Source organism: Enterobacter sp. UNJFSC 003 (genome assembly GCF_036903355.1).
In the GTDB taxonomy this organism is placed as follows: Bacteria; Pseudomonadota; Gammaproteobacteria; order Enterobacterales; family Enterobacteriaceae; genus Enterobacter.
In genome coordinates, this window is the sequence record NZ_JBAKHK010000013.1 from 1 (window position 1) to 57,671 (window position 57,671).

50 protein-coding genes and 1 pseudogene (1 of these 51 running past the window's edge) are annotated in these 57,671 nt (G+C 54.6%); 35 read left to right on the plus strand and 16 right to left on the minus strand.

Annotation, left to right across the window (positions count from 1 at the left end; translation table 11 throughout):
- The first annotated feature begins 244 nt into the window (after window positions 1-244).
- The 4 genes from metA to aceK all read left to right on the plus strand — a co-directional run bounded on the left by metA (window position 245) and on the right by aceK (window position 6,195).
- On the plus strand, window positions 245-1,174 hold the full coding sequence (metA, locus tag V5P19_RS20025; RefSeq protein WP_334406798.1) for a homoserine O-succinyltransferase: 930 nt from the start codon (window positions 245-247) through the stop codon (window positions 1,172-1,174).
- A 270-nt stretch (window positions 1,175-1,444) separates the two neighbouring features.
- On the plus strand, window positions 1,445-3,046 hold the full coding sequence (aceB, locus tag V5P19_RS20030; RefSeq protein WP_334406799.1) for a malate synthase A: 1,602 nt from the start codon (window positions 1,445-1,447) through the stop codon (window positions 3,044-3,046).
- A gap of 31 nt (window positions 3,047-3,077) precedes the next feature.
- Entirely contained in the window at window positions 3,078-4,382 is a 1,305-nt protein-coding gene (gene aceA / locus V5P19_RS20035; RefSeq protein ID WP_334406800.1) for an isocitrate lyase, read from the plus strand.
- Window positions 4,383-4,431: 49 nt separating this feature from the next.
- Window positions 4,432-6,195 carry a bifunctional isocitrate dehydrogenase kinase/phosphatase gene (aceK, locus tag V5P19_RS20040; protein WP_334406802.1) on the plus strand — a complete coding sequence of 588 codons (1,764 nt, stop codon included), beginning with the start codon at window positions 4,432-4,434 and terminating at the stop codon, window positions 6,193-6,195.
- On the opposite strand, the gene iclR is transcribed toward aceK, so the two are convergent.
- A complete protein-coding gene (iclR, locus tag V5P19_RS20045) occupies window positions 6,149-6,976 on the minus strand; it encodes a glyoxylate bypass operon transcriptional repressor IclR (RefSeq protein ID WP_334406804.1) in 828 nt (275 codons plus the stop codon). The two genes, aceK and iclR, sit on opposite strands and share 47 nt — an antisense overlap.
- Window positions 6,977-7,169: 193 nt before the next feature.
- Here iclR and metH point away from each other — a divergent pair, with 193 nt between their 5' ends.
- Both metH and V5P19_RS20055 read left to right on the plus strand, forming a co-directional pair.
- On the plus strand, window positions 7,170-10,853 hold the full coding sequence (metH, locus tag V5P19_RS20050; RefSeq protein ID WP_334406806.1) for a methionine synthase: 3,684 nt from the start codon (window positions 7,170-7,172) through the stop codon (window positions 10,851-10,853).
- 114 nt (window positions 10,854-10,967) lie between these two features.
- Window positions 10,968-12,599 (plus strand): Na/Pi cotransporter family protein, encoded by a 1,632-nt coding sequence (locus tag V5P19_RS20055; protein WP_334406807.1) that lies wholly within the window; start codon window positions 10,968-10,970, stop codon window positions 12,597-12,599.
- On the opposite strand, the gene V5P19_RS20060 is transcribed toward V5P19_RS20055, so the two are convergent.
- Complete coding sequence (locus V5P19_RS20060) at window positions 12,596-12,883, minus strand: addiction module antidote protein (RefSeq protein ID WP_334406809.1); 288 nt, start codon at window positions 12,881-12,883, stop codon at window positions 12,596-12,598. The two genes, V5P19_RS20055 and V5P19_RS20060, sit on opposite strands and share 4 nt — an antisense overlap.
- A 6-nt stretch (window positions 12,884-12,889) precedes the next feature.
- Window positions 12,890-13,192, minus strand: a complete 303-nt coding sequence (locus tag V5P19_RS20065; protein WP_334406811.1) for a type II toxin-antitoxin system RelE/ParE family toxin — start codon at window positions 13,190-13,192, stop codon at window positions 12,890-12,892.
- A 194-nt stretch (window positions 13,193-13,386) separates the two neighbouring features.
- Here V5P19_RS20065 and rluF point away from each other — a divergent pair, with 194 nt between their 5' ends.
- Window positions 13,387-14,259, plus strand: coding sequence for a 23S rRNA pseudouridine(2604) synthase RluF (gene rluF / locus V5P19_RS20070; RefSeq protein WP_334406813.1), 873 nt, complete (start codon window positions 13,387-13,389; stop codon window positions 14,257-14,259).
- Here rluF and V5P19_RS20075 read toward each other — a convergent pair whose 3' ends face one another.
- The 3 genes from V5P19_RS20075 to lysC form a co-directional block, all read right to left on the minus strand.
- Window positions 14,260-14,532: a DUF3811 domain-containing protein gene (locus V5P19_RS20075; protein ID WP_334406815.1), complete on the minus strand. Its 273-nt coding sequence runs from the start codon at window positions 14,530-14,532 to the stop codon at window positions 14,260-14,262. It lies immediately after the preceding gene.
- A 50-nt stretch (window positions 14,533-14,582) separates the two neighbouring features.
- Entirely contained in the window at window positions 14,583-15,527 is a 945-nt protein-coding gene (gene panS, locus V5P19_RS20080; RefSeq protein ID WP_334406817.1) for a ketopantoate/pantoate/pantothenate transporter PanS, read from the minus strand.
- A gap of 89 nt (window positions 15,528-15,616) precedes the next feature.
- Complete coding sequence (gene lysC / locus V5P19_RS20085; RefSeq protein ID WP_334406819.1) at window positions 15,617-16,966, minus strand: lysine-sensitive aspartokinase 3; 1,350 nt, start codon at window positions 16,964-16,966, stop codon at window positions 15,617-15,619.
- 374 nt (window positions 16,967-17,340) lie between these two features.
- Here lysC and pgi point away from each other — a divergent pair, with 374 nt between their 5' ends.
- The 6 genes from pgi (at window position 17,341) to psiE (ending at window position 23,683) form a co-directional block, all read left to right on the plus strand.
- Window positions 17,341-18,990, plus strand: coding sequence for a glucose-6-phosphate isomerase (gene pgi / locus V5P19_RS20090; RefSeq protein WP_334406821.1), 1,650 nt, complete (start codon window positions 17,341-17,343; stop codon window positions 18,988-18,990).
- Window positions 18,991-19,356: 366 nt separating this feature from the next.
- The gene (yjbE, locus tag V5P19_RS20095; RefSeq protein ID WP_013095034.1) at window positions 19,357-19,599 is read left to right on the plus strand and encodes an exopolysaccharide production protein YjbE; all 243 of its coding nucleotides are present in this window, start codon (window positions 19,357-19,359) and stop codon (window positions 19,597-19,599) included.
- Between the two features lie 62 nt (window positions 19,600-19,661).
- Window positions 19,662-20,300, plus strand: coding sequence for a YjbF family lipoprotein (locus V5P19_RS20100; RefSeq protein WP_334406823.1), 639 nt, complete (start codon window positions 19,662-19,664; stop codon window positions 20,298-20,300).
- The gene (locus tag V5P19_RS20105) at window positions 20,297-21,034 is read left to right on the plus strand and encodes a capsule biosynthesis GfcC D2 domain-containing protein (RefSeq protein WP_334406825.1); all 738 of its coding nucleotides are present in this window, start codon (window positions 20,297-20,299) and stop codon (window positions 21,032-21,034) included. The genes V5P19_RS20100 and V5P19_RS20105 overlap by 4 nt, the downstream gene beginning before the upstream one ends.
- Window positions 21,034-23,130 (plus strand): YjbH domain-containing protein, encoded by a 2,097-nt coding sequence (locus tag V5P19_RS20110; protein WP_334406827.1) that lies wholly within the window; start codon window positions 21,034-21,036, stop codon window positions 23,128-23,130. The genes V5P19_RS20105 and V5P19_RS20110 overlap by 1 nt, the downstream gene beginning before the upstream one ends.
- 142 nt (window positions 23,131-23,272) lie before the next feature.
- Window positions 23,273-23,683, plus strand: coding sequence for a phosphate-starvation-inducible protein PsiE (gene psiE / locus V5P19_RS20115; protein ID WP_000202963.1), 411 nt, complete (start codon window positions 23,273-23,275; stop codon window positions 23,681-23,683).
- A gap of 96 nt (window positions 23,684-23,779) precedes the next feature.
- On the opposite strand, the gene malG is transcribed toward psiE, so the two are convergent.
- The 3 genes from malG to malE form a co-directional block, all read right to left on the minus strand.
- Complete coding sequence (gene malG, locus V5P19_RS20120; RefSeq protein WP_334406829.1) at window positions 23,780-24,670, minus strand: maltose ABC transporter permease MalG; 891 nt, start codon at window positions 24,668-24,670, stop codon at window positions 23,780-23,782.
- Window positions 24,671-24,684: 14 nt separating this feature from the next.
- Window positions 24,685-26,229 (minus strand): maltose ABC transporter permease MalF, encoded by a 1,545-nt coding sequence (malF, locus tag V5P19_RS20125; protein WP_334406831.1) that lies wholly within the window; start codon window positions 26,227-26,229, stop codon window positions 24,685-24,687.
- Window positions 26,230-26,294: 65 nt separating this feature from the next.
- The gene (malE, locus tag V5P19_RS20130) at window positions 26,295-27,485 is read right to left on the minus strand and encodes a maltose/maltodextrin ABC transporter substrate-binding protein MalE (RefSeq protein ID WP_334406833.1); all 1,191 of its coding nucleotides are present in this window, start codon (window positions 27,483-27,485) and stop codon (window positions 26,295-26,297) included.
- Between the two features lie 372 nt (window positions 27,486-27,857).
- Between malE and malK the strand changes: the two genes are divergently transcribed.
- From malK to ubiA, 5 genes are all read left to right on the plus strand, one after another.
- The gene (gene malK, locus V5P19_RS20135) at window positions 27,858-28,967 is read left to right on the plus strand and encodes a maltose/maltodextrin ABC transporter ATP-binding protein MalK (RefSeq protein ID WP_334406835.1); all 1,110 of its coding nucleotides are present in this window, start codon (window positions 27,858-27,860) and stop codon (window positions 28,965-28,967) included.
- A gap of 71 nt (window positions 28,968-29,038) precedes the next feature.
- The gene (locus V5P19_RS20140; RefSeq protein ID WP_334406978.1) at window positions 29,039-30,349 is read left to right on the plus strand and encodes a maltoporin; all 1,311 of its coding nucleotides are present in this window, start codon (window positions 29,039-29,041) and stop codon (window positions 30,347-30,349) included.
- A gap of 114 nt (window positions 30,350-30,463) precedes the next feature.
- A complete protein-coding gene (gene malM / locus V5P19_RS20145; RefSeq protein ID WP_334406837.1) occupies window positions 30,464-31,417 on the plus strand; it encodes a maltose operon protein MalM in 954 nt (317 codons plus the stop codon).
- Between the two features lie 180 nt (window positions 31,418-31,597).
- The gene (gene ubiC / locus V5P19_RS20150) at window positions 31,598-32,095 is read left to right on the plus strand and encodes a chorismate lyase (protein ID WP_334406839.1); all 498 of its coding nucleotides are present in this window, start codon (window positions 31,598-31,600) and stop codon (window positions 32,093-32,095) included.
- Between the two features lie 12 nt (window positions 32,096-32,107).
- Window positions 32,108-32,977 carry a 4-hydroxybenzoate octaprenyltransferase gene (ubiA, locus tag V5P19_RS20155; RefSeq protein ID WP_334406841.1) on the plus strand — a complete coding sequence of 290 codons (870 nt, stop codon included), beginning with the start codon at window positions 32,108-32,110 and terminating at the stop codon, window positions 32,975-32,977.
- Window positions 32,978-33,053: 76 nt separating this feature from the next.
- On the opposite strand, the gene plsB is transcribed toward ubiA, so the two are convergent.
- Complete coding sequence (gene plsB, locus V5P19_RS20160; protein WP_334406842.1) at window positions 33,054-35,474, minus strand: glycerol-3-phosphate 1-O-acyltransferase PlsB; 2,421 nt, start codon at window positions 35,472-35,474, stop codon at window positions 33,054-33,056.
- A gap of 154 nt (window positions 35,475-35,628) precedes the next feature.
- On the opposite strand from plsB, the gene V5P19_RS20165 reads away from it, so the two are divergent.
- The 5 genes and pseudogenes from V5P19_RS20165 to V5P19_RS20185 all read left to right on the plus strand — a co-directional run bounded on the left by V5P19_RS20165 (window position 35,629) and on the right by V5P19_RS20185 (window position 38,444).
- Window positions 35,629-35,997 carry a diacylglycerol kinase gene (locus tag V5P19_RS20165; protein WP_013095052.1) on the plus strand — a complete coding sequence of 123 codons (369 nt, stop codon included), beginning with the start codon at window positions 35,629-35,631 and terminating at the stop codon, window positions 35,995-35,997.
- Between the two features lie 108 nt (window positions 35,998-36,105).
- Entirely contained in the window at window positions 36,106-36,714 is a 609-nt protein-coding gene (gene lexA, locus V5P19_RS20170; protein WP_334406843.1) for a transcriptional repressor LexA, read from the plus strand.
- Window positions 36,715-36,777: 63 nt separating this feature from the next.
- Window positions 36,778-38,115 carry an MATE family efflux transporter DinF gene (gene dinF, locus V5P19_RS20175; protein ID WP_334406844.1) on the plus strand — a complete coding sequence of 446 codons (1,338 nt, stop codon included), beginning with the start codon at window positions 36,778-36,780 and terminating at the stop codon, window positions 38,113-38,115.
- Window positions 38,112-38,186: pseudogene (locus V5P19_RS20180) on the plus strand (hypothetical protein); the annotation flags it as partial. The gene dinF and the pseudogene V5P19_RS20180, both read left to right, overlap by 4 nt.
- A 48-nt stretch (window positions 38,187-38,234) precedes the next feature.
- Window positions 38,235-38,444, plus strand: a complete 210-nt coding sequence (locus V5P19_RS20185) for a CsbD family protein (RefSeq protein WP_112012120.1) — start codon at window positions 38,235-38,237, stop codon at window positions 38,442-38,444.
- Between the two features lie 62 nt (window positions 38,445-38,506).
- On the opposite strand, the gene zur is transcribed toward V5P19_RS20185, so the two are convergent.
- Window positions 38,507-39,019 carry a zinc uptake transcriptional repressor Zur gene (zur, locus tag V5P19_RS20190; protein WP_334406846.1) on the minus strand — a complete coding sequence of 171 codons (513 nt, stop codon included), beginning with the start codon at window positions 39,017-39,019 and terminating at the stop codon, window positions 38,507-38,509.
- Window positions 39,020-39,134: 115 nt separating this feature from the next.
- On the opposite strand from zur, the gene V5P19_RS20195 reads away from it, so the two are divergent.
- The 4 genes from V5P19_RS20195 to pspG all read left to right on the plus strand — a co-directional run bounded on the left by V5P19_RS20195 (window position 39,135) and on the right by pspG (window position 42,561).
- The gene (locus tag V5P19_RS20195; RefSeq protein WP_334406848.1) at window positions 39,135-39,623 is read left to right on the plus strand and encodes a cupin domain-containing protein; all 489 of its coding nucleotides are present in this window, start codon (window positions 39,135-39,137) and stop codon (window positions 39,621-39,623) included.
- A 170-nt stretch (window positions 39,624-39,793) separates the two neighbouring features.
- Entirely contained in the window at window positions 39,794-41,104 is a 1,311-nt protein-coding gene (traF, locus tag V5P19_RS20200) for a conjugal transfer protein TraF (protein WP_334406850.1), read from the plus strand.
- Between the two features lie 82 nt (window positions 41,105-41,186).
- Window positions 41,187-42,182, plus strand: coding sequence for a tRNA dihydrouridine(20/20a) synthase DusA (dusA, locus tag V5P19_RS20205; protein WP_334406852.1), 996 nt, complete (start codon window positions 41,187-41,189; stop codon window positions 42,180-42,182).
- A 136-nt stretch (window positions 42,183-42,318) separates the two neighbouring features.
- Window positions 42,319-42,561, plus strand: coding sequence for an envelope stress response protein PspG (pspG, locus tag V5P19_RS20210; RefSeq protein ID WP_334406854.1), 243 nt, complete (start codon window positions 42,319-42,321; stop codon window positions 42,559-42,561).
- A gap of 184 nt (window positions 42,562-42,745) precedes the next feature.
- Here pspG and V5P19_RS20215 read toward each other — a convergent pair whose 3' ends face one another.
- Entirely contained in the window at window positions 42,746-43,729 is a 984-nt protein-coding gene (locus V5P19_RS20215; RefSeq protein WP_334406855.1) for a quinone oxidoreductase, read from the minus strand.
- Between the two features lie 66 nt (window positions 43,730-43,795).
- Between V5P19_RS20215 and dnaB the strand changes: the two genes are divergently transcribed.
- The 6 genes from dnaB to V5P19_RS20245 all read left to right on the plus strand — a co-directional run bounded on the left by dnaB (window position 43,796) and on the right by V5P19_RS20245 (window position 49,416).
- Complete coding sequence (dnaB, locus tag V5P19_RS20220) at window positions 43,796-45,208, plus strand: replicative DNA helicase (protein WP_334406857.1); 1,413 nt, start codon at window positions 43,796-43,798, stop codon at window positions 45,206-45,208.
- 9 nt (window positions 45,209-45,217) lie between these two features.
- The gene (gene alr, locus V5P19_RS20225; protein WP_334406859.1) at window positions 45,218-46,297 is read left to right on the plus strand and encodes an alanine racemase; all 1,080 of its coding nucleotides are present in this window, start codon (window positions 45,218-45,220) and stop codon (window positions 46,295-46,297) included.
- Between the two features lie 119 nt (window positions 46,298-46,416).
- On the plus strand, window positions 46,417-47,610 hold the full coding sequence (gene tyrB, locus V5P19_RS20230) for an aromatic amino acid transaminase (protein WP_334406861.1): 1,194 nt from the start codon (window positions 46,417-46,419) through the stop codon (window positions 47,608-47,610).
- Between the two features lie 206 nt (window positions 47,611-47,816).
- On the plus strand, window positions 47,817-48,530 hold the full coding sequence (gene aphA, locus V5P19_RS20235) for an acid phosphatase AphA (protein WP_334406863.1): 714 nt from the start codon (window positions 47,817-47,819) through the stop codon (window positions 48,528-48,530).
- Between the two features lie 113 nt (window positions 48,531-48,643).
- Complete coding sequence (locus V5P19_RS20240) at window positions 48,644-49,060, plus strand: secondary thiamine-phosphate synthase enzyme YjbQ (protein WP_334406866.1); 417 nt, start codon at window positions 48,644-48,646, stop codon at window positions 49,058-49,060.
- A 2-nt stretch (window positions 49,061-49,062) separates the two neighbouring features.
- Window positions 49,063-49,416 (plus strand): MmcQ/YjbR family DNA-binding protein, encoded by a 354-nt coding sequence (locus tag V5P19_RS20245; RefSeq protein ID WP_334406868.1) that lies wholly within the window; start codon window positions 49,063-49,065, stop codon window positions 49,414-49,416.
- 3 nt (window positions 49,417-49,419) lie between these two features.
- Here the strand turns inward: V5P19_RS20245 and uvrA are convergent, their stop codons facing one another.
- Window positions 49,420-52,242: an excinuclease ABC subunit UvrA gene (uvrA, locus tag V5P19_RS20250; protein ID WP_334406870.1), complete on the minus strand. Its 2,823-nt coding sequence runs from the start codon at window positions 52,240-52,242 to the stop codon at window positions 49,420-49,422.
- Window positions 52,243-52,493: 251 nt separating this feature from the next.
- On the opposite strand from uvrA, the gene ssb1 reads away from it, so the two are divergent.
- Both ssb1 and V5P19_RS20260 read left to right on the plus strand, forming a co-directional pair.
- The gene (gene ssb1, locus V5P19_RS20255) at window positions 52,494-53,024 is read left to right on the plus strand and encodes a single-stranded DNA-binding protein SSB1 (RefSeq protein WP_119937912.1); all 531 of its coding nucleotides are present in this window, start codon (window positions 52,494-52,496) and stop codon (window positions 53,022-53,024) included.
- Window positions 53,025-53,400: 376 nt separating this feature from the next.
- Complete coding sequence (locus V5P19_RS20260; RefSeq protein WP_334406875.1) at window positions 53,401-54,393, plus strand: hypothetical protein; 993 nt, start codon at window positions 53,401-53,403, stop codon at window positions 54,391-54,393.
- 11 nt (window positions 54,394-54,404) lie between these two features.
- On the opposite strand, the gene V5P19_RS20265 is transcribed toward V5P19_RS20260, so the two are convergent.
- The 3 genes in view from V5P19_RS20265 to fliR are tightly spaced (each overlapping or abutting the next) and all read right to left on the minus strand, a layout consistent with a single transcriptional unit that may run on beyond the window.
- Window positions 54,405-56,501: a flagellar biosynthesis protein FlhA gene (locus tag V5P19_RS20265; protein WP_334406878.1), complete on the minus strand. Its 2,097-nt coding sequence runs from the start codon at window positions 56,499-56,501 to the stop codon at window positions 54,405-54,407.
- Window positions 56,488-57,624: a flagellar biosynthesis protein FlhB gene (gene flhB / locus V5P19_RS20270; protein ID WP_334406984.1), complete on the minus strand. Its 1,137-nt coding sequence runs from the start codon at window positions 57,622-57,624 to the stop codon at window positions 56,488-56,490. Before flhB ends, V5P19_RS20265 begins: the two co-directional genes overlap by 14 nt.
- Window positions 57,621-57,671, minus strand: the 3' end of a protein-coding gene (gene fliR, locus V5P19_RS20275; protein WP_334406880.1) for a flagellar biosynthetic protein FliR. The gene runs 723 nt beyond the window's last position; the window shows 51 of its 774 coding nt (coding positions 724-774); its start codon lies off the right edge, out of view — the gene reads right to left on this strand; it ends in the stop codon at window positions 57,621-57,623. Before fliR ends, flhB begins: the two co-directional genes overlap by 4 nt.

The window sequence follows — 57,671 nt, forward strand, 5'->3', positions numbered from 1 at the left end:
CTCAGAAGTGAAACGCCGTAGCGCCGATGGTAGTGTGGGGTCTCCCCATGTGAGAGTAGGGAACTGCCAGGCATCAATTAGAAGAACCCCGTACCGTAAGGTGCGGGGTTTTTTGCTTTTGTATTTTCCCTTCCTGAAACTTTCTCACCTTTCACCTGCAGACTCGACATTCAAACCATTTCTGGGTATCGTTAGCTGTCTGGATGTCTAAACGTTTATACGTATGCTGTGAGGAAAAAAGGTTATGCCGATTCGGGTGCAGGACGAGCTACCAGCCGTCAATTTCTTACGTGAAGAGAACGTCTTTGTGATGACGGCTTCACGCGCGACAGGTCAGGAAATTCGCCCGCTGAAGGTGCTTATTCTCAATCTGATGCCGAAAAAGATCGAAACGGAAAACCAGTTCCTGCGTTTGCTTTCGAACTCACCGCTTCAGGTCGATATCCAGCTGCTGCGCATTGATGCACGTGAGTCACGCAACACGCCTTCTGAGCACCTGAATAACTTCTATTGTAACTTTGATGACATCCGCGATGAGAACTTCGATGGACTGATTGTGACGGGCGCACCGCTGGGGTTGGTTGAGTTTAATGACGTCGCCTACTGGCCGCAGATTAAGCAGGTTCTGGAGTGGGCAAAAGATCACGTTACCTCAACGCTGTTTGTCTGTTGGGCGGTACAAGCCGCACTGAATATCCTCTATGGGATCCCGAAGCAAACTCGTACCGAAAAGTTATCTGGCGTCTACGAACACCACACTCTTCACCCTCATGCCTTGTTAACGCGCGGTTTTGATGACACCTTTCTTGCCCCGCACTCTCGCTATGCTGATTTTCCTGCACAACTGATCCGGGATTATACCGATCTGGAGATACTGGCCGAAACGGAAGACGGAGACGCCTACCTGTTTGCCAGCAAAGACAAACGCATTGCCTTTGTCACAGGGCATCCTGAGTACGATCCGCATACGCTCGCCGCCGAATTTTTCCGGGATGTCGAAGCCGGTCTTAATCCAGACGTGCCGTACAACTATTTCCCTAAAAACGATCCGCAAAACGCACCAAGAGCCTCCTGGCGTAGCCACGGAAATTTGCTGTTCACCAACTGGCTCAACTACTACGTCTACCAAATCACCCCATACGATCTGCGTCATATGAATCCAACGCTGGAGTAATCTTCTGCTTTAAACGATCCTAAAGCGTTTCAGCTATTCACAATAAGCACCTTCGGGTGCTTTTTTTATTTCCGAAAATATGCTCAATACGGCAGTTCATTTTAATTGTAGTTTAATCAATACGTTAGTTTAATTTATAAATTAAAATGGAAATTGTTTTTGATTTTGGAAAAAATCCGGATAGTCTTAATTCTGCTGAGCGAAAACTACCCAACGATCTTTCGTTCGCATTCGGGATGTGAATTTGGATCTTTGATGAGGAGCAGAGTGATGACTCAACAGGCAACGACGGTCGATGAACTGGCCTTTAACCAGCCATATGGCGAACAAGAACAGCAAGTGTTGACGGCAGAGGCCGTTGAATTCCTGTCAGAGCTGGTGACACGCTTTACGCCACAGCGTAATAAGCTGCTGGCAGCCCGCATTCATCAGCAGCAAGAAATTGATGCAGGTAAGTTGCCAGGTTTTATTTCGGAAACTGCTTCCATTCGTCGTAGTGAATGGAAAATCCGCGGCATCCCTGACGATTTACAGGATCGTCGCGTCGAGATCACCGGCCCGGTAGAGCGCAAAATGGTGATCAACGCCATGAACGCCAACGTAAAAGTCTTTATGGCCGATTTTGAAGACTCTCTGGCTCCGGACTGGCGCAAGGTCATCGAGGGGCAGATCAATTTGCGTGATGCGGTGAACGGTACTATCAGCTACGCTAACGAAGCCGGGAAAATTTACCAGCTGAAACCAAATCCGGCTGTGCTGATCTGTCGCGTACGCGGTCTGCATCTGCCTGAGAAGCATGTCACCTGGCGCGGTGAAGCCATTCCGGGCAGCCTCTTTGATTTTGCACTCTATTTCTTCCACAACTACAAAAGCCTGCTTGCAAAAGGTAGCGGCCCCTATTTCTATCTGCCAAAAACCCAGTCCTGGCAGGAAGCGGCGTGGTGGAGTGATGTCTTCAGCTATGCAGAAGATCGTTTCGACCTGCCGCGCGGCACGATTAAAGCCACGCTGCTGATTGAAACGCTGCCTGCGGTATTCCAGATGAATGAAATCCTGCATGCTCTGCGCGACCACATTGTGGGCCTGAACTGCGGGCGGTGGGACTATATCTTCAGCTATATCAAGACGTTGAAAAATCATGCCGACCGCGTATTGCCGGATCGCCAGGTTGTTACCATGGACAAACCTTTCCTGAGCGCCTATTCGCGCCTGCTGATTAAGACCTGCCATAAGCGCGGTGCCTTCGCGATGGGGGGGATGGCGGCATTTATTCCAAGCAAAGACGCCGAGCGCAACAATCAGGTACTCAACAAGGTGAAAGCCGATAAAGAACTTGAGGCACGCAACGGTCACGATGGTACGTGGATTGCTCACCCAGGCCTGGCCGATACGGCGATGGAGGTCTTCAATCGCGTACTGGGGGACAACAAAAATCAGCTGTTTGTCACCCGCGAAGAGGATGCACCAACCGCAGAGGAGCATCTGCTGGCGCCTTGTATAGGGGAACGTACGGAAGAGGGCATGCGCGCCAATATCCGCGTTGCCGTGCAGTACATCGAAGCATGGATCTCCGGTAACGGCTGCGTGCCGATCTACGGTCTGATGGAAGATGCGGCCACGGCGGAGATCTCTCGCACCTCAATCTGGCAGTGGATCCATCACCAAAAAACCCTCAGCAATGGCAAGCTGGTCACAAAATCCCTGTTCCGTCAGATGCTGGCTGAAGAGATGCGGGTGATCCAGGACGAGCTGGGCGAACACCGCTTCAGCAGCGGACGTTTTGATGATGCCGCCCGCCTGATGGAGCAAATCACCACATCAGATGACTTAATCGACTTCCTCACCCTGCCGGGCTACCGCCTGCTTGCGTAATCCACCACATAACAATATGGAGCATCTGCACATGAAAACCCGTACCCAACAAATTGAAGAGTTACAGAAAGAGTGGACACAGCCGCGCTGGGAAGGCATCCGTCGCCCGTACAGCGCAGAGGAAGTGGTGAAATTACGCGGCTCGGTCAATCCGGAATGCACACTGGCACAGAACGGTGCAGCAAAAATGTGGCGTCTGCTGCACGGCGGTTCCAAAAAAGGTTACATCAACAGCCTTGGTGCGTTGACCGGCGGGCAGGCGCTGCAGCAGGCAAAGGCCGGAATTGAAGCAGTCTACCTCTCTGGATGGCAGGTCGCGGCGGATGCCAACCTGGCCTCCAGTATGTATCCGGATCAATCGCTCTACCCGGCCAACTCGGTGCCGTCGGTGGTGGATCGGATCAACAACACCTTCCGCCGTGCGGATCAGATCCAGTGGGCGGCTGGTATCGAGCCAAACGATCCGCGCTTTACGGACTACTTCCTACCGATCGTCGCGGATGCAGAAGCGGGTTTCGGCGGCGTGCTGAATGCGTTTGAGCTGATGAAATCAATGATTGAAGCCGGTGCAGCGGCCGTTCACTTTGAAGATCAGCTGGCATCCGTTAAGAAATGCGGGCACATGGGGGGAAAAGTACTGGTGCCGACCCAGGAAGCCATTCAGAAGCTGGTTGCGGCGCGTCTGGCCGCTGACGTACTTGGCGTGCCGACGCTGGTGATTGCCCGAACCGATGCGGATGCTGCTGACCTGATCACCTCTGACTGTGACCCGTATGACAGCGAATTTATTACCGGCGAGCGTACTAGCGAAGGCTTTTACCGCACTCATGCCGGTATCGAGCAGGCGATCAGCCGTGGCCTGGCGTATGCTCCCTATGCGGACCTGGTCTGGTGTGAAACCTCTACGCCGGATCTCGCGCTGGCGAAACGCTTTGCCGATGCCATTCATGCCAAATATCCGGGCAAACTGCTGGCGTATAACTGCTCGCCGTCCTTCAACTGGCAAAAGAAACTGGATGACAAAACTATCGCCAGCTTCCAGCAGCAGCTGTCTGATATGGGCTATAAATACCAGTTCATCACCCTGGCGGGCATCCACAGCATGTGGTTCAACATGTTCGACCTGGCACATGCTTACGCACAGGGAGAAGGCATGAAGCACTATGTTGAGAAGGTTCAGCAGCCAGAATTTGCCGCGGGTAAAGATGGCTATACCTTCGTCTCGCACCAGCAGGAAGTCGGGACGGGCTATTTCGATAATGTGACCACTATCATTCAGGGCGGCACCTCCTCCGTCACGGCCTTAACTGGGTCAACCGAAGAAGCACAGTTTTAATCTTTCCCCCTCTCCCCCGTGGGGAGAGGGTTGGGGTGAGGGGGAATCTATGTCGCGTGGTCTGGAATTACTGATTGCACAAACCATCCTGCAGGGCTTCGATGCCCAGTATGGTCGTTTTCTGGAAGTCACATCCGGTGCCCAGCAGCGCTTTGAGCATGCTGACTGGCATGCGGTGCAGCAGGCCATGAAGCAACGTATCCACCTTTACGATCACCATGTGGGTCTGGTGGTAGAGCAGCTGCGTTGCATCACTGACGGCAAAAATCCTGATGCGGCATTTTTGCTCCGCGTGAAGGAGCAGTACACCCATTTGTTACCCGATTACCCTCGCTTCGAGATTGCGGAAAGCTTTTTCAACTCCGTCTATTGCCGGTTATTTGACCACCGCTCATTATCTCCTGAGCGGTTATTTATTTTCAGCTCCCAGCCGGAGCGCCGTTTTCGCACGATCCCACGCCCGCTGGCGAAAGATTTTTCCCCCGACCACGGCTGGGAACCTCTGCTACAGCGGGTATTAACTGATTTGCCGCTGCGCTTACCCTGGGAAAATAAAGCCCGGGATATCGGTTTTATCATTACCCATCTCAGCGAGACCTTTGGCAACGAGGTGCTACGCCATAGCCATTTGCAGGTCGCCAATGAGCTTTTCTACCGCAATAAAGCGGCCTGGCTGGTCGGCAAACTGGTGACGCCATTGGCTATCGTGCCGTTCCTGCTACCTATCCACCGTACCGATGACGGTGAACTGTTTGTGGATACCTGCCTGACGACCAGCGCTGAGGCCAGCATAGTGTTTGGTTTCGCCCGTTCCTATTTTATGGTGTATGCTCCGCTGCCTGCCGCCCTCGTGGAGTGGTTGCGCGAAATCTTACCGGGTAAAACCACCGCCGAGCTGTACATGGCGATTGGCTGTCAGAAGCATGCTAAAACAGAAAGCTATCGTGAATACCTGCACTATATTTCCAGCGCCGATGAGCAGTTTATTGAAGCGCCCGGCATACGGGGCATGGTGATGCTGGTCTTTACCCTGCCGGGCTTCGACCGGGTGTTTAAGGTCATTAAAGACAGGTTCGCGCCGCAGAAAGAGATGACCGCCGCCCACGTTCGTGCCTGTTACCAGCTGGTCAAAGAGCACGACCGCGTTGGGAGGATGGCTGATACCCAAGAATTTGAAAACTTTGTGCTGGATAAACGGCAGATCGATCCGGCCTTAATGGCGCTATTACAGCAGGAAGCTCCGGCAAAAATTACCGATCTTGGTGACAAAATCGTGATAAGCCATCTCTACATTGAGCGACGCATGGTGCCGCTAAACATCTGGCTGGAGCAGTCAGAAGGCCAGGCACTGCGCGATGCCATTGAAGAGTATGGCAACGCCATCCGACAGCTTGCGGCGGCTAACATTTTCCCGGGCGATATGCTGTTTAAAAACTTCGGCGTCACTCGCCACGGACGCGTGGTGTTCTACGATTACGATGAAATTTGCTACATGACCGAGGTGAATTTCCGCGACATTCCGCCGCCGCGCAATCCGGAAGATGAACTCTCTGGTGAACCCTGGTACAGCGTCTCTCCAGGTGATGTATTCCCGGAGGAGTTCCGCCATTGGCTCTGTTCAGACCCGCGCATCAGGCCCTTATTTGAAGAGATGCATGACGACCTGTTCCGCGCCAGCTACTGGCGTGGCCTGCAAACGCGGATCAGGAATGGGCATGTTGAAGATGTCTACGCTTACCGCCGCAAGCAGCGGTTTAGCGTACGGTTTAACGAATCCCACCATACGCCAGCGTCACCTCTTTCGCCGCCTTGATCACCAGCGCACCCAGTTCGGTCACGCGGTCATCGGTCATGCGCGAAATGGGGCCGGAGATCGAGATGGCAGCAAAAGGCTCGCGGTGCTCGTCAAAAATGCAGGCCGCGAGGCAGCGCAGGCCTAGCGCATGCTCCTCGTCATCAAACGAATAGCCGCGCTTGCGGGTCAGCGCCAAATCTTCTTTCAGATGCACCGGCGAAACCAGCGTTGCATGGGTATAGGCATGCAGCCCTTTGCGATGCAACAGCCCGGTGACCTGCTCCTCACTGAGCTGTGACAGGAAGGCTTTGCCCGCGCCGGAGGCGTGCATCGGCAGCTTTCCGCCGATGGGGGCCGACATACGCATCAGCTGCGTACACTGCACCTGGTCAATGATGATGGCCTGATGATCGCTTTGATCCAGCACCGCCAGGTTTACCGTCTCGCCAGAATCTTCCATCAGCTGGCGCAGAATAGGGTGCACAATGGCCAGCAGATTGCGGCTCTGCAGGAAGCTGCTCCCCACGATAAACGCATGCGCACCAACCGCCCAATGTCCCAGGTCACCCACCTGACGCACAAAGCCCAGCTGTTGCATGGTGGTCAGCAACCGATGCGTTGTTGAGTTGGGTAAGCCAGCCTGCTGAGCCAGCTCCGTCAAGGCCACGCTGCTGTGCGACTCGGCAATCCATTCCAGCAGCTTCAGGCCACGCGTCAGCGATTGAACCTGTCCGCCCTGTTGTGCGGCGGGTGTAGCAGCAGGTTTTCTGCCGCGTTTAGCGGGAACGGTCGCAACCATGACGATCTCCTTTTTCTGTATCGTGGAAATCATTTTCGTTTTATTTGGTGATTTTGCAACCGTTATCCTGACTGATCGGATGAGTGATTGTGAACATGTCTCATGTTACCGCTGTGTGACTTTTCCACCCTGCGAGATTATGCCAGTATGGAACCCAGCCTTTTGGCCCTGTTGAGCGTTGTCGGGAGCAAGTGTGAGCAGCAAAGTAGAGCAACTGCGTGCGCAGTTAAATGAACGAATTCTGGTGCTGGATGGCGGTATGGGTACCATGATCCAGGGCTATCGTCTGAGCGAAGATGATTTCCGCGGAGAGCGCTTCGCTGACTGGCCGTGCGACCTGAAAGGGAATAATGACCTGCTGGTGCTCAGCAAGCCTTCCGTGATTAAGGATATCCATCATGCCTACTTCGAAGCCGGCGCGGATATCATTGAAACCAATACCTTCAACTCGACAACTATCGCCATGGCGGATTACCAGATGGAATCCCTGTCGGCGGAAATCAACGTTGAAGCGGCAAGGCTGGCGCGCGCCTGCGCAGACGAATGGACGGCCCGCACGCCGGACAAGCCGCGCTACGTTGCTGGCGTTCTTGGCCCGACAAACCGCACCGCGTCTATTTCGCCGGATGTGAACGACCCCGCGTTTCGTAACGTCACCTTCGATCAGCTGGTGGTCGCGTACCGTGAGTCCACGAAAGCGTTAGTGGAAGGCGGTTCCGATCTGATCCTGATTGAAACCGTGTTTGATACCCTCAACGCTAAGGCGGCCATTTACGCGGTGAAGGCGGAGTTCGAGGCGCTGGGCGTCGATCTGCCAATCATGATTTCCGGCACCATCACCGACGCTTCTGGACGTACGCTCTCCGGTCAGACGACCGAAGCGTTTTATAACTCCCTGCGCCACGCAGAAGCGCTCTCCTTCGGCCTGAACTGTGCGCTGGGGCCAGATGAACTGCGTCAGTATGTGCAGGAGTTGTCACGCATTGCCGAATGCTACGTGACTGCGCACCCGAACGCCGGTCTGCCGAATGCGTTTGGCGAATACGACCTTGATGCCGACACCATGGCGGCGCAAATTCGCGAGTGGGCGGAGTCCGGTTTCCTGAATATCGTCGGTGGCTGCTGCGGTACGACGCCGGAGCATATCGCCGCGATGAGCAATGCGGTCGCCGGGCTGCCCCCGCGTAAATTACCTGAGCTTCCCGTTGCCTGCCGTCTTGCCGGCCTTGAGCCATTAACCATCGGCGACGACAGCTTGTTTCTGAACGTGGGTGAACGTACCAACGTTACGGGCTCCGCTAAATTCAAGCGTCTGATTAAAGAAGAGAAGTACGGCGAAGCGCTGGATGTCGCCCGCCAGCAGGTGGAGAGCGGCGCCCAGATCATTGATATCAACATGGATGAGGGGATGCTCGACGCGGAAGCGGCAATGGTGCGTTTCCTCAACCTGATAGCCGGTGAACCGGACATCGCCCGCGTGCCGATCATGATCGACTCCTCGAAATGGGAAGTCATCGAAAAAGGCCTGAAGTGTATTCAGGGTAAAGGCATCGTTAACTCCATCTCGATGAAGGAAGGGGTCGATATCTTTATTCATCACGCAAGGCTGGTCCGTCGATACGGCGCGGCTGTCGTGGTGATGGCGTTTGATGAAGTCGGTCAGGCTGATACCCGCGAGCGTAAAATTGAGATTTGCCGTCGCGCGTACAAAATACTGACTGAAGAGGTGGGCTTCCCGCCGGAAGACATCATCTTCGACCCAAATATCTTTGCGGTAGCGACGGGTATTGAAGAGCACAACAACTACGCGCAGGACTTTATCGGCGCGTGCGAAGACATCAAACGCGAGCTGCCGCATGCGCTGATTTCCGGCGGCGTGTCGAACGTGTCGTTCTCGTTCCGCGGTAATGACCCGGTGCGCGAAGCCATTCACGCCGTGTTCCTCTACTATGCCATCCGTAACGGCATGGACATGGGGATCGTCAATGCCGGCCAGTTGGCGATTTACGACGACCTGCCTGCAGAGCTGCGCGATGCGGTAGAAGACGTTGTCCTCAACCGCCGCGACGACGCCACCGAGCGGATGCTGGATCTGGCCGAAAAATACCGCGGCAGTAAATCGGACGAGGCGGTGAACGTTCAGCAGGCCGAGTGGCGCGCATGGGACGTGAAAAAACGGCTGGAATATTCACTGGTCAAAGGCATTACCGAGTTCATCGAGCAGGACACCGAAGAGGCTCGCCAGCAGGCTGCGCGTCCCATTGAGGTGATTGAAGGGCCGCTGATGGACGGCATGAACGTAGTGGGCGATCTGTTTGGCGAGGGCAAGATGTTCCTGCCGCAGGTGGTGAAATCCGCGCGCGTCATGAAGCAGGCCGTGGCCTACCTTGAGCCGTATATTGAAGCCAGCAAAGAGAAAGGCTCCACTAACGGTAAAATGGTGATTGCCACCGTGAAAGGGGACGTCCACGACATCGGCAAAAACATCGTCGGCGTGGTGCTGCAGTGTAATAACTACGAGATTATCGATCTTGGCGTGATGGTGCCCGCAGATAAAATTCTCAAAACCGCGCGCGAAGTGAATGCCGACCTGATCGGCCTTTCCGGGTTGATTACCCCGTCGCTGGACGAGATGGTCAACGTGGCAAAAGAGATGGAGCGCCAGGGCTTTACCATTCCGCTGCTGATTGGCGGGGCGACCACCTCGAAAGCGCACACGGCAGTGAAGATTGAGCAGAATTACAGCGGCCCGACGGTCTACGTGCAAAACGCCTCGCGCACCGTAGGCGTGGTCTCCGCTTTGCTTTCAGCCACCCAGCACGACGATTTTGTGGCACGCACCCGCAAAGAGTATGAAACCGTTCGTATTCAGCACGCCCGCAAGAAACCACGCACCCCGCCGGTGACGTTGCAGGCGGCGCGCGATAACGATCTGGCGTTTGACTGGTCAAGCTATACGCCACCGGTGGCGCACCGTCTGGGCGTGCAGGACGTCACCGCCAGCATCGAAACGCTGCGTAACTACATCGACTGGACGCCGTTCTTTATGACCTGGTCGCTGGCGGGAAAATATCCGCGCATCCTCGAAGATGAGGTGGTGGGCGAAGAGGCGAAGCGCCTGTTCCAGGACGCCAACGATATGCTGGATAAGTTAAGTGCGGAGAAAACCCTTAATCCGCGCGGCGTCGTCGGTTTGTTCCCGGCAAACCGCGTGGGCGATGACATCGAAATTTATCGCGATGAAACCCGCACCCACGTACTGACGGTGAGCCACCATTTGCGCCAGCAAACCGAAAAAGTCGGTTTTGCCAACTACTGCCTGGCCGATTTCGTCGCGCCGAAGCTCAGCGGAAAAGCTGACTATATCGGCGCCTTTGCCGTGACCGGTGGCCTGGAAGAAGATGCTCTGGCAGATGCGTTTGAAGCGCAGCACGATGATTACAATAAAATCATGGTTAAAGCGCTTGCAGACCGTCTGGCGGAAGCGTTCGCGGAGTATCTGCACGAGCGCGTGCGAAAGGTGCACTGGGGCTATGCGGCCACTGAAAACCTCAGCAACGAGGATCTGATCCGCGAAAACTATCAGGGCATTCGTCCGGCGCCAGGCTATCCCGCCTGCCCGGAGCACACCGAGAAGGGCACTATCTGGCAGCTACTGGATGTTGAAGCCCATACGGGAATGAAGCTGACCGAGTCGTTCGCCATGTGGCCGGGCGCGTCCGTCTCAGGCTGGTATTTCAGCCATCCGGACAGCAAATACTTCGCGGTGGCGCAGCTGCAACGCGATCAGGTTGAGGATTACGCGCTGCGTAAAGGCATGAGCGTGTCCGACGTTGAGCGCTGGCTGGCGCCAAATCTCGGCTACGACGCCGACTAACGTCACTTTTCCTTACAACAAACAGGGCACCTCTTTGGTGCCCTGTCTCTTTCTTTCGTTTAAACCCTTATACTGAATCATAAAAACAGATAACGATAAGGAGAACCCACTTCCGTGTTGACGTTGTTACACCTGCTTTCCGCAGTCGCACTGTTGGTATGGGGTACGCACATTGTCCGTACCGGCGTGATGCGCGTGTTTGGCGCGCGCTTACGTACCGTTCTCAGCAGCAGCGTTGAGAAGAAACCGCTCGCCTTTTGTGCGGGCATTGGCGTGACCGCCCTGGTCCAAAGCAGTAACGCTACGACCATGCTCGTCACCTCATTTGTGGCGCAGGATCTTGTGGCGCTCGCTCCGGCGCTCGTGATCGTGCTCGGTGCCGATGTCGGGACAGCGCTGATGGCGCGTATCCTGACCTTTGACCTCTCCTGGCTGTCGCCGCTGCTGATTTTTATCGGCGTCATTTTCTTCCTTGCCCGTAAGCAAACCCGCGCCGGACAGCTCGGCCGCGTGGCTATTGGTCTTGGGTTGATCCTGCTGGCGCTTGAGCTGATCGTGCAGGCGGTCACCCCCATCACCCAGGCCAACGGCGTGCAGGTGATTTTCGCCTCGCTGACCGGTGACATCATGCTGGATGCATTGATTGGCGCGGTATTTGCCATTGTCAGCTACTCCAGCCTGGCTGCCGTTCTGCTCACGGCAACGTTAACCGCCGCAGGGGCGATCTCCTTCCCGGTGGCACTGTGCCTGGTGATTGGTGCAAACCTCGGCTCTGGACTGCTGGCGATGCTCAACAATAGCGCAGCCAATGCCGCCGCGCGCCGCGTTGCGCTCGGGAGCCTGCTGTTTAAGCTGGTGGGCAGCCTGGTTATCCTGCCGTTTGTTCATCCGCTGGCGAGCCTGATGGATAATCTCCCGTTGCCGAAGGCAGAGCTGGTGATCTACTTCCATGTCTTCTACAACCTCGTGCGCTGCCTGGCGATGGTGCCGTTTGCTGCACCGATGGCCCGCTTCTGCGAGCGTCTTATCCGTGATGAGCCTGAACTGGATGCGCGGCTGAAGCCAAAACATCTGGACACCTCCGTACTGGACACGCCGGCGTTGGCTATTGCCAATGCTGCACGCGAAACGTTACGCATGGGCGATGCGATGGAAACCATGCTGGAAGGGCTACAACGGGTGATGCACGGGGAGCCGCGCGAAGAGAAAGAGCTGCGCAGGCTGGCGGACGATATCAACGTGCTTTATACCGCCATCAAGCTCTATCTGGCGCGTATCCCTCAGGATGAGCTCGCGGAAGAGGAGTCTCGCCGCTGGGCGGAGATCATCGAGATGTCGCTCAACCTGGAACAGGCCTCCGACATTGTTGAGCGCATGGGCAGTGAAATTGCCGACAAATCGCTTGCCGCGCGCCGTGCGTTCTCAGGTGAAGGCCTGAAGGAGCTGGAGGCGCTGCATGAGCAGTTAGTCAATAACCTGAAGCTCGCGATGTCGGTCTTCTTCTCCAGCGACGTGCCGAGCGCGCGACGCCTGCGCCGCAACAAGCATCGTTTCCGCATTCTGAATCGCCGCTACTCGCACGCCCACGTTGAGCGTCTGCACCAGCAAAACGTGCAGAGTATTGAAACCAGCTCCCTGCATTTGGGGCTGCTGGGGGATATGAAGCGTCTCAACTCGCTGTTCTGCGCGGTAGCGTATAGCGTGATGGAACAGCCGGATGAAGATGACGAGCGGGATGAATATTAACGCCCGGCATGCTTGATGGTTAATCCAAGATCCAGCGCTTTCATTACCGCAAGTGTGGTTTTAAGCGTTGGGTTTCCTTTGTCACTGAATGAACGATAAAGCTGTTCTCGCGATAAGCCACTCTGTAACGCGATATTCGACATTCCTTTCGCTCGGGCAACGACGCCCAGGGCTTTGGCAATGTACGCTGAGTCTCCTGTTTCTAGTGCGTCTGCCATAAATGCGGCGATTTCCTCGTCATCAATAAGAGCATTTGCTGGATCGTAAGCTGTTAATTTATTCATGGCACATTACTCCTGCAGTTCGAACGTTTTGACCAGCATTTTTGCCATCATTATGTCCTTATCCTGGCTACTTTTATCACCACCGCACAACAGCAAAATGATGTAGCTATGCTGCTGGGTAAAATAGATTCTGTAACCTGGACCAAAGTGGATCCTAAGTTCACTCATCCCTTCGCCCACTTGCTTGATATCGCCTGTCAGGCCATTTGCCAGCCGAAAAAGTCGCGAGGCGACGATCGTTTTTGCCCGTCGATCTTTTAAGTTGTGCTCCCAGCGTCGAAAGGATTCAGTCTGAACGATCTCTTTCATGATACTCATTGTGATTTATAAACTACAATCATTCTGTTTCGGAAGTAACACTAAGCTGAGGGGGATAAGAGATAAATGATGTGATGCTAAAACCTGAAAGCACCTCGCAATAAGAAAAACCCGTCTCAGTGACCGTCGGCTAATCTTTTTACCAACGCAAACCTAAGGTATATTTCGCCTCTACAGGAGAAACTATGCTGCCAACTCAATCAACCCGATTAAACAAATACATTAGCGAGAGCGGGATATGCTCACGTCGCGAGGCTGACCGTTACATTGAACAGGGTAACGTGTTCCTCAATGGCAAACGCGCCACCATCGGCGATCAGGTAGTACCTGGTGATGTGGTTAAAGTGAATGGTCAGCTCATTGAACCACGAGATGCTGAAGACCTGGTGTTTATCGCGTTGAACAAACCGGTTGGGATTGTCAGCACCACGGAAGATGGCGAGCGGGATAACATCGTGGATTTTGTTAACCACAGCAGCCGTATCTTTCCCATTGGCCGACTGGATAAAGACTCTCAGGGGCTTATCTTCCTCACCAACCATGGCGACCTGGTAAACAAAATTCTGCGTGCCGGCAACGACCACGAGAAGGAGTACATTGTCACGGTGAATAAGCCGGTGACGGACGAGTTTATCCGTGGGATGAGCGCGGGCGTACCGATACTGGGCACCGTCACGAAGAAATGTAAGGTGAAGAAAGAGGCGCCGTTCGCGTTTCGTATTACCCTGGTTCAAGGCTTAAACCGTCAGATCCGCCGTATGTGCGAGCACTTTGGCTATGACGTGATGAAGCTGGAGCGCACCAGAATCATGAACGTCAGCCTGTCCGGGATTCCGCTGGGCGAGTGGCGCGATTTAACCGGCGATGAGCTTATCGAGCTGTTTAAGCTGATTGAGAACTCATCCTCTGAGGCGAAGCCGAAGGCAAAAGCGAAACCTAAAACTCAGGCCATTAAACGCCCGGTGGTGAAGGCGCCGCAAGCAGAAGAGAAAGGGCGGGGCAAACCGGCGAATGGAAAACGCTTTGTTCAGCCAGGCCGCAAAAAGAAAGGGCGCTGATTAGCGCCTTCCACGGGGAGAGGTTGTGGCTGACCAGGAGAAGGTCGCCTCTGCATCCGGTTTATATGCCTGCTGCTTTTTCAGCTTGCGGGCTTTTTTCGCCTCGACTTCACGCTGAGCCATCAGCTTGTCGATGTATTCTTTTTTAACCTGATTGGTTTCGGCGTTCGTCAGCGTGCGGCCATGTGCGATGCGCGCGCGGTCGAGAAGCGTTTTAAGTTCGCGCTGCTCGGCGTCCGTCATGTCTTTTTGGGTCAATCGTGGTGTAGCCATTGCTGAAGCCTCCTGATGGGGAGGCTTCAGTGTAAAGCAAGCCGCGCAAATTAACCCTGTTTCACTGCATCTTTTTTCGGGGCTTCTGCAATCGGCTTGCCGGACCAGTAACCGGCCAGCAGCGAGCCGGACAGGTTATGCCACACCGAGAACAGCGCCCCCGGCAGCGCCGCCAGCGGTGAGAAGTAGATTTTACCGAGTGCCGCAGCCAGCCCTGAGTTCTGCATTCCCACCTCAATCGCCAGCGTACGGCAGGTAGATTCGTCAAAGCCAAACAGCTTCCCGCCCCAGTAGCCGCCCAGCAGGCCTATGGTGTTATGCAGTATCACCGCGATAATCACGACAAAGCCCACGGAAGCAATGTGCGATGCGGAACCCGCCACCACGGCGCTGATGATTGCCAGAATGCAGACCATCGAAAACGCAGGCAGATACGGCTCGACCGCTTTCACCACGCGCGGGAACAGATGGTGAATGACCAGACCCAGCGCAATCGGAATCACCACGATTTGCAGAATGCTGAGCAGCATCCCCATGACGTCTACCTGAATATGCGCGTCCACATACAGACGCGTTAATAGCGGGGTTGCAATCACGCCGACCAGCGTGGAAACGGAAGAGATGGTCACCGAGAGCGCCACATCGCCTTTCGCCAGGTAGATCATCACGTTAGATGCTGTACCGCTGGCCACGCTGCCCACCAGCACCATCCCGGCGGACAAATCCGGTGGCATCTTAAAGGCCATCGCCAACAGCCAGGCGGCCAGCGGCATCACCAGATAGTGCAGGAAAATCCCTGCAGCAACCGGAGCCGGACGCGACAGCACGCGCTTAAAGTCGTCAATTTTCAGGTGTACGCCCATGCCGAACATAATCAGCATCAGCAGGGTGGTTACCCATGGTCCGATGCCGGTGAACGTGCCGGGCGTATAATAGGCGAGTACAGAGAGCAGCAGCGCCCACAGCGGGAACAGCCGGGTGATGGCGGATAACATAAGTATTCCTTGCGATTGTGTTGTGTTTAGTTATGAAAAAGCCGGGTCTGTGCCCGGCTTATAGGTATTGTTTATCGTGCTAACGAATTTTATTCAAACAAATTCTGATGAAGTTTCTGCACCACCTGCTCCGCCTGGTCAGCGGGCACCAGGAAGCAGAGGTTATAGCTGGACGCGCCATAGCAAATCATACGGATGCTGAACGGGTCGAGCACGCCAAACACCTCTTTGCCCACGCCGCAGGCGCGCGAGAGTTTGTTACCGATAATGGCCACCAGCGCCAGATCTTCTTCCACTTCCACGCGGCACAGCTCAGAAAGCTCAATCAGCAGTGACTGGGTCAGCAGGGTATCGCCCTTCGATGTTGAACCGGTCGTATCCAGCGTCAGGGCAATGCTCACTTCTGACGTGGTGATCAGGTCTACGGAGATGTTGTGGCGCGCAAGGATCCCGAACACTTCTGCCAGAAAGCCGCGGGAGTGCAGCATGTTATGGCTGTGCAGCGTGACCAGCGTCTGCTTGCGACGCAGAGCCAGCGCGCGGAACAGCGGCGGGCTCTCGGTTCTCTTACACACCATCGTGCCGCCCGCTTTCGGTTCTTTACTGGAGCCGACAAAGACCGGAATATCGCTGCGCACGGCGGGTAGCAGGGTTGCCGGATGCAGCACTTTCGCGCCGAAGGTGGCCATCTCGGCCGCTTCTTCAAATGCGATCACATCAATACGTTTTGCCGTAGAGACCACGCGAGGGTCGGTGGTGTAGATGCCCGGCACGTCAGTCCAGATATCCACGCGCGTTGCGTGAAGCGCTTCACCCAGCAGAGCGGCGGTGTAGTCGCTGCCACCTCGGCCAAGCGTCGTGGTGCGGCCTTTGGCTTCGCTACCGATAAAGCCCTGGGTGATCACAATGCTCTCTTCCAGGCGCGGTGCCAGCTGCTGGCTGGTCAGCTCGGCCAGCGCCTCAACGTCCGGTTCGGCACGGCCAAAGCGATCGCTGGTGCGCATCACTTTACGCACATCAAACCACTGTGCCTGGACATTACGCTCGCGCAGGATCTCAACAAACAGCAGGGTAGACATCAGCTCACCGTGGCTGACCAGTTCATCCGTCAGGGCAGTAGAGTTTGCCAAAGAGGCCGCTTCTGCCAGGGTGGTGATATTTTCCAGCAGACGCTCTATTTCCTCGCGGATCACATTCGGATTCTGCAGACATTCAAGGATGTCGAACTGAATTTTGCGCAGTGCGTCCAGCTTAACGAAACGTTCGGTTGCTTCCAGTCCTTCAGACAGAGAAACCAGCAGGTTCGTCACGCCTGCAGAGGCAGAGAGCACCACCAGGCGGGTATTCGGATCGGCCAGCACTACATCGGCGCTGCGGTTCATGGCAGCGTAATCTGCCACACTGGTGCCGCCAAATTTGGCGACCACAAAACTCGTCATAACAACCTCGTGTCAGGGAATGAATAAGCGACCATGGCACAAGAATGAAATGAAAACAGGTGCAGGCGCAAAATACGGCCCTATAAATAAAATGCGGGGGAGGTCCTGTCAATGCTGGGATTATGCGGATTTTTCATGGGGGGGTACCCCTGAGAAACAGGACTTATAACAGGGCCATATTTTATGCTTCGTTTTACCCTGTTTTGGGCGACATTTCGCCGCCCCAGGCAGGCACCACAGCAGCTATACTTTTCGGGTCTTTTCACCTGCGTTTGATGCAGGCCAGGGCAATGGCATAAAAACCATCACAATTTTTATTTGCAGGCGCTACAATCGACCGCAGTCACAATTCTCAAATCAGAAGAGTATTGCTAATGAAAAACATCAACCCAACGCAGACCGCTGCCTGGCAGGCACTACAGAAACATTTTGATGAAATGAAAGACATCACCATCGCGGACCTGTTCGCGAAAGATGCCGATCGTTTCAGTAAGTTCTCCGCGACCTTCGACGACCTGATGCTGGTGGACTTCTCCAAAAACCGCATTACCGAAGAAACGCTGGCAAAACTGCAGGATCTGGCGAAAGAGACTGAGCTGGCCGACGCTATCAAGTCCATGTTCTCCGGTGAGAAGATTAACCGCACCGAAGATCGTGCCGTGCTGCACGTAGCGCTGCGCAACCGTAGCAATACTCCCATTATTGTTGACGGCAAAGATGTCATGCCGGAAGTAAACGCGGTGCTGGAAAAGATGAAAACCTTTTCTGAAGCGATCATCTCCGGAAGCTGGAAAGGCTATACCGGCAAAGCGATCACCGATGTGGTTAACATTGGTATCGGCGGCTCTGACCTCGGCCCCTTCATGGTGACCGAAGCGCTGCGTCCTTACAAAAATCACCTCAACATGCATTTTGTTTCTAACGTCGATGGTACGCACATCGCCGAAGTGCTGAAAAAGGTGAATCCGGAAACTACCCTGTTCCTGGTGGCGTCTAAAACCTTCACCACGCAGGAAACCATGACCAACGCCCATAGCGCGCGCGACTGGTTCCTGAAAACCGCAGGCGACAACAAGCACGTGGCGAAACACTTCGCTGCGCTGTCCACCAACGGTAAAGCCGTTGGCGAGTTCGGCATCGATACCGCAAACATGTTCGAGTTCTGGGACTGGGTGGGCGGACGTTATTCTCTGTGGTCTGCAATCGGCCTGTCCATCATCCTGTCCGTGGGCTTCGACAACTTTGTTGAACTGCTGTCCGGCGCGCACGCGATGGATAAACACTTCTCCACCACTGCACCAGAGAAAAACCTGCCGGTGCTGCTGGCGCTGATCGGGATCTGGTACAACAACTTCTTCGGTGCTGAAACCGAAGCCATCCTGCCGTACGACCAGTACATGCACCGCTTTGCGGCTTACTTCCAGCAGGGCAACATGGAATCCAACGGTAAATACGTTGACCGTAACGGCAACGCGGTGGATTACCAGACGGGTCCAATCATCTGGGGCGAGCCTGGCACGAACGGTCAGCATGCGTTCTACCAGCTGATTCACCAGGGAACGAAAATGGTACCGTGCGATTTCATCGCGCCAGCCATTACGCATAACGCGCTCTCTGACCACCATCAGAAGCTGCTGTCTAACTTCTTCGCACAGACTGAAGCGCTGGCGTTCGGTAAATCCCGTGAAGTGGTCGAGCAGGAATACCGTGACCAGGGTAAAGATCCGGCTACGCTGGACCACGTTGTGCCGTTCAAAGTATTCGAAGGCAACCGTCCAACCAACTCCATCCTGCTGCGCGAAATCACCCCGTTCAGCCTGGGTGCGCTGATTGCGCTTTACGAGCACAAGATCTTCACTCAGGGCGCAATCCTGAACATCTTCACTTTTGACCAGTGGGGCGTTGAGCTGGGTAAACAGCTGGCAAACCGTATTCTGCCAGAGCTGGGTGACGATAAAGCGATTAACAGCCATGACAGCTCAACCAATGGTTTGATTAACCGCTATAAAGCATGGCGTGGATAATTAATATGTCTTGAAAAATGCCGGCAATATGCCGGCATTTTTTTATCGGATAAATCCTGATGTCTGTTAATTAACTCAAATTGCTGTTATGAGTTTTATCTGAAAAAGGCGCATAACCCGTTAATCACTGCGGTTTATTTTAGGAATATACGGATAATCTATTTACGTTATATTAATTATATATTATTGATTTTTATGGTTTATTTATTTGTTTAATTCTTCTTATATTTGAAGTTTATCCATTAGTCTGAAAACCCTTCCCCTATTTACCCGCACGGCAAACCCTCTGCTTTAGTTGTGTATACTCGATTCCGCCTGAAATTCTTTTTGGGCACATCTCCATTCATTCAATGAAGGGAAATTGTTATGAAAAAAGTACTGTATGGCATTTTTGCCATATCTGCGCTTGCGGCGACATCTGTGTATGCGGCTCCGGTTCAGGTCGGTGAAGCAGCAGGGTCGGCAGCGACGTCTGCGTCTGCGGGGAGTTCTACCGCAGCCAGCACCAGCACCGTAAGTTCAGCCGTGGGTGTCGCGCTGGCGGCAACCGGTGGCGGTGATGGCTCCAATACCGGAACCACGACCACCACGACGACCAGCACCCAGTAATTCCGGGTGTTTTAATCATAACCACACTTCGGTGTGGTTATTCACCCCTTCGGAGAAGAGTCGTGAAGCGACCTGCAATCATTATGATTTGCCTGCTGCTGCAGGCGTGCTCAGCCACCACTAAAGGGCTGGGGAACTCACTGTGGGACAGTATGTTTGGCACGCCCGGCGTGCACCTGACCGATGACGAACTGCAGAACATGCCGTACGCCAGCCAGTACATGCAGCTAAACGATGGCCCGCAACTGTTTGTGGTGCTCGCTTTCGATGAAAACGGGCAGCAGAAATGGGTGACGCAGGATCAGGCCACCATCGTGACGCAGCACGGCCGTATGGTGAAAACCCTTCTCGGTGGCGACAACCTGCTCGAGGTAAACAATATCGCCGACGATCCGCTCATTAAGCCGAACCAGATAACCGACGGTGCAGGCTGGACGCGCACCATGGGCTGGACTGAACACAAGCAGGTGCGCTATGCGACGGCCCGCTCAACCTTCCGTTGGGAGGGGACCGACAGCGTGAAGGTCGGCAGCGACGAAACGCAGGTTCGCGTGCTGGATGAAGAGGTTGTCACTGATAGTGCTACCTGGCATAACCGCTTCTGGGTGGACGATGAAGGCCAGATTCGCCAGTCCTTACAATATCTTGGCGCAGGTTTCTTCCCGGTAAAAACCACTCTGATCAAGGCCGCGAAATCATGAAAACAGTCATCCGCGTTGCGCTGATCGCGAGTCTGGTCACACCTGCGGCATGGTCTGCGGGAACGGTGAAGGTTTACACACCGGAAAGCGAAAAACCCAAAACCTTAACCGATGCCGGGCACTTGCTCGATCTGGTCGGCCAGCCAAGGCTTGCCAACAGCTGGTGGCCGGGGGCGGTCATTAGCGAACGGCAGGCGACGGTAGAGGCAGAACAAAAACACCGCGCGCTGCTGGCCAGACTGACGGGTTTAGCAGAGCAGGAAGACGGCGATGATGCCGCAGCCATTAACAGCGTTCGCCAGCAGCTGCAGGCGCTTAAGGTGACAGGCCGTCAGAAGGTGAACCTTGACCCGGATAACGTCCGTGTGGTGGAAAACGGCAATCCTGCGCTTGAAGGGGAATACACGCTCTGGCTTCCGGTTAAGCCGACCACCGTCACGGTGATGGGGCTCATCAGCAGCCCGGGCCAAAAGCCCTTTACGCCGGGCCGCGACGTGGCGAGCTATCTCGACGAGCAGAGCCTGCTTAGCGGTGCGGATAACAGCTACGCCTGGCTCGTCTATCCGGATGGTCATACGCAAAAAGCCCCTGTCGCGTACTGGAATAAACGCCATATCGAACCCATGCCCGGCAGCATTATTTTTGTCGGTTTTGCCGACCATTTCTGGACGAAGGCGTATGACGGCCTCAACGCCGATATCCTTCATTCCCTGACGCAGCGGATACCAGAGTAATGAAAAAAAACTATCTCTACAGCATGCTGGCGCTGTGCGTAAGCGCTGCTTGCCATGCAGAAACGTATCCGGCACCCATTGGTCCGTCTCAGTCAGACTTTGGCGGCGTCGGTTTGCTGCAAACGCCCACCGCGCGCATGGCGCGTGAAGGGGAAATTAGCCTTAACTACCGCGATAACGATCAGTACCGCTATTACTCCGCGTCCGTCCAGCTGTTCCCGTGGCTCGAAACCACGCTGCGCTATACCGATGTGCGTACCAAACAATACAGCAGCGTCGATGCCTTCTCCGGCGATCAAACCTACAAAGATAAAGCCTTCGACGTGAAGCTACGCCTGTGGGAAGAAAGCTACTGGATGCCGCAAGTTTCCGTCGGTGCAAAAGATATCGGCGGTACCGGGCTGTTTGATGCGGAATACATCGTGGCCAGTAAAGCCTGGGGGCCGTTTGACTTCTCGCTGGGTCTTGGCTGGGGCTATCTCGGCACCAGCGGCAACGTGAAAAACCCGTTCTGCTCGTACAGCGATAAATACTGCTATCGCGACAACAGCTACAAAAAGGCCGGTTCTATCAATGGCGATCAGATGTTCCACGGCCCGGCTTCACTGTTTGGCGGCGTAGAATATCAAACGCCGTGGCAGCCGCTGCGCCTGAAGCTGGAGTACGAAGGCAACGACTACTCACACGATTTCGCCGGGAAGATTGAGCAGAAGAGCAAGTTTAACGTCGGCGCCATTTACCGCGTCACCGATTGGGCCGACGTTAACCTCAGCTACGAGCGCGGTAACACCGTGATGTTTGGCTTCACGCTGCGCACTAACTTCAACGATATGCGTCCACGCTATAACGATAATGCCCGTCCTGCCTATCAGCCGGAACCGCAGGATGCCATCATTCAGCACTCCGTGGTGGCCAATCAGCTTACGCTACTGAAATACAATGCGGGTCTTGCGGATCCGAAAATTCAGACCAAGGGCGATACGCTTTACGTTACCGGCGAGCAGGTGAAATACCGCGACTCGCGGGAAGGGATCGAACGTGCCAACCGGATCATCATGAACGATCTGCCGGAGGGGATCCGCACAATCCGCGTGACGGAGAACCGCCTCAACATGCCTCAGGTGACGACCGAAACCGACGTTGCCAGCCTTAAGCGCCACCTGGAAGGTGAACCGCTGGGGCACGAAACCGAGCTGGTACAAAAACGCGTAGAACCGGTGGTGCCCGACACGGCCGAGCAGGGCTGGTACATCGATAAATCACGCTTCGATTTCCATATCGATCCGGTGCTGAACCAGTCCGTCGGCGGCCCGGAAAACTTCTACATGTATCAGTTGGGCGTGATGGCGACGGCGGATCTGTGGGTGACCGACCACCTGCTGACCACCGGGAGCCTGTTTGGCAACATTGCCAACAACTACGACAAGTTTAACTACACCAACCCGCCGAACGACTCGACGCTGCCGCGCGTGCGTACCCGCGTGCGCGAATATGTGCAGAACAATGCCTATGTGAACAACCTGCAGGCCAACTACTTCCAGTACTTTGGCAACGGCTTCTACGGCCAGGTCTATGGTGGATATCTGGAAACCATGTATGGCGGTGCCGGGGCAGAAGTGCTTTACCGCCCTGTGGACAGCAACTGGGCCTTTGGGATTGATGCCAACTACGTGAAGCAGCGTGACTGGCGCAGCGCGCAGGACATGATGAAGTTTACCGATTATAGCGTCAAAACCGGCCACCTGACGGCCTACTGGACGCCGTCGTTTGCGCAGGATGTTCTGGTGAAAGCCAGCGTAGGCCAGTATCTGGCGGGGGATAAGGGCGGCACGCTGGATATCTCTAAACACTTCGACAGCGGCGTGGTCGTTGGCGGTTACGCCACGATCACCAACGTTTCGCCAGACGAATATGGGGAAGGGGACTTCACCAAGGGCGTGTATGTCTCGATTCCGCTGGATCTGTTCTCATCAGGCCCAACCCGCAGTCGTGCAGCCATTGGCTGGACACCGCTGACGCGTGATGGCGGTCAGCAGCTTGGACGTAAGTTCCAGCTGTATGATATGACAAGCGATAAGAACATTAACTTCCGTTGATGTTTGTTCCCCTCACGCTCACCCTCTCCCCGATAGGGAGAGGGTGAATCCTCTGCATTGCGTCAAACATAAACAAAAAATATAGATCCCCGTCACATTTTTGCGTTATACAGGATTCTCGCCCTGGAGAATGAGGTGCTGTATGACATCCCTGACTCGCCCGCGCGTTGAGTTTATCTCAACGATCCTTCAGACCGTGCTCAATCTCGGTCTGCTGAGCCTTGGCCTGATACTGGTCGTCTTTCTTGGCAAAGAGACGGTGCATCTGGCGGATGTGCTGTTCGCCCCCGAGCAGACCAGCAAATATGCGCTGGTGGAAGGCCTGGTGGTCTACTTTCTCTACTTTGAATTTATCGCCTTGATTGTGAAGTACTTCCAGTCCGGCTTTCACTTTCCGCTGCGCTATTTTGTCTACATTGGGATCACCGCGATTGTGCGGCTGATCATCGTCGATCATAAATCTCCGCTCGACGTGCTGATCTATTCGGCGGCGATCCTGCTGCTGGTGATTACCCTCTGGCTGTGCAACTCAAAGCGGCTGAAACGCGAATAAAAAAAGGGCGGCCCGAAGGCCGCCTAACAACAGTCACAAGTTGGGTCAATACAATACGTCTAAAGTTGAGGGTTGCAGTGGCATAACAAATGAAACTTACCCTTTCACACCGCCCGCCGTCAGGCCGTTAACCAACCAGCGCTGCGCCAGCAGGAACACCATGGTAATCGGGATAGCAGAAAGTACGGCCGCCGCGGCAAAGTCGCCCCACAGGTAGTTTTGCGGGTTGAGGTATTGCTGCATACCGACGGCAAGGGTGTAGCTGTTCACGTCACGCAGTAACAGGGACGCGACCGGAACTTCAGTGATAGCGGCGATAAACGACAGGATAAATACCACCGCCAGAATCGGCACCGACAGCGGCAGCAGCACCAGACGGAATGCCTGCCACGGGGTGGCACCATCCAGAGCAGCCGCTTCTTCCAGCGAACCGTCGATGGTTTCGAAATAACCTTTAATGGTCCATACATGCAGTGCGATACCGCCAAGATAGGCGAAGATGACGCCGCCATGGGTGTTGAGACCGATAAACGGCACATACTGGCCCAGACGGTCAAATAAGGCATACAACGCCACCAGAGACAGCACGGCCGGGAACATCTGGAAAATCAGCATGCTTTTCAGCAGCGTGGCTTTGCCCGGGAAACGCATACGGGCGAAGGCGTAGGCACAGGTGGTAGACAGCGCCACGATACCTATCGCCGTGATCCCGGCGATTTTCACCGAGTTCCACAGCCACAGCAGCACCGGGAACGGCGGAGGCGTTACGCGGCCGTCCGCGTGTTCCACGCTGAAGCCCAGCGCGAGCTTCCAGTGCTCCCAGGAGATTTCATCCGGGATCAGGCTTCCGGTTGCAAAGTTACCCGCACGCAGGGAGATGGCGATAACCATCAGCAGCGGGAACATGATGGCCGCGATAAACATCAGCAGGCCTAAGTGCGTCGCGAAGAGGCGCAGCTTTTGAGATTTGGGTTGGACCATAGACATATTCTGTGCCCTCCTTAGTCGAATTTCATGCGTGTGGCTTTCAGGTTCACAATCGCCAGAGCGCCAACCAGCAGGAAGATCAGGGTCGCAATGGCTGCCGCCAGACCGAAGTCCTGACCGCCGCCGCCTTCAAAGGCGATGCGGTAGGTGTAGCTCACGAGCAGGTCGGTATAGCCTGCCGGCGTGGTTGTGCCGAGACGGTCCGGGCCACCGTTGGTTAACAGCTGAATCAGCACGAAGTTGTTAAAGTTAAAGGCAAAGCTCGCAATCATCAGCGGCGTCAGCGGCTTAATCAGCAGCGGGAGCGTAATCTTGAAGAAGTTCTGGAACGGACCCGCGCCGTCCATTGCTGAGGCTTCGTACAGGTCATCCGGAATCGCCTTCAGCAGGCCCATGCACAGGATCATCATGTACGGATAACCCAGCCAAGTGTTCACGATAATGATCATCGAGCGGGCGGTGGTGGGGTCGCTGAACCAGGCCGGTTTGATGCCGAACAACGCGCTCAGCATCATGTTGATTTCCCCGAAGCTCTGGTTAAACAGCCCTTTGAAAATCAGAATCGAAATAAACGACGGTACGGCATACGGCAGAATCAACAGCACGCGGTAAATCGCTTTGCCTTTGAGAGATTCCCACTGCACGAGACAGGCCAGCACCATGCCCACGGCAACGGTCAGGATCACCGTCAGGACCGAGAAGACCACCGTCCAGACGAAGATGGCGAAGAACGGTTTCTGGATACCTTCATCGGTAAAGACGCGGGTAAAGTTGTCCCATCCGATGGTGACGGTATAACCCGGGCTGAGTTTATCATCCCCCCAGTTACCGTCTGCGTTCACAGACTGATAAAAACCGATATCGTTGTTCGGACGGTATTTAACACCGCTCTGGTTGTTCGTCAGCGTGCCGTCATTCGCCAGTGTGTAAAGCGGCTGCGTGCCGGAGAACTGACGCAGCGAGCTCATGGTCACTTTGCTTTGATCAGGCAATACGGCGGTGAGCTGAGTCAGCGCCTGACGATTCTGGGTAATGATACGCAGATTCGCGCGCTCACCTTCCGGCAGGGCCGCAGCCTCTTTTAAGACCAGCTTCTGCTCGCCGCCAAACTTGAACGCGTCGGAAATGTAGTTCTTACCGCTATCACCGTCGGTGAGGGCTAACGTCCACTCATCACCCGCAGGATAAAGGCCGAAATTGAAGGTTTTACCTGCCTGATAAGATCTGTCCAGAAGCACCTGAGTTGCACGCTCTTGTGCGAGCTGGTTGGTGCTGCTGTAGTTGGTAAAGGCGATGGCGATGGTGCAGATGAGCGGGAACAGGACAAACAGACCCATCCCGGCCACGCCAGGGTAAACATAACGCCAGGCATAGGCTTTACGATTGGCGAAGATATACAGGCCAGCAGAGCTTAAGATCAGCGTCATGATGGCGAAAAGATATTCCCCTTGTACGTACATTAAAACAACAAGGTAAGCCACCAGCAGACAGAGCAGACCAATCACTGACCATTTCAGCGCGTCGCGTTGCCACCAGTGTTTCTTTTTAATGACATCCATGGGGTTCTTCCTCAACAACGTTTGATCTTTTCTCCCTCTCCCGGAAGGGAGAGGGAACTACGGTATTACTTGGTAATACGACCCTGAGCATCTTTCAGCGCGGCATCGACAGTCTGACGACCGCTTGCAGCGTTGATGACTGCGGTACGCGTGGCATACCAGAACGCGGCCATCTGTGGGATGTTCGGCATGATTTCGCCTTTCTGGGCGTTATCCATGGTTGCCGCGATACGCGGATCTTTCGCGAGCGTATCCTGGAAGGATTTCAGCGCGACAGCACCCAGCGGTTTGTCTTTGTTCACTTCACCCAGACCCTGATCGGTCAGCAGGTAGTTTTCCAGGAACTCTTTCGCCAACTCTTTGTTCGGGCTGGCCGCGTTGATACCTGCGCTCAGCACGCCAACGAACGGTTTAGACGGTTTGCCGTTGAAGGTAGGCAGCAGCGTTACGCCGTAGTTAATTTTGCTTTTGTCGATATTGGTCCAGGCCCACGGACCGTTGATGGTCATCGCGGTTTCGCCTTTGTTGAACGCGGCTTCCGCGATGGAATAATCGGTATCGGCATTCATGTGTTTGTTCTTGATAAGGTCAACCAGGAAGGTCAGACCCGCTTTCGCGCCAGCGTTATCCACGCCCACGTCTTTCACATCATATTTGCCGTTTTCAAACTTGAACGCGTAACCACCGTCGGCAGCAATCAGCGGCCAGGTGAAGTACGGCTCCTGCAGGTTGAACATCAGCGCAGATTTACCTTTCGCCTTCAGCTCTTTATCCAGGGCAGGGATCTCTTCCCAGGTTTTCGGTGGGTTTGGCACCAGATCTTTGTTGTAAATCAGAGACAGGGCTTCAACCGCGATTGGGTAAGCGATCAGCTTACCGTTATAGCGAACGGCATCCCAGGTGAACGGGAACAGTTTGTCCTGGAACGCTTTATCTGGGGTGACTTCAGCCAGCAGGCCAGATTGCGCGTAGCCCCCGAAACGGTCATGCGCCCAGAAGATGATGTCCGGGCCGTCACCGGTTGCGGCAACCTGCGGGAATTTCTCTTCCAGTTTGTCCGGGTGTTCTACGGTGACTTTGATACCGGTGTCTTTCTCGAATTTTTTACCCACTTCGGCCAGGCCGTTATAGCCTTTGTCGCCGTTAATCCAGATAACCAGCTTACCTTCTTCAATTTTGGCGAGAGCCGGTGCGGAAATCATCATTGCTGCCAGGGCGGACAATGCGAAAACGCGTGCGCCAGTCTTGATCTTCATATCTGCCATCCTTTTTTGGTGATGTGCTCGTGGATACACTGAGGTGGTTCAACGTGACTCAGTCTCCTTATTTGACATCCTCTTTCCATCCTCCTGAGCCCTACGCCCCACCCCCCGTTTGTGTGATCTCTGTTACATAAATTTAAGTTATGAGTGCTGGCGCACATAAAAACCCACCGAATTTTGCAGGCCGCATCACGAATTTCGCCGCAGTCCTCCAGCAGCGGTCGCAGAGCCCGCTCTCTCATCCTCCCGCCTCCTCCCCCATAAAAAAGACGGGGGGTGGAGGATTCACGAAAGTAATGGATATCCGATAGTGAACTTATCTTGAATGTTTCTGTCGGTGACAGGTTGTAACGAAGGGAGAAGGGCATGGCGAGCGTACAGCTGCGAAATGTAACGAAAGCCTGGGGCGACGTAGTGGTGTCAAAAGACATCAATCTGGACATCACGGAAGGCGAGTTCGTGGTGTTTGTTGGCCCCTCTGGCTGTGGTAAATCGACTCTGCTGCGCATGATTGCCGGTCTTGAAACTATCACCAGCGGCGATTTGTTTATTGGTGATACCCGTATGAACGACATCCCGCCGGCCGAACGTGGCGTCGGTATGGTATTTCAGTCTTATGCGCTTTATCCCCATTTGTCCGTTGCCGAGAACATGTCCTTTGGCCTGAAGCTGGCCGGTGCGAAAAAAGACGTGATCAATCAGCGCGTCACCCAGGTGGCCGAAGTGTTGCAGCTGGCGCACCTGCTGGAGCGTAAACCTAAAGCGCTTTCCGGTGGTCAGCGTCAGCGTGTGGCGATTGGCCGTACCTTAGTAGCAGAACCGCGCGTGTTCCTGCTCGATGAACCCCTTTCTAACCTGGATGCCGCCCTGCGCGTCCAGATGCGCATTGAAATCTCCCGTCTGCACAAGCGCCTTGGGCGCACCATGATTTACGTCACCCACGATCAGGTCGAAGCGATGACCTTGGCCGACAAAATTGTGGTGCTGGATGCCGGTCGCGTGGCGCAGGTGGGTAAACCGCTGGAGCTTTATCACTACCCGGCAGACCGCTTTGTTGCGGGCTTTATTGGCTCGCCAAAGATGAACTTCCTGCCCGTCAAAGTGACCGCAACGGCAATCGAACAGGTGCAGGTGGAACTGCCAAACCGTCAGCAAGTCTGGCTGCCGGTCGACAGCGCCAATGTACAGGTCGGGGCAAATATGTCCCTGGGTATTCGTCCTGAGCATTTACTCCCGAGCCACATCGCTGATGTGACGCTGGAAGGGGACGTTCAGGTCGTAGAACAGCTTGGTCATGAAACACAGATTCATATCCAGATCCCCGCCATCCGTCAGAACCTGGTGTACCGCCAGAATGACGTGGTGTTGGTAGAAGAGGGTGCCAAATTCGCTATCGGCTTGCCGCCAGAGCGTTGCCATCTTTTCCGTGAGGATGGCACCGCATGTCGTCGGTTGCATATAGAGCCAGGCGTTTAAGCAATCCCAAAAGAAGACACGAAGCCGACAGGTGAAGTGTTCAAAGAAAAGCAATGATCTCAGGAGATAGAATAATGATTACTCTGCGCAAAAAAGTCCCTCTGGCGATAGCCGTTGCGGCAGGCATCCTGTCTGCCCAGGCTGGCGCCGTAGACTTTAAAGGTTATGCTCGTTCCGGCATTGGCTGGACCGGGAGTGGCGGTGAACAACAGTGTTTCCAGGCAACGGGTGCTCAAAGCAAATACCGTCTGGGTAACGAATGTGAAACCTATGCTGAATTGAAACTGGGCCAGGAAGTGTGGAAAGAGGGCGATAAGAGCTTCTATTTCGACACCAACGTCGCCTATTCCGTTTCTCAGCAGAATGACTGGGAATCCACCAGCCCGGCCTTCCGTGAAGCTAACGTGCAGGGTAAAAACCTGATTGAATGGCTGCCAGGCTCCACTATCTGGGCCGGTAAGCGCTTCTATCAGCGTCATGACGTTCACATGATCGACTTCTACTACTGGGATATTTCTGGTCCTGGTGCGGGTATCGAAAACATCGATCTGGGCTTCGGTAAATTGTCTCTGGCAGCTACCCGTTCTTCTGAGTCCGGCGGTTCTGCAACGTTTGCCGATCGTGATGCGAACGGCGACCGTATTTATGATAACGTCGTGCCAAACGATGTCTTCGATGTCCGTTTAGCCGGTCTGGAAACCAACCCGGGCGGTACGCTGGAACTGGGCGTTGACTATGGTCACACCAACATTCCTGACGATTACTACCTGCAGCCTGGCGCCTCTAAAGACGGCTGGTTGTTCACTGCTGAACACACCCAGAGCATGATGAAAGGCTTCAACAAGTTCGTTCTGCAGTACGGTACGGACTCTATGACTTCTAACGGTAAAGGCATTCCACAAGGTGGTAGCGTTGATAACGACGGTTCCATGTGGCGTGTGCTGGACCACGGTGCAATCACCCTGGCAGACCGTTGGGACCTGATGTATGTCGGTATGTACCAGAACATCGATCGTGATAACAACAACGGCACCGAGTGGTGGACTGTGGGTGTTCGTCCGATGTTCAAATGGACGCCAATCATGAGCACCTTGCTGGAAGTGGGCTACGACAACGTCAAATCTCAGAAAACTGACGAGAAAAACAGCCAGTACAAAATTACCCTGGCACAACAATGGCAGGCAGGCGACAGCATCTGGTCCCGTCCGGCTATCCGTGTCTTCGCAACCTACGCGAAGTGGGATGAGAAATGGGGCTACGCGAACAACGGTGACACCGGCTACACCTCTGGCGTGGCATACAGTGACACTTCTGCGAAAACCTTCAGCCGCGGCGACAACGATGAGTGGACCTTCGGTGCCCAGATGGAAATCTGGTGGTAATTCGATAGACCTGACGTAATGACCTAAAAAGAGGGGCGCAAGCCCCTCTCTCCTTAGGGTGCTGCGCGCTATTGCCTGGCCACCGCAGTGCTCACGCTATCAGAGGTAATAACAATGAAAATGAAGAAAAGTCTCGTCGCGCTGTGCCTCTCTGCGGGGCTGCTGGCTAGTGCTCCGGCCATCACCTTTGCAGACGTCAATTTCGTGCCACAAAACACCAGCGCTGCGCCGTCTATTCCGGCCGCGGCGCTTCAGCAACTGACCTGGACGCCGGTCGATCAGTCCAAAACTCAGTCAACCCAGCTTTCCACGGGCGGCCAACAGCTGAACGTCCCGGGGATTACCGGCCCGGTTGCCGCCTATAGCGTCCCGGCAAATATTGGTGAACTGACCCTGACGCTCACCAGTGAAGTGGACAAGCAAACCAGCGTCTTTGCGCCGAACGTGCTGATTCTGGACCAAAACCTGACGCCATCGGCGTTCTTCCCGAGCAGCTACTTTAGCTACCAGGAACCCGGTGTCATGAGTGCTGACCGCCTGCAGGGCGTCATGCGCCTGACGCCAGCGCTGGGACAGCAGAAAATTTATGTTCTGGTGTTTACTACCCCGCAAGATCTCCAGCAGACCACCAAGCTGGTTGACCCGGCGAAAGCCTATGCAAAAGGCACCGGAAACTCCGTTCCTGACATTCCGGACCCGCTTGCTCGTCATACCACTGACGGTCTGGTTAAGCTGAAAGTCTCCACCAACAGCGCTTCCAGCGTGCTGGTTGGCCCACTGTTTGGCTCGTCTGGCCCAGGCCCGGTGACCGTGGGGAATACCGCTGCACCTGCCTATGCCGCGCCAGCTGCCACGGCAGCCGCACCGGTAGCGGCCGCAGCGCCGGCCCCGGCGAAGAAAGCCGAGCCGGTACTGAACGACACCGAAGAATACTTCAACAACGCCATTAAGCAGGCGGTTAAGCGCGGCGATGTCGATAAAGCGCTGAAACTGCTTGATGAAGCCGAGCGTTTAGGTTCAACCACTGCCCGTTCCACCTTTATCAGCAGTGTAAAAGGCAAGGGGTAACCGTCTCCCCACAGTGCTGATTTGTTAGTCGTTTGGTGCGCCTGAGTGGGCGCACTTTTTTTGGTTCTTCCCAGGCTGTTGCGCCATTGTTGCTATAGTGATCGCTAAATAACGTTTGGCCGCCCTCAATACGCTTTTCTGCGATACAATGCCATTACGTTATGTATCGGAGAGTCTGGCATGTCACACCCCGCGCTAACGCAACTGCGTGCGCTGCGCTATTTCGACCAAATACCTGCGCTTGACCCGGAGCAACTGGACTGGTTGCTGCTGGAAGATTCCATGACGAAACGTTTTGAGCAGCAGGGCAAAACGGTTACGGTGACGATGATTCAGGAAGGGTTTGTCTCTGCTGATGAAATTGCCAGTGAACTGCCGCTGTTGCCGCAAGAAGAACGCTACTGGTTGCGTGAGATTTTACTCTGTGCTGACGGTGAACCGTGGCTTGCCGGGCGTACGGTCGTGCCTGAGTCCACCCTTTCAGGGCCGGAACTGGCGCTGCAGCGCCTCGGAAATACCCCGCTGGGGCGGTATTTGTTCACCTCGTCTGAACTGACCCGTGATTTTATTGAGATTGGTCGCGATGCCGATCTGTGGGGACGACGCTCCCGCCTGCGCCTGAGCGGTAAGCCGTTAATACTGACGGAGCTTTTTTTACCGGCATCGCCGTTGTACTGAGAGGAAGAAAAAATGGAGTGGAGCCTGACGCAGAACAAGCTGCTGGCCTATCACCGCTTAATGCGGACAGATAAACCTATTGGCGCGTTACTGCTGCTGTGGCCAACCTTATGGGCGCTGTGGGTGGCAACCCCAGGGTTACCCCCGCTGTGGATCCTGGCCGTGTTCGTCGCGGGCGTCTGGCTGATGCGTGCGGCGGGCTGTGTGGTTAATGACTATGCAGACAGAAAATTCGACGGCCATGTGAAGCGTACCGCTAACCGCCCTCTGCCCAGCGGGCAGGTCACCGAGAAAGAGGCACGTACGCTATTTATTATATTGGTCGTGCTCTCCTTCCTGCTGGTGTTAACGCTCAACACCATGACCATTCTGCTCTCCATCGCGGCACTGGCGCTGGCCTGGGTTTATCCGTTTATGAAGCGCTACACCCATCTACCGCAGGTGGTGCTGGGCGCGGCGTTTGGCTGGTCAATTCCGATGGCGTTTGCGGCGGTCAGTGAGTCGGTGCCGCTCAGCTGCTGGCTAATGTTCCTGGCCAATATTCTTTGGGCCGTGGCGTACGATACGCAATATGCGATGGTCGACCGCGACGATGACCTGAAGATTGGTATTAAATCAACGGCGATCCTGTTTGGCCGTCAGGACAAGCTGATCATCGGCATTTTGCAGGTTGCGGTGCTGGCGCTGATGATTGCGATTGGCCGTCTGAACGGGCTGAACTGGGCATTTTACTGGTCAGTGCTGGTGGCGGGCCTGTTGTTTGCGTATCAGCAAAAGCTGATTGCGAAGCGCGAGCGCGACGCCTGCTTTAAGGCATTTTTGAATAACAACTACGTGGGTCTGGTGCTGTTTTTAGGGCTAGCGATGAGTTACTTCTCGTAAAAGAACGGCAGCCGAATGGCTGCCGTTTCGTTTTCTCCCTCTCCTTGTGGAAGAGGGCATCGGACCGCTGTTTACATCACTCGCCCTGCGTTGCACTCTCAATCGTTAAACGCACGTCCGAGGTAATCAGCTCAGCCAACATCTGGTACACCTTCAGCGTTTCTTCCGGTTCGGCATCGCCCGTATCACTGATAAATCCTTCATCACGCAGCGTCAGCACCAGCGAGCTGAATACCGCTTTGTCGAAGAATTCCGGCGCGTTGATGCCGTGCAGAACGGACAGGCGCTGGGCCAGCGTTCGGCTCTCTTTTTCCAGCGTGCCGCGGTTGATGGACGGGTTCGCGCTCAGCAGCCAGAAGGTAATGGCATATCGCTGCAGCGTTTCACGCGCACCGGCCGCCAGCAGCTGCAGAGTTCGGGAGCGTGACGGATTGATAAGCAGTTCGTGGTCATTAACCGTAATCAACCCCTGACGACGCATCTCTTCCGTCATTTTATCCAGCTCAACCGCCAGCTCGTCTTTGCTCCAGCGCAGGAACAGCTCGGCTTTCAGCATCGGATAGAGCGTTTCAACGTGGCGCAACAGCTCCTGACGTGAGATATGGCGATGCTGAGTTACGATCGCCGCCATCAGTGACGGCAGCATCAGCATATGCGTGATGTTGTTACGGTAGTACGTCATCAGCACGGCCTGCTCGCGCGGCAGAATGATGATGTCGCCAATCGTATCTTTCTCGACTTCAAACTTGTTCATCTGCAGCGCATGCTCGATAAGCTCGTTCGCGGTGCTCGCAGGAACCGTTGAATCCACCGAGTACGGCACGTTACGCATGATGTCCAGATAACAATCCAACTGCTCTGTCAGCTGTTCACGGGTGAGTGAGCGCTGACGGGAGGCCAGAAGTGCCGTACAGCACAGGTTCATGGCGTTAGCCGCGCCTGCGTTGTTGATGCGCACCATCAGCTCAGCCGCGATGCTGTTCACCGTCGGCGTGAGCCAGGCCGGACGAATAGCTTCGATGGGATCGATAGACTCACGCCACTCAGGAACCCGGTTGTTCAGGTACGTCATCAATGGCATTGGCTCGCCAAAGTTCACGTAGCCTTGACCGAGGTTACGCAGCTTGCTCAGCCCACGCAGCATCTGCGGCAGGCTCTCTTTCTCTTTGGTCGCCCCACGCAGCTCTTTAGCGTAAGTACCCACTTCCATCACATGCTCATAGCCAATGTAGATTGGCACCAGTGTGATAGGACGAGTCCCGCCGCGCAGCATGGCCTGAATGGTCATCGACAGCGTGCCGGTCTTCGGATCGAGCAGACGCCCGGTACGGGAACGGCCTCCCTCGACGAAGTACTCAACGGAATAACCGCGGCTGAACAGCTCGCCCAGGTATTCACGGAACACAGTCGAGTACAGCTTGTTGCCCTTGAAGGTACGACGAATAAAGAACGCACCCAGGCGACGGAAAATCGGGCCAGCTGGCCAGAAGTTCAGGTTAATACCGGCAGCAATATGCGGTGGGACCAGCCCCTGGTGATAGAGCACATAGGAGAGCAGCAGGTAGTCCATGTGGCTGCGGTGGCAAGGCACGTAGACAATTTCGTGGCCGTCATGCGCCAGCTGACGAACGCGCTCGGCGTTATGGACGTTAATCCCCTGATAAAGGCGGTTCCAGGTGAAGCTCAGAATACGGTCAGACAGACGAATCATTTCGTAAGAGAAATTCGCGGCGATCTCTTCCATCAGCGCGATGGCGTTCTGCTGGGCTTTCTCGTGTGAAATCTTCTTACTGCGCGCTTCGTCTTCAACAGCGCGGGCGATCGCTTTTGAGGCCAGCAGTTTGTTAAAGAGGTCCTGGCGAGCGGGGAGACGTGGTCCAACAGCGGCCAGACGTTGACGCGCGAAGTGCATACGCGCCACGCGCGCCAGTTTTTGCGCGATGATCTTGTCGGTACCGTGCTCGTCTGCCATGCGGCGCAGCGAAACAGAAGGGGAGAAACGCACAAAACTGTCGCGCCCCAGCCAGGAGATTGCGAAAAATTTCTGGATGCCGTTCAGCATGCGCAGCGGCGGATTCTCTTCCCCTTTTTCACGACCCGGACGGCGACCAAACATCACCGAAACCGGCACCATTTGCACATCCAGATCCGGATTGCTGCGGTGCAGGTCGAGATAGTCGTGGAAGAGCTTAATCGACTCTTCTTTTGGCGTGTAATAGGTAAACACGCGCGGCCCGCCGTGAATAAACACGTAGCGTGGCAGCAATGTCCCGTCGATTTCCAACGGTTCAAGCGGGTCTGGTAAATCATGCGCCAAACATTGGGCGCGAAGCGTCAGCAAGTCTGCCTTCGAGTTATAAGGCAAAACGTACATAATAGGACGCGACGTATCGAGCCCTAATTCCAGCGCGGGTTCTGCTGGGATAGACTTACTTTTTACCAGGACGCTTAATGGTAAATTAAGTAATTTGTAGTAAATTCGTGGCCAGCCGGACATAAACGATGTAAAGCCTCTGGTTAATAATGCAATTGCTGCGCAAGGATAACAGAAAGCGCGCAAAATTTCTGTTGTTACCCGTCATACTTCAGACCGCTGCGTAATGCTTCGCGACTATAGTTACTGACGCTATTTTCTATAAAAGGTTCTTTTAATGGCCAATAATACCACTGGGTTAACCCGAATCATCAAAGCTGCTGGTTATTCATGGAAAGGTTTCCGTGCCGCGTGGGTCAATGAAGCTGCTTTCCGACAAGAAGGCGTCGCCGCTATCGTCGCGGTTATCATCGCCTGTTTCCTTGATGTTGATGCGATTACGCGCGTACTTCTTATCGGCTCTGTACTTCTGGTGATGATAGTGGAAATTCTCAATAGCGCTATTGAGGCCGTCGTGGACCGAATTGGGTCTGACTTCCATGAACTCTCGGGTCGGGCAAAAGACATGGGCTCCGCAGCCGTGTTGTTGGCGATTATCACGGCAGTTATTACCTGGGTCACGTTGCTTTGGTCACATTTCCGATAAGCCTCGAGGAATAATTAAGTCCCTGGTTTTTTGTGCAGTTTTTGATTCCAAAATCGCCTTTGACTGTATATACTCACAGCATAACTGTATATACACCCAGGGGGCGGAATGAAAGCGTTAACGACCAGGCAGCAAGAGGTGTTTGATCTCATCCGGGATCACATCAGCCAGACGGGGATGCCACCCACGCGGGCGGAAATCGCGCAGCGTCTGGGCTTCCGTTCACCCAATGCTGCTGAAGAACACCTCAAAGCGCTGGCGCGAAAAGGCGTGATTGAGATTGTATCCGGTGCGTCACGTGGTATTCGTTTGCTGGTTGAAGAAGAGACGGGCATTCCTCTGATTGGCCGTGTCGCTGCTGGTGAACCTTTACTGGCGCAACAGCACATTGAAGGTCACTATCAGGTCGATCCAGGCATGTTCAAACCGAGCGCTGATTTCTTACTGCGCGTCAGCGGTATGTCTATGAAAGACATCGGCATTCTTGATGGTGATTTGCTTGCGGTTCACAAAACGCAGGATGTGCGTAACGGCCAGGTTGTGGTGGCGCGCATAGATGATGAAGTCACCGTTAAGCGTTTGAAAAAACAAGGCAACACTGTCCAGCTTCTGCCGGAAAACAACGAGTTCACCCCCATTGTTGTGGACTTGCGCGAGCAGAACTTCTCTATCGAAGGTCTGGCGGTGGGCGTCATCCGCAACGGCGAATGGCTGTAATCTCTTCCTGACAGGCTGCGGAACCTCCGCGGCCTGCTTCATTTTCCGCGCCCGGTATCTTTCATGTCACTGCTGACGACTTCCGATAAGGCATTGTGGCGTCTCGCACTGCCGATGATTTTTTCCAATATCACCGTACCGCTATTGGGGTTGGTGGACACGGCGGTAATTGGTCATCTGGATTCCCCCGTTTATCTGGGCGGCGTCGCGATTGGTGCAACGGCAACCAGCTTCCTCTTTATGCTCCTGCTCTTTTTACGGATGAGCACCACGGGGCTTACGGCACAGGCCTATGGTGCGAAAGATCCTCTTCGACTGGTGCGCGCGCTGGTTCAGCCGCTAATCCTGGCGCTCGGCGCAGGGGCTTTAATCGTTCTGTTCCGCACTCCCTTGATTGATTTGGCACTCCATATTGTGGGTGGCAGCGAGGCCGTGCTCGAGCAGGCAAGGCGCTTCCTGGAAATTCGCTGGCTTAGCGCACCCGCATCGCTGGCGAACCTGGTTTTGCTGGGCTGGCTATTGGGCGTGCAGTATGCTCGCGCGCCCGTCATTCTGCTGGTCGTGGGAAATCTCCTCAACATTGTGCTCGATCTCTGGCTGGTGATGGGGCTGCACATGAACGTGCGGGGCGCGGCGCTGGCAACGGTAATTGCGGAATACGGCACGTTTATCATCGGGTTATGGATGGTCTGGCGGGTATTGGCCATGCGCGGTATCTCTCTTGCGCTGCTGAAATCCGCGTGGCGCGGGAATATCCGCAAACTGTTGGCGCTTAACCGCGACATCATGCTGCGCTCGCTTTTACTGCAGCTTTGCTTTGGGGCGCTGACGGTATTTGGCGCACGTCTTGGGCCAGAGATTGTGGCGGTGAATGCGGTACTGATGACGCTGCTGACCTTTACCGCCTACGCGCTGGATGGCTTTGCCTATGCCGTCGAGGCCCATTCCGGGCAGGCGTATGGCGCGCGCGAAAGCGGCCAGCTCCGTGAGGTATGGCGCGCTGCCTGCCGTCAGTCGGGGCTAGTGGCATTGGCGTTTGCGTTGATTTACGCCTTGTTTGGCGGGCAGATCGTTGGATTGCTTACGTCTCTTTCCGAGATTCGTGAACTGGCGAGCCATTATCTTATCTGGCAGGTGATTTTACCCGTCGTGGGTGTGTGGTGTTATCTGCTGGATGGCATGTTCATTGGCGCGACGCGCGGGGCGGAGATGCGCAACAGTATGGCGGTTGCCGCCGCCGGTTTCGCGTTGACGCTGCTGACGCTTCCGTATCTCGGCAATCACGGTTTATGGCTGGCGCTGGCGGTATTCCTCTCCTTGCGCGGCCTGTCGCTGGCATTTATCTGGCACCGTCACTGGCGCAACAATACCTGGTTTCCCTCCGGTCACGATATATCGTGACGGTTAAAGATTCCGAATATGAAAACAATCGCCGCATCCTTATCTACAATTATTATCACGTCCAGCAGAAATGAACGTGACGGACGTTACAACACGACGCTTAACATGAGGACACGATGATGAATAAAGACGAAATCGGCGGCAACTGGAAGCAATTCAAAGGTAAAGCGAAAGAACAGTGGGGTAAGCTGACGGATGACGATATGACGGTCATTGAAGGTAAACGCGATCAGCTCGTCGGGAAAATTCAGGAACGCTACGGTTACGAGAAAGATAAAGCGGAAACCGAAGTGAAAGACTGGGAAACCCGTAACGATTACCGTTGGTAATCATGTAATACCCCCGAGGGCGGCCATGAGCCGCCTTTTCTTTTGCCTGATATTATTGAGTGTTAGCGAGGCTTTTTCTTTACGACGATAGAGTGGTCGTGTTGACACGCGTCCTGATGGCTACAGGACTCCACCTCTACGCACGCTGAACATAGCCCGTGCGCTTCAATCACATTATGACGCAGGGCAAAGCCCATTTTGGCTGCCAGCGTATGCATAATATCTTCTACGCCTTCTGCACGCTCTTCTTTCACAACGCCGCAGCGATCGCAAATAAACATGGCCGAAGTGTGGGTCGGCTGATCGAACAGATGGCACAACACGTAGCTGTTTGTCGATTCAACCTTGTGTAAAAAACCCTGTTCCAGCAAGAAGTCCAATGCGCGGTACACCGTAGGTGGCTTTGCCTGTGGCTCGGTTTCTCGCAGCAGGTCAAGCAGATCGTAGGCACTTATGGCACCCTGCTGCAGGCTCATCAGACGCAAGACTTCAAGGCGCTGCGGAGTCAGGCGCACATTGCGTTGTGCGCACAGCTTTTCTGCCTGCGCCAACAGCTCTTTTGTGGACTTATCCATTTAGCACCTCGGATGTTATAGGGTGGAAAACCCTCACTTTATCATGTTCTGCTAAAAACACCGAGATCCGCCAGCCTGTGCTATACCTGACGCATCTCCATCCGGGAAATTCACCATGAAAAGACCTGACTGCATTCGACACTGGCGTGACATAGAAGGCGCCGATGATTCAACCTATCCCGACAGCGATGAACTGTTTTCCATCGGTGCGCCGCTGGCGCGCAAGCTGGGCCTGGGACGCATTGGCATTCATCATGAGCGGTTGCCGCCGGGGCGTCGCACCTCTTATCCCCATGCGGAAAGCGATGAAGAAGAGTTTATCTACGTGCTGGAAGGCTACCCTGAAGCCTGGATTAATGGCTATCTGTGGAAGCTGGAACCCGGTGACAGCGTAGGATTTCCCGCCGGAACGGGTGTCTGCCATACCTTCATTAACAATACCGATGAAGAGGTCCGCCTGCTGGTCGTGGGAGAGGCGAATAAAAAGCACAACCGCATCTACTATCCACTGAATCCAGTCTATGCCGCTACGCGAGAGGATCGCTGGGTTGACCATCCTCCCCAGTTTTTTGGTCCTCACGATGGAAAACCTGGGCGAAAATAATTTCCTCTTCTATAAATATTGAGGGCCGTCACATATTACAACAGGCCTTAGCGTGATTTAACTTAAGGAAATAGCGGGTCTTTTTGTACTTATTCACAGCAATAGTTCGTTCCCGTCTGGGGGATAACAGACGGGGGTTATTTCATAACAAACGATATGACGAGCATACTGTGAAAAAACATTTTAAATTTTCGGTGGTTAGCATTGCTGTCTCCCTTTTTATGGCAAATCAGGCGGGAGCAGCCAATACCTGGACAGAGTCGCGTAGCGACGCAATGGGTGGCACTGGCGTAGCGGCAGGCAGTTACGGAAGTGGAGCGTTAATTAACCCGGCACTGTTGGCAAAGGCAAAGCCGGACGATGATGTTACGGTCGTTTTACCTTCCGTCGGCGTGCAGGTTACTGATGAAGACAATCTTCAGGACGAGATTGATACCATCAACGACAAGATCAATCACTACAAGGATGTGGTTGATAGTCTTACCCCTATCGACATTATTACCAACCCGTTAGGCTCAATTAATCAGTTCCAGGGTGCGGCGAAAGATCTTGCCGATGAGCTGGATTTTCTCAAAGGTAAAACCGCACGTGCGACGGCAGGTGCCGGTATAGCCGTCAGCATTCCTAACGATGTTCTGTCAGTGGCCTTTATGGCAAAAGGCTATGCGCACGGGCGAGTCAGCTCGTCTATCGATCAACAAGATATTGATTATCTCCGTGGCATTCAGAATAGCGATGCGGTGGCGGCAGGCGTCGCGCTGGATGCTGCGCTGAACGGTAGCGACCAAATCACTAAAAATCTTAACTCTACGGCATCAGGCCGCGCTGCGATTGTGTCCGACTACGGTATCGCCGTTGCGCGTCAGTTTGAGTTAGGTGGCGTGCCGGTTTCTGTAGGCGTTACGCCAAAACTGCAAAAAACCTGGGTCTACAATTACACCACGTCCATCTACGATTACGACAGCAATAAGTGGAATGACAGTCGCTATCGTACCGACGACACTGGCTTCAACGTTGATGCCGGTATTGCCGCCGACTTCGGTGAACACTGGACGGTGGGCGTGAGTGGACAAAACCTGATGTCACGCGATATCGACACGAAAGATATTCGTATCCGTAACGGGCGTACGGGAGAGGTGGTGAGTTATAAAGACACCTACCAGATCCGTCCGCTGGTGACTGCGGGTGCCGCATGGCATAACGATCTCGTGACGCTGACCGCCGATGGCGATCTGACGGAAACGAAAGGCTTCAAGAGCGAAGATACCTCACAGTATGTTGGCGTGGGTGCCGAGGTTACACCGCTGAGCTGGCTTGCCGTGCGCGCTGGCTATCGCGCCGATGTGAAAGGTAATGACAGCAATGTCTTTACCGGTGGTGTCGGCTTTGCGCCGTTTAACGCAGTTCATATCGACCTGATGGGCCTGTACGGCGAAGATGAAACCTGGGGCGCAGGGGCTCAGCTGAGCATGACGTTCTAAGGTGCACCGGAGGCGCTGCGCCTCCGGCTTTTCTTTGTGCTATAGTAGCGCCCCTTTTCAACCAGATGCTTAAAACTTCGCCATGTCGTCAGAACACCAGACCGCTTTTCCTGCACACCGTTTCTCCATTGCGCCCATGCTCGACTGGACGGACAGACACTGCCGCTACTTCCTGCGACAGCTCTCCCGCCATACGTTGCTGTACACCGAAATGGTGACGACCGGCGCGATTATCCACGGTAAAGGTGACTATCTGGCGTTCAGCGAAGAAGAGCATCCGGTGGCTCTGCAGCTTGGCGGGAGCGATCCGGCCGCGCTGGCGCACTGTGCAAAGCTGGCTGAAGAACGTGGCTACGACGAGATCAACCTGAACGTTGGCTGCCCTTCTGACCGCGTGCAAAACGGCATGTTCGGCGCGTGTCTGATGGGGAACGCGCAGCTGGTGGCGGATTGCATCAAGGCGATGCGCGATGTGGTCTCCATTCCGGTGACGGTTAAAACCCGTATCGGTATCGACGACCAGGACAGCTACGAATTCCTGTGTGACTTCATTAATACGGTGGCGGGAAAAGGCGAGTGCGAGATGTTTATTATCCACGCGCGTAAAGCCTGGCTTTCTGGCCTCAGCCCAAAAGAGAACCGTGAGATCCCACCGCTGGACTACCCGCGCGTGTATCAGCTCAAGCGTGATTTCCCGCACCTGACAATGTCGATTAACGGCGGCATTAAGTCGCTGGAAGAAGCCAAAACGCATCTGGCCCATATGGATGGCGTCATGGTAGGGCGCGAGGCCTACCAAAATCCTGGCATTCTGACGACGGTCGACCGGGAAATCTTTGGCATTGAAGGCACCGATACCGATCCGGTTGCGGTGGTGCGTGCTATGTACCCGTATATTGAGCGTGAGCTGAGTAACGGCACTTATCTTGGTCATATCACTCGGCATATGCTCGGCCTGTTCCAGGGCATCCCCGGCGCGCGTCAGTGGCGCCGCTACCTGAGTGAGAATGCACATAAAGCCGGTGCCGATATCGACGTTTTAGAACAGGCACTGCGCCTGGTGGCAGATAAGCGATAAATTTCGCTAAAAGATCGTCAAATTCACCACGCCTCGCAAAACATTGCGGGGCTTTTTTGTTTTAGAACAATCGGTTACGTTTGGCATGATTCTTGTAATGATTGCCATATCATTCGGGAACTCGTGGGAGAGCACCATGCTGGAACTTCTTTTTGTAATTGGCTTTTTTGTGATGTTAATGGTGACGGGGGTTTCGCTGCTCGGCATTCTGGCTGCGCTTGTTGTGGCGACAGCGGTGATGTTCATCGGCGGGTTATTTGCCCTGACGATAAAACTCTTGCCGTGGCTGCTGTTGGCCATTGCTGTAGTGTGGGTCATACGGGCGATTAAATCGCCAAAAGTGCCCAGTTATCAGCGCAATAACCGCTTTCGTTACTAAGGTATTGAGGGGTTCGTCACATACCTGCAACTTTTCCGGCGGCATCGCTTAGAACAGAATAGGATTTACTTATCGAATCTGTCACTATGACTGCCGCTAAAGAATTCATCGAGCTGTACCCTACATACAGCCGAACTAAAAAAAGAAAGGGCTTCCCACGGGAAGCCCAATTTCTTTTCAGGCGTCAGGGAATTAACAGACTTGACCCCTGTGTCGCCCGACTCTCCAGCACCTCATGCGCCCGCTGCGCATCGGCAAGCGCGTATTTCTGCCCGTCCGCCACATCCACTTTAATCACGCCGCTGGCGATCAGCGAGAACAGCTCATTGCTGGCTTCCTCCAGCTCTTCCCGATGGGTAATGTAGCCCTGGAGGGAAGGGCGAGTGACGTACAGCGAACCCTTCTGGTTCAAAATGCCAAGGTTAACGCCGGTCACTGCGCCTGACGCGTTCCCGAAGCTCACCATCAGGCCGCGACGCTGCAGGCAGTCCAGCGAGGCTTCCCAGGTATCTTTACCCACTGAGTCATACACTACGCGCACTTTTTTACCGCCGGTAATCTCTTTCAGCCGCTCAACAATACTCTCTTCACGGTAGTTGATGACCTGCCATGCCCCGGCCTGCGTCGCACGCTGGGCTTTCTGCGCACTGCCTACGGTGCCGATAAGTTTTGCACCCAGGGCTTTCGCCCACTGGCAGGCAATCAGCCCCACGCCACCCGCGGCGGCATGAAAAAGGAACTGCTCGTCGGGTTTAATTTCATAGGTTTTGCGCAGCAGATAATAGACGGTCAGTCCTTTCAGGAATGATGCAGCAGCTTGCTCATAGGAAATGGCGTTAGGCAGAAGCGCGGCTTTGTCCGCAGGCACGTTGTGAACGGAGCTGTAAGCCCCCAGCGCCGATTGCGCATACACTACGCGGTCACCTTCTTTAATGTGCTTAACGGCGCTGCCCACTTTGATGACCACACCCGCCGCTTCGGTTCCCAGACCGCTCGGCATTGACGGAGGCGGATAGAGGCCGCCACGGATGTAGGTGTCAATGTAGTTAATGCCAATCGCTTTGTTTTCAACCTGCACTTCATTTTCACCGGGTGCTGCGGGGGTAAATTCCACCGCTTTCAGCACGTCTGGTCCACCATGTTTCTGGAATTCAATGCGCGTTGCCATGCTCCCTCCGTAAGAAAAATATGGTAATCTTTCGACCCACTCTTTATCTCGGTAACTCCATTCACTATGGCAGGAAACAAACCCTTCAACAAACAGACTGAACCTCGCGAGCGTGATTTCCAGGTCGCCGGGTTAAAAGTCCCGCCGCACTCGATTGAAGCGGAGCAGTCGGTGTTGGGCGGTTTAATGCTGGATAACGAACGCTGGGACGACGTCGCCGAGCGCGTCGTCTCCGAAGATTTCTATACCCGCCCGCACCGCCACATCTTCACTGAAATGGCGCGCCTGCAGGAGTCGGGCAGCCCTATTGACCTGATTACGCTCGCGGAATCGCTGGAGCGTCTGGGCCAGCTGGACAGCGTTGGCGGGTTCGCTTACCTGGCAGAGCTTTCGAAAAACACGCCAAGTGCAGCGAACATTAGCGCTTATGCCGATATCGTGCGCGAACGTGCCGTTGTCCGTGAGATGATCTCGGTAGCAAACGAAATCGCCGAGGCCGGTTTTGACCCGCAGGGTCGCACCAGTGAAGATCTGCTCGACCTTGCCGAATCCCGCGTCTTTAAAATCGCCGAAAGCCGCGCTAATAAGGACGAAGGGCCAAAGAATATTGCCGACGTGCTCGACGCGACCGTCGCGCGTATCGAACAGCTGTTCCAGCAGCCGCACGACGGCGTGACGGGCGTGAACACCGGCTATGACGACCTGAACAAGAAAACCGCGGGCCTACAGCCGTCGGATTTGATTATCGTCGCGGCGCGTCCGTCAATGGGTAAAACGACATTTGCGATGAACCTCGTTGAAAACGCGGCGATGTTGCAGGATAAACCGGTACTCATCTTTAGTCTTGAGATGCCATCAGAGCAGATCATGATGCGTTCTCTGGCATCGCTTTCCCGTGTCGATCAGACCCGCATTCGTACCGGGCAGCTCGACGATGAGGACTGGGCGCGCATTTCCGGGACCATGGGTATTCTGCTGGAAAAACGGAACATCTATATTGATGACTCTTCCGGCCTGACGCCGACAGAGGTCCGTTCCCGTGCTCGCCGTATTGCCCGTGAGCACGGCGGTATCGGCCTTATCATGATCGACTACCTTCAGCTGATGCGCGTGCCGTCGCTCTCCGACAACCGTACGCTTGAGATCGCAGAAATTTCGCGCTCGCTTAAGGCGTTAGCCAAAGAGCTGCAGGTGCCGGTGGTGGCGCTCTCCCAGCTTAACCGCTCCCTGGAACAACGTGCCGACAAGCGGCCGGTCAACTCCGACCTGCGTGAATCTGGCTCCATCGAGCAGGATGCCGACTTAATCATGTTCATCTACCGTGACGAGGTTTATCACGAGAACAGCGACCTGAAAGGGATCGCCGAAATTATTATTGGTAAGCAACGTAACGGCCCCATCGGCACGGTACGTCTGACCTTTAACGGACAATGGTCGCGCTTTGATAACTATGCGGGACCGCAGTACGACGACGAATAAGGATTTAACATGCAAGCGGCAACTGTTGTTATTAACCGCCGCGCTCTGCGACACAACCTGCAACGTCTGCGTGAACTGGCGCCTGCCAGTAAGCTCGTTGCAGTCGTGAAAGCGAACGCTTACGGACACGGTCTTCTTGAGACCGCGCGAACGCTCCCCGATGCCGACGCCTTTGGCGTCGCCCGTCTCGAAGAGGCTCTCCGCCTGCGCGCAGGCGGGATCACCCAGCCGATTCTGCTCCTTGAAGGTTTCTTTGAAGCTACAGACCTGCCGACCATAGCCGACCAGCGTCTGCACACGGCGATACATAACGAAGAACAGCTTTCTGCACTCGAAACCAGCGAGCTGAGCGAGCCGGTCACCGTCTGGATGAAACTCGACACCGGTATGCACCGTCTTGGCGTACGCCCGGAAAACGCTGAGGCATTTTATCAGCGGCTGTGCCAGTGCAAAAACGTGCGTCAGCCGGTGAATGTCGTCAGCCACTTTGCCCGTGCTGATGAGCCCGAGTGCGGTGCGACCGAGCAGCAGCTCGATATCTTCAACACGTTTTGTGAAGGTAAGCCGGGGATGCGCTCTATCGCGGCATCCGGTGGCATTCTGCTGTGGCCGCAGTCGCACTTCGACTGGGCGCGCCCGGGCATTATTCTCTACGGCGTATCGCCGCTGGAGAACAAACCCTGGGGGCCGGATTTTGGCTTCCAGCCGGTGATGTCGCTGGTCTCTAACCTGATTGCCGTGCGCGAGCACAAAGCCGGCGAGCCTGTGGGCTACGGCGGTACCTGGACCAGTGAACGCGACACGCGCCTGGGCGTGGTGGCGATGGGCTATGGAGACGGTTATCCACGCGCTGCACCGTCCGGCACGCCGGTGCTGGTCAACGGTCGCGAGGTGAAGATTGTGGGCCGTGTGGCGATGGACATGATTTGCGTCGATCTGGGACCTGAAGCCCAGGATAAGCCCGGCGACGATGTGGTGATGTGGGGCGAGGGTTTGCCTGTTGAACGTATTGCTGAAATTACGAAAGTGAGTGCTTACGAACTTATCACACGCCTGACGTCACGGGTGGCGATGAAGTACATAGATTGAACCGCCAATGAAGTGAGGTCATTCACCTCACTTCAACTTTATTAACATCCTCTCGATCTTCTCCCACTTCCGGTTTATTGTTGAAAATCCTGCCTCATCGAATTCCGGAGATTCATCGCGTGTTTCAGAAAGTTGACGCCTATGCCGGCGACCCTATTCTCTCCTTAATGGAGCGTTTCAAAGAAGATCCTCGCAGCGACAAAGTGAACCTGAGCATTGGTCTGTATTACAACCATGACGGTTTTATTCCTCAGCTGCAGGCCGTTGCTGAGGCTGAAGCACGTCTCAATGCTACCCCGCAAGGCGCCTCTCTCTATCTGCCGATGGAAGGGTTAACTACCTACCGCAATACCATTGCGCCGCTGCTGTTCGGTGCCGATCATGCGGTACTTGCGCAAAAACGCGTGGCGACTATCCAGACGCTGGGCGGCTCGGGCGCGCTGAAAGTAGGCGCAGACTTCCTGAAAAAATACTTCCCGGATTCCGGCGTGTGGGTCAGCGACCCAACGTGGGAAAACCACGTGGCAATTTTTGAAGGGGCAGGCTTTAAGGTGTCGACCTATCCGTGGTTCGACAGCGAAACCAACGGCGTGCGCGTGGATGCGCTGCTGGAAAAACTGAACACCCTGCCGGATCGCAGCATTGTTCTGCTGCACCCGTGCTGCCATAACCCAACCGGGGCGGACCTCACGAATACTCAGTGGGATGCGGTGATCGAGGTGCTGAAAGCGCGTAATCTGATCCCGTTCCTCGATATCGCGTATCAGGGCTTTGGAGCGGGTATGGAAGAAGATGCCTACGCCATTCGCGCGATTGCCAGCGCCGGTCTGCCTGCTTTGGTCAGCAATTCCTTCTCTAAAATCTTCTCCCTGTACGGCGAGCGTGTTGGCGGCCTGTCCGTAGTATGCGAAGACGCTGAAGCAGCTAGCCGCGTGCTGGGCCAGCTTAAAGCTACGGTACGTCGTATCTACTCCAGCCCTCCCGCATTTGGTGCGCAGGTGGTGGCGACGGTGCTTGGTGACGAACAGCTGAAAGCGAACTGGCTTGCGGAAGTGGAGGCCATGCGTAAACGCATCCTGTCCATGCGTCAGGAGCTGGTTAACGTGCTGAAAGAGGCCGTACCGGGACACAACTTCGACTATCTGCTTAAACAGCGCGGCATGTTTAGCTATACCGGCCTAAGCGCTGCTCAGGTCGATCGCCTGCGTGAAGAGTTCGGCGTCTACCTGATTGCCAGCGGACGTATGTGCGTGGCGGGCCTGAATTCCGGTAACGTTCATCGCGTGGCGCAGGCGTTTGCTGCAGTAATGTAAGTGCTCACTTACCATCCCTCTCCCGGTGGGAGAGGGCATCATGCCGCACAAAAACGTTGCCCGGTACTTTGTGATCTTCTTCTTTTTATTCAGCCTCATAAGTAAAAACTCCTTCCCTTCATCTTCCGCTGGGGTTATGGTCGGAGAGTTTTTTTGACCATTCGCTCAAAATAAAATGATAACAAACTGAATATTCAGGGGAAAATATGCGCAAGATCACACTGGCGCTCAGCGCCGCCTGCTTATTGTTCTCGCTTAACAGTGCTGTCGTCGCGCGTGCTTCCGCCCCGACGCCGCTTTACACCGGCACCACCGCCGCGATTCTTGCCGAGCAGGCACCCATTCACTGGGTTTCCGTGGCCCAAATCGAAAACAGCCTGATGGGCCGCCCGCCAATGGCCGTGGGCTTCGACATTGACGATACCGTTCTGTTCTCCAGCCCGGGCTTCTGGCGCGGCAAGAAAACGTACTCACCGGACAGCGAAGCGTATCTGAAGAACCCGGAATTCTGGGAAAAAATGAATAACGGCTGGGACGAATTCAGCATCCCGAAAGAGGTGGCCCGCGCGCTTATCGCCATGCACGTGAAGCGCGGCGACAGCATTTACTTCGTTACCGGACGCAGTCAGACCAAAACCGAAACCGTCTCTAAGACGCTGCAGGATGATTTCCTGATCCCGGCATCGAGCATGAATCCGGTAATTTTTGCGGGTGATAAAGAAGGGCAAAACACCAAAACCCAGTGGCTGGAAAAGAAAAAGATCAAAGTATTCTACGGCGATTCAGATAACGACATCACCGCCGCGCATGACGTAGGGGCCAGAGGGATAAGGGTACTGCGTGCCTCTAACTCGACGTACCGACCGCTCCCAATGGCCGGAAAGTTTGGCGAAGAGGTGATCGTCAGCTCGGAGTATTAAGCACCAGGCAGCGGGGGTGATGATTTTTTAATCAAATCTCGCTGCTGCGGGTTTTACCTTTCGTCTTCTTGCTGCACACTTAGAAAGATTCATCTTTCAATACGGAGCAGCACATGTGGTATCAACAAACCCTGACCTTAAGCGCTAAACCACGCGGATTTCACCTGGTGACGGATGAAGTCATCGGGCAGATTCGCGACCTGTCGCGGGTCAAAATGGGTTTACTGCATCTGCTTCTTCAGCACACGTCGGCCTCTCTCACGCTTAATGAAAATTGCGATCCCACCGTCCGGTCTGACATGGAGCACCATTTTCTGAAGGCCGTCCCGGACAACGCACCTTACGAGCATGATTATGAGGGCGACGATGACATGCCTTCGCACATCAAATCTTCTCTGCTGGGCGTATCGCTGATGCTGCCGGTACACAATGGGCGGGTATTGCTGGGTACATGGCAGGGGATCTGGCTGGGAGAGCATCGCATTCACGGTGGTTCGCGTAAAATTATCGCCACGCTACAAGGGGAATAAAGATGACAATTTCGGAGATACTTCAATACTGTATGAGCAAGCCTGGCGCGGAGCAGAGCGTTCACAGCGACTGGAAAGCGACGCAGATTAAGGTCGGTGACGTGCTGTTTGCGATGGTGAAAGAGGTGGAGGGCCGCCCGGCGGCAGCGCTGAAAACCAGTCCGGAACTGGCCGATTTATTGCGCCAGCAGCATGATGATGTAAGGCCGAGCAAACATCTCAATAAAGCGCACTGGAGCACCGTCTATCTCGATGGCTCTATCCCAGGCTCGCAGATTTACTATCTGGTAGATGCCTCTTATCAGCAGGCGGTTGAGCTACTGCCGGAAACGACCCGACAGCAGCTCTCCGTGTGATAATTACAGCAACGGTTTGAGGAAGCGTGCAGTGTGCGAGGCTTCGCACTCTGCAACGGTCTCTGGCGTACCGGAGACGAGGATTTCACCGCCGCCGCTGCCGCCTTCTGGGCCGAGATCGACAATCCAGTCCGCGGTTTTAATCACGTCCAGATTGTGTTCGATAACCACGATGGTGTTGCCCTGATCGCGAAGCTGATGCAGAACCTCCAGCAGCTGCTGGATATCGGCAAAGTGCAGGCCGGTGGTCGGCTCATCCAGAATATACAGCGTCTGGCCGGTGCCGCGTTTAGACAGTTCACGCGCCAGCTTCACGCGCTGCGCTTCACCGCCGGACAGCGTTGTCGCAGACTGCCCCAGACGAATATAGGTTAAACCTACGTCCATCAGCGTTTGCAGCTTGCGCGCCAGCGCAGGAACGGCGTCAAAGAATTCGCGCGCCTCTTCGATGGTCATATCCAGCACTTCGTGGATGGTTTTGCCTTTGTACTTAATCTCCAGCGTTTCGCGGTTATAGCGCTTGCCTTTGCACTGGTCGCACGGCACGTAGATATCCGGCAGGAAGTGCATCTCAACCTTGATCACACCGTCGCCCTGACAGGCCTCACAGCGGCCGCCGCGAACGTTAAAGCTGAAACGCCCTGGGGTATAGCCGCGTGAACGCGATTCCGGTACGCCGGCAAACAGTTCACGTACAGGCGTAAAGACGCCGGTGTAGGTCGCCGGGTTGGAGCGCGGTGTACGACCAATCGGGCTCTGATCGATGTCGATAACCTTGTCGAAGTGCTCCAGCCCCTGAACATCACGGTACGGTGCGGGTTCGGCAAGCGTTGCGCCATTCAGCGCCGTCTGCGCAATCGGGAACAGCGTATCGTTGATCAGCGTCGATTTACCGGAACCGGATACGCCGGTAATACAGGTAAACAGGCCAACCGGCAGCGTCAGGGTCACGTCTTTGAGGTTATTGCCGCGCGCGCCCGTAAGCTTCAACACTTTTTCCGGATCCGCCGCCACGCGCTGTTTTGGTACTTCAATCTTGCGCTTGCCGCTCATGAACTGGCCGGTCAGCGACTCTGGCACCGCCATGATGTCTTTCAGGGTGCCTTCTGCGACTACCTGGCCGCCGTGCACGCCCGCCCCCGGACCAATATCGATCACGTGGTCTGCGGCGCGAATGGCGTCTTCGTCATGCTCAACCACGATCACAGTGTTGCCAAGGTTGCGAAGATGGACAAGCGTGCCGAGCAGGCGTTCGTTGTCGCGCTGATGCAGGCCGATGGACGGCTCATCCAGCACGTACATCACACCCACCAGGCCCGCACCAATCTGGCTGGCCAGACGGATACGCTGGGCTTCGCCGCCGGAGAGCGTTTCTGCAGAGCGGGAAAGCGTCAGGTAGTTCAGGCCAACGTTCACCAGGAATTTCAGGCGATCGCCGATCTCTTTCAACACTTTTTCTGCAATTTGCGCGCGCTGGCCGGAGAGCTTCAGGTTATTGAAGAAGTCCATCGCGTGACCGATACTCATGTCTGAGATGGTCGGCAGCGCGGTGTTTTCGACAAACACGTGACGTGCCTCGCGACGCAGACGCGTGCCCTCACAGGTCGTGCAGGAGCGGTTGCTGATGAATTTCGCCAGCTCTTCACGAACCGCGCTGGATTCGGTCTCTTTGTAGCGGCGCTCCATATTGTGCAGCACCCCTTCAAACGGGTGGCGACGCACGGAGGTATCGCCGCGATCGTTCATGTACTTGAACTCGATGTTCTCTTTGCCAGAGCCGAACAGGATCACTTTGTGCACGTTCGGGCTCAGGCTGGCCCACGGAGCTTCCACGTCAAACTTATAGTGCTCTGCCAGCGATTTAAGCATCTGGAAGTAGTAAAAGTTACGCTTATCCCAGCCGCGGATCGCACCGCCCGCCAGGGACAGGTCCGGATTCTGGATCACACGATCCGGATCGAAATACTGCTGCACGCCCAGGCCGTCACACGTCGGGCATGCGCCCGCCGGGTTGTTGAACGAGAACAGGCGTGGCTCCAGCTCGCGCATGCTGTAGCCGCAAATTGGGCAGGCAAAGTTGGCGGAGAAGAGCAGCTCTTCCGCTTTTGGGTCGTCCATATCGGAGACCACAGCAGTACCGCCAGAGAGTTCCAGCGCGGTTTCAAAAGATTCGGCCAGACGCGTTGCCAGATCTTCGCGCACCTTAAAGCGGTCAATGACCACTTCGATGGTGTGCTTCTTCTGCAGCTCCAGCTTCGGCGGATCTGACAGGTCACACACTTCGCCGTCAATACGGGCGCGGATATACCCCTGACTTGCCAGGTTCTCTAGTGTTTTCGTGTGCTCGCCCTTGCGCTCTTTAATGATGGGCGCAAGCAGCATCAGGCGTTTGCCTTCCGGCTGTGCCAGCACGTTATCCACCATCTGGCTGACGGTTTGCGCCGCCAAAGGAACGTCGTGGTCCGGGCAGCGCGGTTCGCCCACGCGGGCATACAGCAGACGCAGATAGTCATGAATTTCGGTGATCGTACCGACCGTTGAACGCGGGTTGTGCGAGGTGGACTTCTGCTCAATAGAGATAGCAGGGGACAACCCTTCAATGTGGTCGACATCCGGTTTTTCCATCAGCGACAGGAACTGACGCGCGTACGCGGAGAGTGATTCAACGTAACGACGCTGTCCTTCGGCATACAAAGTGTCGAAAGCCAGTGAGGATTTGCCAGACCCCGAAAGCCCGGTCACGACAATCAGTTTGTCGCGAGGGATTATGAGGTTGATATTCTTGAGATTATGGGTGCGGGCGCCCCGAACTTCGATCTTATCCATTCACCTTTCCCGGTTGGAACACGGATTGCCTGGTTTGTTTGAAGGACAACCGGCTGTCAGAAACGGCTAATTATGACACAAAATGACCTGTTTGAATATACAGTATTGGAATGCATTTTCTGATTCTCTGTGTAACAATGTTGAGTTCGCACGAGAACTCTGGAATCTATCTCGCAGCTATCAACATGCAGCATGGAAATGGTACACTCGCGCGTTTACACTATTAAGAAACGTATTCAGGAGACACGAACATGGCCAGCAGAGGCGTAAACAAGGTGATTCTCGTCGGTAATCTGGGCCAGGACCCGGAAGTACGCTACATGCCGAGTGGTGGCGCAGTTGCCAACATTACGCTGGCTACTTCCGAATCCTGGCGTGATAAAGCGACCGGTGAGATGAAAGAGCAGACCGAATGGCACCGCGTTGTGCTGTTTGGGAAACTGGCGGAAGTAGCGGGTGAATACCTGCGTAAAGGTTCTCAGGTTTATATCGAAGGCCAACTGCGTACCCGCAAATGGACCGATCAGGCCGGCGCTGAGAAATACACCACTGAAGTGGTCGTAAACGTTGGCGGCACCATGCAAATGCTGGGTGGCCGTCAGGGCGGCGGTGCTCCAGCAGGCGGTGGCCAGAACCAGCAGCAGGGCGGTTGGGGTCAGCCTCAGCAGCCGCAGGGCGGCAACCAGTTCAGCGGCGGCGCGCAGTCTCGCCCGCAGCAGCAGTCTGCTCCCGCTCCGTCTAACGAACCACCGATGGATTTCGACGACGACATTCCGTTCTAAGGTATGTTGCCCGAGCTTAAAAAAGCCCCTATTGGGGCTTTTTTTTATCTTGAAAAACGTTGACGCCAAAAGGACACAAGGACGTTTTCTTTCTGGGTGGGCGAGGAAGTTATATTTCCTGTCAGGTAAATGATATTAATTACGTTTTTTAGGTCATATTCTTTTAACATTAAATTCATGGATAGACAGCGAAGCTGAAATATCATTCTTTGGATATTTGTATTGCCTATACGCCAGCGTTTATCGAGATGTAATATCAACACAAGTTAACAATTTCTTTTCATTATTTACCACAATAAGCATTGTTTAGCGTTTGTATTATAATGAATGGTATCATTCGCCACCCCAGCCGTCCTTTTGGATAAAGTTAAATAAAATGATGCGTCGCATTTTGAGCACCCTGTTTTTTCTCATGTTATTTTTCAGCGGCAGTGCCCTTGCGGTGAATTGCCAGCGGGCGGTTACGCCTCTGGAAAACACCATCTGTAATAATGACAACCTACATTGGCTCGATAGCACGCTTTCAGTTGTCTATCATCAGGCGCTTCAGCACGAGGGGGTGGAAGGCAGCAATAAAATATACGACGATTGGGAAAAGCTGCTGGAGAAATGCACCTCCGATTCCTGCATTGAACGCGCATATTACGCGGGCATCAGCGATCTGTCTGATACCAACCGTGATTTTAAATGGGAAGGAAAGTGGTGGAACATGCTGGCCCCCAATATGAGCGGTGGGGTTATTCAGTTCAGCCGTAACGCCCGGTGGAGTGCGACCCTGGATATACGCGCCTGGGCCGGGTTGAATAAGGATGAATTTAGCGCCGAAGCGCGCAGATTTTACGGCATGCTTGTTGTGGATAAAGTCGCCGAAACCAGCAACTGCAAGCTGCTGTTGATCCCCAAAAAAGATGGTTTGCTGCAGGTCTACAGTAATTCAGATTGGGGCTGTCGATTATCCATGCCCGCAGGCGTATTCCTGGACGGAGCGTATAAACTGTCCGAAAGCGATCCACGTCCTAAAGCTTCGCTTCTCTCATTGGGCATATTTACCGATGCCGCTATGGATGAAAAATTCCGTAGCCTGGTGGGTGATGATTACCAGGGTTTCGTCAACAGTGCGAACGTCTACATTTACCAGAACGATATCGATAATATTGGCGCTCGCGTTATTTCTATGTGGGTACAAGGCGCGGCGAACAGCAGAACAGCGATTATCATGTATACGCCGAAGGGTGAGATCTGGGCGGGCAGAATTTCACCAGCCAAAGGTCGCGGTCTGGAATTGCACTATTACAGCACCGACGGTGGCGACCAGCGGAAAATGCCGCGTACGCTGGTCGCATGGAAACTACGCTTTTTAGATAATTAATGACGCTGGCATTACGCCAGCGTTCCCACAATGGTTAAATCACAGTCGTCTGGCACTTCGTTATATGACAGCACATGCAGGTTGCTGGCAAATAGCCGACCATAGCGTGAAATCAGCGGCCGTAGCTGCGGCGTGACCAGCAGCAACGGTGGCATGCCCTTCGCCTTCATCTGCTCCTGAATGACGGGCATGGTATTTTGCAGCTGGGTCAGGATGTTGGGATCGACGGCAAAACTGTCGAGCGCCACTTTCCCCGCTTGCTGAGCTTGATTCAGGGCGCCCAGAAGAATATTTTCAAGCGCGTTATCAATGGTATATGCCGACAGTTTAGACCGATCGCCGTTAATGGCGTGGATAATCGCCCGGCGCAGCGCGTAGCGCACATCAGAAGTCAGCAGGATAGGATCTTTGGTCACAGCCGAGCTTTCCAGCAGCGTGGAGGCGATAGTCACAATATCTTTCAGCGACACCTGCTCCAGCAAAAGCTGGCGATAAATCCGCAGCAGGAGGCTGTAACTCAGCGCATTGCTCAGGTCTTCAGCCAGTTTTGGGGCTTGTGAGGCCAGCCGGGCGTGCAGATGCGTAATATCGTCGTAATTAAACAGTTCAGGCAGGTTTTCTCGGGCAATCTTATTCACATGCGTCGCAACGACGCTTGCGCAATCCACCACCTGATAACCCAGATTCAGCGCGGTAGCCTTTTGCTCTGGGTCGATCCAGACGATCGCCATACCATAGGCTGGATCGGTATCCAGCACGCCATCGATCTCACCGTAGAGTTCTGCTCCCGGAATGGCCATCAGTTTTTCGGCGTAGACTTCGCCGAGTGAAGTTCTGATCCCGTTGATATGTATCGCATACTGAGCGGGCTTGAGCCGGAAATTTTCACGTATTCGGATTTCAGGCAATAGCACGCCGCACTGTTCGGAGACGACCTGACGTACCCCTCGAATACGCTGCGAAAGCGGGCTGCCTTTGGCCGCATCGATCAGCGTGACCAGCTTATAACCAAGGTTTAAGCCAATCGGCTCCACCAGCGGAATGCTCTCCCAGTTGATACTGGGCGTTGTCTCCGTTGCCAGTGCATCATTGATGGCGTCGTAATCCGTCTGCTCTTCCGCGGGTTTTACAACCTTACTCTGTCGCCAGGCGGCAAACAGCAGCAGCGCGGTGAAGCAGAGGAAGGCAATGTGTGGCATGCCCGGAACAATCGCCAGAACAAACATGACGAATGACGCGGTATACAGTACCTGCGGCTTAGCCAGCAGCTGCGTTTTTATTTCGTCGCTAACATCATCACCATCGCTCACGCGCGTGACGATAATTGCCGCCGCGGTTGCCAGCAACAGAGAAGGAATTTGTGCGGCCAGGCCATCACCGATGGTCAGCAGCACATACTGCTGAAAGGCATGGCTGGCGTCGAGATCGTATTTAAAGATACCGATACAGATCCCGCCGATGACGTTGATGATCAGTACCATGATCCCGGCGATAGCATCCCCGCGAACAAACTTGGAGGCCCCGTCCATCGCACCGTAAAAATCGGCCTCTTTGGTGACCTCTTTACGCCGGTCTCTCGCCTGGTTCTGATTAATCAGCCCGGCGTTAAGATCCGCGTCAATCGCCATCTGTTTACCCGGTAGGGCATCAAGGGTAAAGCGCGCGGACACCTCTGAAATACGCTCTGCCCCTTTGGTGACCACCACAAAGTTGATGATCATCAGAATGATAAAGACCACGAACCCGACGACGAAATCGCCGCCAATCACCACCTGACCGAATGCTTCAATGACCTTACCTGCGGCACCTTCACCTTCATGACCGTGCAACAACACCACGCGGGTAGAGGCCACGTTCAGCGTGAGGCGCATCAGCGTGGTGATCAGCAGAAGCGTCGGGAAGACGGCAAAATCCAGCGGGCGCTGCATATTCACCGCGACTAACAACACTACCACTGCCAGCACAATGTTGAAGGTAAACAAGATATCAAGCATCAGCGGTGACAATGGCAGCATGACCATAGCCAGTACGCTAAGGAGCAATATCGGTACGCCCACGTGTCCTTTACGGAGTATGGCAAGCGTCTGCTGTAACTTACTGTTCGCCATCGGCTTTTAAGACCTCTTTTGGAATGGTTATCTGCCTGTTCAGGCGGGGTTTTTGATCTAGCTGGCCAGTGCGCCAGGATTTAAGCTGCATGACATAGGTCAGCACATGCGCTATCGCACGGAAAAGCTGGGCGGGGATCTGCTGATTCACGCGGGTGGTGTGATAAACCGCGCGCGCCAGAGGCGGAAACTCCACGATTTCAATCTGATGGTGGCGGGCCACATCACGGATGTGTAGGGCAATGTCGTCCATCCCTTTGGCCACGATGTAAGGCGCTTCGGCTTTATTGGGATCATATTTCAACGCCACCGCATAGTGCGTGGGGTTGGTAATAATCACGTCCGCATCGGGCACGGTGCGGCTGATTTGCCCCATCGCCATCTGGCGCTGCAGTTGACGAATACGCCCCTTAATCTGTGGGTTACCGTCGTTATTCTTGTACTCTTCTTTGACCTCTTGTTTGGTCATGCGCATTTTTTTTGTGAACATGAATTTGGTCAGCGGCACGTCGAGCAGGGCGAAAATGACGATAACGGCGATAAAGTAGACCAGCACGTGATGCAGGATGCCAAAGCCCTGGTGAATCGCCTGGTTCAGGTTAAGGCGTTGCAAATGAAGCAGCGAGTCCAGCGAGCTGTGCACCATGCTGTATAAGACCGCAAGAATGATGCCGCACTTGAGCATCATCTTGCCGACCTCAACGTAATGGTTACTGGAAAACATCCGCTTAACGCCGCTGATGGGACTCAGTTTTTTAAAATCCGGTTTGAGCTTTGAGACGGTAAAAATCCAGCCGCCGGGCACCAGGCTTGCCGCGATGCAGGCGATCGGGATCGGTGCCAGCGTGGCAATAAAACGAATAATCACCCACACGTTTAGCATCAAAAACTGGCTCAGTGTTCCACTGTCGTCGAGCCGCCCAGCCATCATCCCCACGGCGGTAAATGACTCACTGACCAGCTGTTTGTAATAGGGGAAAAAGATCCCCATGGTGATGAACGATGTCAGCAGGCCGACGGCCATGGTCAGATCTTTGGAACGCGGCAAGTCACCCTTTTCACGCGCTTTGCGTAGCTTTTGCGCTGTGGGTTTTTCACTTTTATCTCCACCGGCGGCCATCAGCGGCTCCTCACGGCTTCGAGCCTGGCCAGGATTTCATTGGTCAGATT

What these genes read in the sequence shown, in the direction of transcription:
- iclR (WP_334406804.1), bottom strand. Translation starts at nt 6,976, where the DNA reads ATGGTTGCGACCGTTCCCGCTAAACGCGGCAGAAAACCTGCTGCTACA.
- malE (WP_334406833.1), bottom strand. Translation starts at nt 27,485, where the DNA reads ATGAAGATCAAGACTGGCGCACGCGTTTTCGCATTGTCCGCCCTGGCA.
- alr (WP_334406859.1), top strand. Translation starts at nt 45,218, where the DNA reads ATGCAAGCGGCAACTGTTGTTATTAACCGCCGCGCTCTGCGACACAAC.
- dnaB (WP_334406857.1), top strand. Translation starts at nt 43,796, where the DNA reads ATGGCAGGAAACAAACCCTTCAACAAACAGACTGAACCTCGCGAGCGT.
- ubiC (WP_334406839.1), top strand. Translation starts at nt 31,598, where the DNA reads ATGTCACACCCCGCGCTAACGCAACTGCGTGCGCTGCGCTATTTCGAC.
- panS (WP_334406817.1), bottom strand. Translation starts at nt 15,527, where the DNA reads ATGTTATCCGCCATCACCCGGCTGTTCCCGCTGTGGGCGCTGCTGCTC.
- V5P19_RS20075 (WP_334406815.1), bottom strand. Translation starts at nt 14,532, where the DNA reads ATGGCTACACCACGATTGACCCAAAAAGACATGACGGACGCCGAGCAG.
- malK (WP_334406835.1), top strand. Translation starts at nt 27,858, where the DNA reads ATGGCGAGCGTACAGCTGCGAAATGTAACGAAAGCCTGGGGCGACGTA.
- V5P19_RS20195 (WP_334406848.1), top strand. Translation starts at nt 39,135, where the DNA reads ATGAAAAGACCTGACTGCATTCGACACTGGCGTGACATAGAAGGCGCC.
- aphA (WP_334406863.1), top strand. Translation starts at nt 47,817, where the DNA reads ATGCGCAAGATCACACTGGCGCTCAGCGCCGCCTGCTTATTGTTCTCG.
- zur (WP_334406846.1), bottom strand. Translation starts at nt 39,019, where the DNA reads ATGGATAAGTCCACAAAAGAGCTGTTGGCGCAGGCAGAAAAGCTGTGC.
- V5P19_RS20265 (WP_334406878.1), bottom strand. Translation starts at nt 56,501, where the DNA reads ATGGCGAACAGTAAGTTACAGCAGACGCTTGCCATACTCCGTAAAGGA.
- rluF (WP_334406813.1), top strand. Translation starts at nt 13,387, where the DNA reads ATGCTGCCAACTCAATCAACCCGATTAAACAAATACATTAGCGAGAGC.
- V5P19_RS20245 (WP_334406868.1), top strand. Translation starts at nt 49,063, where the DNA reads ATGACAATTTCGGAGATACTTCAATACTGTATGAGCAAGCCTGGCGCG.
- dusA (WP_334406852.1), top strand. Translation starts at nt 41,187, where the DNA reads ATGTCGTCAGAACACCAGACCGCTTTTCCTGCACACCGTTTCTCCATT.
- pgi (WP_334406821.1), top strand. Translation starts at nt 17,341, where the DNA reads ATGAAAAACATCAACCCAACGCAGACCGCTGCCTGGCAGGCACTACAG.
- V5P19_RS20165 (WP_013095052.1), top strand. Translation starts at nt 35,629, where the DNA reads ATGGCCAATAATACCACTGGGTTAACCCGAATCATCAAAGCTGCTGGT.
- aceB (WP_334406799.1), top strand. Translation starts at nt 1,445, where the DNA reads ATGACTCAACAGGCAACGACGGTCGATGAACTGGCCTTTAACCAGCCA.
- aceK (WP_334406802.1), top strand. Translation starts at nt 4,432, where the DNA reads ATGTCGCGTGGTCTGGAATTACTGATTGCACAAACCATCCTGCAGGGC.
- malM (WP_334406837.1), top strand. Translation starts at nt 30,464, where the DNA reads ATGAAAATGAAGAAAAGTCTCGTCGCGCTGTGCCTCTCTGCGGGGCTG.
- V5P19_RS20105 (WP_334406825.1), top strand. Translation starts at nt 20,297, where the DNA reads ATGAAAACAGTCATCCGCGTTGCGCTGATCGCGAGTCTGGTCACACCT.
- V5P19_RS20215 (WP_334406855.1), bottom strand. Translation starts at nt 43,729, where the DNA reads ATGGCAACGCGCATTGAATTCCAGAAACATGGTGGACCAGACGTGCTG.
- lexA (WP_334406843.1), top strand. Translation starts at nt 36,106, where the DNA reads ATGAAAGCGTTAACGACCAGGCAGCAAGAGGTGTTTGATCTCATCCGG.
- yjbE (WP_013095034.1), top strand. Translation starts at nt 19,357, where the DNA reads ATGAAAAAAGTACTGTATGGCATTTTTGCCATATCTGCGCTTGCGGCG.
- uvrA (WP_334406870.1), bottom strand. Translation starts at nt 52,242, where the DNA reads ATGGATAAGATCGAAGTTCGGGGCGCCCGCACCCATAATCTCAAGAAT.
- V5P19_RS20060 (WP_334406809.1), bottom strand. Translation starts at nt 12,883, where the DNA reads ATGAATAAATTAACAGCTTACGATCCAGCAAATGCTCTTATTGATGAC.
- aceA (WP_334406800.1), top strand. Translation starts at nt 3,078, where the DNA reads ATGAAAACCCGTACCCAACAAATTGAAGAGTTACAGAAAGAGTGGACA.
- V5P19_RS20240 (WP_334406866.1), top strand. Translation starts at nt 48,644, where the DNA reads ATGTGGTATCAACAAACCCTGACCTTAAGCGCTAAACCACGCGGATTT.
- pspG (WP_334406854.1), top strand. Translation starts at nt 42,319, where the DNA reads ATGCTGGAACTTCTTTTTGTAATTGGCTTTTTTGTGATGTTAATGGTG.
- V5P19_RS20260 (WP_334406875.1), top strand. Translation starts at nt 53,401, where the DNA reads ATGATGCGTCGCATTTTGAGCACCCTGTTTTTTCTCATGTTATTTTTC.
- lysC (WP_334406819.1), bottom strand. Translation starts at nt 16,966, where the DNA reads ATGACGAGTTTTGTGGTCGCCAAATTTGGCGGCACCAGTGTGGCAGAT.
- ssb1 (WP_119937912.1), top strand. Translation starts at nt 52,494, where the DNA reads ATGGCCAGCAGAGGCGTAAACAAGGTGATTCTCGTCGGTAATCTGGGC.
- dinF (WP_334406844.1), top strand. Translation starts at nt 36,778, where the DNA reads ATGTCACTGCTGACGACTTCCGATAAGGCATTGTGGCGTCTCGCACTG.
- V5P19_RS20065 (WP_334406811.1), bottom strand. Translation starts at nt 13,192, where the DNA reads ATGAAAGAGATCGTTCAGACTGAATCCTTTCGACGCTGGGAGCACAAC.
- malG (WP_334406829.1), bottom strand. Translation starts at nt 24,670, where the DNA reads ATGTCTATGGTCCAACCCAAATCTCAAAAGCTGCGCCTCTTCGCGACG.
- V5P19_RS20110 (WP_334406827.1), top strand. Translation starts at nt 21,034, where the DNA reads ATGAAAAAAAACTATCTCTACAGCATGCTGGCGCTGTGCGTAAGCGCT.
- psiE (WP_000202963.1), top strand. Translation starts at nt 23,273, where the DNA reads ATGACATCCCTGACTCGCCCGCGCGTTGAGTTTATCTCAACGATCCTT.
- malF (WP_334406831.1), bottom strand. Translation starts at nt 26,229, where the DNA reads ATGGATGTCATTAAAAAGAAACACTGGTGGCAACGCGACGCGCTGAAA.
- ubiA (WP_334406841.1), top strand. Translation starts at nt 32,108, where the DNA reads ATGGAGTGGAGCCTGACGCAGAACAAGCTGCTGGCCTATCACCGCTTA.
- plsB (WP_334406842.1), bottom strand. Translation starts at nt 35,474, where the DNA reads ATGTCCGGCTGGCCACGAATTTACTACAAATTACTTAATTTACCATTA.
- V5P19_RS20185 (WP_112012120.1), top strand. Translation starts at nt 38,235, where the DNA reads ATGAATAAAGACGAAATCGGCGGCAACTGGAAGCAATTCAAAGGTAAA.
- metA (WP_334406798.1), top strand. Translation starts at nt 245, where the DNA reads ATGCCGATTCGGGTGCAGGACGAGCTACCAGCCGTCAATTTCTTACGT.